A 57,671-nucleotide genomic window follows, 5' to 3' on the forward strand; every position below is an offset into this window, starting at 1 on the left:
GAGATGATGGGGTTGATAGGCCGGAAGTGGAAGCGCAGTAATGTGTGGAGCTGACCGGTACTAATAGGCCGAGGACTTGACCATGATGTGCTCGCGTTCACTATGTGATCTCAGAGACAGCAACCGTTGATTTGGTTGTGTGTTTCGTGGGGTTACGGCGGTTATAGCGGCAGGGAAACACCCGGTTACATTCCGAACCCGGAAGTTAAGCCTGCCAGCGCCGATGGTACTGCACCGGGGACGGTGTGGGAGAGTAGGACGCCGCCGGACAATCTTTGTGGAGGGCCACCCCGGTTTGGGGTGGCCCTTCCGCATTTCCAGAGGTGTTTCCCCTCTGGGCGCGTGTTTGTTGGTGGGTGGTGCCCCGGCTGGGTTGGCCGGGGCTTTCGCATGTCCAGGGGCTGCCGGCCGGCACGGTGACGTCCCGACCCACCCGACCAAGACCCGGTCGACCACCACGTCCCACCACAAGGTCACCCCCGCGGGCCGTCCCAAACCACCCGTGCAAGACCCCCACACCCCGAGACCTCTCGCCCCACCACGATCACGGCTCACTGAGACACGTTTCTCAAGCGATGCGGCGACCTCCCACCGGCCCGCTCCCCGCGCGGACCGATCACCCCGTGCTCATATCACGCGCACCGCGTGCCACCTCGTGAAGGGGCGGCCACCAGTTCCCGTACGCTGAGGGTCGTGGAATATCGAGCCGTCGAGCAAGCGATCATGGCACGGGGAGTGGAGTGGGATTTCAGCCCCACTCTTGACCGGATCACCGCGCTGATGGAGATCCTCGGCGACCCCCAGCACTCGTACAAGGTCGTTCATATCGCGGGCACCAACGGGAAGACGAGCACCGCGCGCATGGTCGAGGCTCTGCTGCGCGAACGCAACCTGCGGGTGGGCCGCTACACGAGCCCTCATCTGCAGTCGATGCGCGAGCGCATCTCGATCGACGGCGAGCCCCTGTCGGAGGAGCGGTTCGCCGAGGTGTACCAGGACATCGCCCCCTACCTCGAGATGATCGACGCCAGGGTGGGCAAGCTGAGTTTCTTCGAGGTGCTGACGGCGATGGCGTTCGCCGCGTTCGCGGACGCTCCCGTGGACGTCGCCGTGGTCGAGACCGGCATGGGCGGCACCTGGGACGCGACGAACGTCGCCGACGGAACGGTCGCCGTCATCACGCCCATCTCGCTCGATCACACGGACTACCTCGGTCCGGACATCGCGACGATCGCCGGTGAGAAGGCCGGCATCATCAAGCCGAAGGCGACGGCCATGCTGGCGCAGCAGGCGCTGCCGGCCGCCGAGGTGCTGATGCGGCGGGCGGCCGAGGTCGGTGCGGTGGTCGCCCGCGAGGGGCTGGAGTTCGGCGTGCTGCATCGCGAGCTCGCCATGGGCGGCCAGATGCTCCAGCTCAGGGGCTTGAAAGGCGTGTACGAGGACGTGTTCCTGCCGTTGTACGGCGCGCATCAGGCGGGCAACGCCGCAGGCGCCCTGGCCGCCGTGGAGGCGCTGACGGCCGGTGACGACCCGCTGGGCGAGGAGGTCGTACGGCAGGCCTTCGCCCAGGTGAGCAGCCCCGGGCGGCTGGAGATCGTACGGCGTGGGCCGACCGTCCTGATCGACGCGGCGCACAATCCCGCGGGCATGGAGGCCACGGTCGAGGCAGTGACCGAGGCGTTCGGGTTCACCCGGCTCGTCGCCGTGGTGGCCGTGATGGCGGACAAGGACGTGGACACGATCTTGGACCTGCTGGAACCGGTGGCCGAGGAGATCGTGGTCACCCGCAACTCCTCTCCTCGCTCGCTGAGCCCGGACGACCTCGCGGCCCGGGCGGAGGCCGTGTTCGGCCAAGATCGCGTCCACATCGAGGACCGGCTCGACGACGCCATCGACAGGGGCGTCGCGCTGGCCGACCAGGGCGACGAGCTCGGTTCCGGCGTCCTCATCACCGGTTCGGTCGTGACCGCGGGCGACGCGCGCATCCTCCTCAAGGCCGCCAAATGAGCAGCGCCGTGTTCGAGGTGACCCCCGGCATGCGCCGGCTCTGCGCGACCGTCCTCGGGATGCAGGCGATCGTGGTCGCGCTCATCAGCCCGGTCGCGATCACCATCAACCACGTGTCCATGCCACTCGCGCTGACCGTCGGGCTCGGGCTGGCCGTCCTGTGCGTGGTGGTCGCCGGGATGCTGAAACGCCCGTACGCGTACATTGCGGGCACTGTGCTTGAAATCCTGACAATCGCCACAGGATTCCTGGTCCCGGTCATGTTCTTCCTCGGGGTGATCTTCGCCGCCCTGTGGATAACGGCCATCTTCGTCGCTCGCCGTGTCGAAGGGGCGACGAAGCGCTAAAGTCGGCAACCATGGCCGTCCCTCCCGTACCGCAGGCACGGACCGCCGTGCCGGTCCGTGCCGTGCGCGTCCCTCTGCTGGTCGACGTCGTCATCGGGCTGCTCACCCTGGTGGCGCTGCCTCTCGCGCTCGTCGCCATCCCGAACACGATCTCCGTCGTGGCGGCGCTGCTGCCGCCGGGCGTGTCGCAGGTCGACATGATCCGCGCGCACGGCCTGGCGCTGCCCGCCATGCTGGTGACCGTGCCGCTCGCCGCGGTCGCGGTGCGCAGGTTCCGCGCGGCGCCGATCCTCGTGGCGGGGCTCACGCTGCTCGCGCTGGCCGACGTCGCCGGGGGGTACACCGACACCGTCGCGCTCGTCGGTGTGCTGCGGGTGCTCCACGGGATCGGCGCGGGCATGCTCGTGCCGGCCACTCTGGTCGCGGTGGCCGAGCGCCCCCGGCGCCGGGTGCTGCTGCCGATCTGGGCGGGCGGGCTCGCCGCCTCGCTGCTGTCGGCCCAGGCCCTCGCCCTGTGGGCGATCCGCGACGTGACCTCCTGGCAGGTCACCCTCCAGCCGTACCCGCTGCTCACCGGGGTGGCGCTGGCGCTCGCCGCGGCATACCTGGTGCTTTGGATGATCTCCGGCGACGGCGGGACGCGGGCCGAGGGGGAGATCCTTCCCGCGGGCCGGCCGACGTCTGCGGAGCGCGGACGGCTCGCGCTGGCCATCGTGCCCGCCGCGGCCATCGCGGTGCTGGGCGTCGGGATCACCTTCGACTGGCCGCCGCGCCTGGTCGTCGTCGCCGCGGCGGTCGTGGTGGTGGCGATGCTGGCCCTCGCGGCGCTCGGCACGTTCGAGGGGCCCGGCGGCCGTACGCTCGCCTTCGTCAACGTCGCGGTGGGGCTGGTGGTGCTGCCGACCGCCGCGCAGATGACCTACATCGAGCTCGGCGGCCCCCTGGGCGGTCCCGGTCTCAAGGGCCTGTGGGTGCCGTTCCTGGTGGCCGCGGTGACCGCGCTCGTGGGCGCCGTCCTCGCGGGTCGGGCGCCCGAGGCGCTCGCGGCCCGGATGACGGTCCTCGGCCTCGCGGCCGTCGTCGCGGGGCTGGCCGCGATCAGGCTGCTGGTCCCGGCACCGTCGGGCACGCCGCTGGTGGTGCCGTTCGTCCTGCTGGCCGCGGGGTCGGCGGTGGCGCTGGTCGGCGCGTTCCGCACGGCGGGCCTCGGATCGGCGATGCTGGGGCTGTCGCTGTGCTTCCCGGCCGTGCTCGCGGGCTTCCTGCTCGGCACCGGCATCCAGGTGAACCGGCTGCGCGACGCCGCGGAGACGGCGCAGGGCGACGGGAACGCCCTGGTCGACGGCTTCATCGACGCGCTGCACATGTGGGCGCTGGTCGGTGGGTTCGTCGTGGTCGGAGTGATCGTGCTCACCTCCGTCCTGACCCGGCGGGCCGCCGCCGCGTCGGCGGACGGGGATGTGGTGATCCCCGCGCCGACCCCCTCGCCGGAGGAGGACGACATCCCCAGGAACGCCGGCCCCGCGCACTGACACCGCGCCGCACACCACGACCCCGCACACCACGACCCCGCACGCTGACACCGCGCCGCACACCGCCGCGCCGCACGCTGACACCGCCGCACAACACCGCGCACAGGGACACCCTCCCGGACGATCCGCCCCGGGCGCCGCAGACCCGCCGACACCGGACTCGTCCGATCGGAGCGGCGTTCCCGGACCGGTAAGCTGCCGTTGCGCCGGAGCTTCCCAGCCGGAGCTCCCCAGGCGCGTGACGAGTGGGCCCGCGATCCGCCGGGCCACCGTGTACGGCGAGTCAGACGACCTTAGGAGAAAAGACCGTGTCCGAGCGTACGCTTGTCCTGATCAAGCCCGACGGGGTCCGTCGCGGCCTCATCGGGGACGTCATCGGCCGCATCGAGCGCAAGGGCCTCAAGATCGTGGCGATGGACCTGCGCACGCTCGACGCCGAGACGGCCAAGGCCCACTACGCCGAGCACTCCGAGCGTCCGTTCTTCGGCGAGCTGGTGGAGTTCATCACCGGCGGTCCGCTGGTCGCGATGGTGCTCGAGGGCCCCCGGGCCGTCGAGGCGTTCCGCGCCCTGGCCGGCCTGACCGACCCGGTGAAGTCCGCTCCCGGCACCATCCGCGGCGACCACGCCCTGGAGATCGGCGAGAACGTCGTCCACGGCTCCGATTCGCCGGAGTCCGCGGCCCGGGAAATCAAGATTTTCTTTCCGGACCGTTTCTAGTCCTTGCCACACGAGAGGCCCCGGTTTAAACCGGGGCCTCTCGTGTTTTTCCAGGTGGTGACCGAGCTTAGGCCGGGGGACAGCGGTTTTTCCGGGGGCTTGAGAGCTCGATGTGCCCAGTGATGAGCACATGCCGTTACGATTCGAATGCGATGCGTCATCCCGCACTCCCGCTGAACCCGGTAACCGCTAACCACCTGAAGGAAGGCTTCCTTCCGCATGGGCAGCAAGCTGACATTCCTGGGCCGTGACATGGCTGTCGACCTTGGCACGGCGAACACTCTCGTCTACGTCCGAGGGCGCGGCATCGTCCTGAACGAGCCGTCCGTCGTCGCCATCAACGTCACGACAGGAAAGATCGTGGCAGTTGGGATAGAAGCGAAGCGGATGATAGGGCGGACGCCCGGAAACATCGTCGCGATCCGTCCCCTGAGGGACGGTGTCATCGCGGATTTCGATGTGACCGAGCGAATGCTGCGGTACTTCATCCAGAAGATTCACAAACGGCGGCACTTCGTGCGCCCGCGCATCATCGTGGCCGTGCCGAGTGGCATCACCGCTGTGGAGCAACGCGCTGTGAAGGAAGCGGGCTACCAGGCCGGGGCCCGCCGCGTGTACATCATCGAGGAACCGATGGCGGCCGCGATCGGAGCCGGTCTGCCGGTTCACGAGCCGACCGGGAACATGGTCGTCGACATCGGCGGCGGCACCACCGAGGTGGCCATCATCTCGATGGGCGGCATCGTGACCAGCCAGTCGATCCGCGTCGGGGGCGACGAACTCGACCAGGCGGTCATCGCCTTCACCAAGAAGGAATACTCGCTGATGCTGGGCGAGCGCACGGCGGAGGAGGTCAAGATCGCCGTCGGGTCCGCCTGCGTCACCGGCGAGGACTTCCACGCCGAGGTGCGCGGCCGCGACCTGGTCAGCGGCCTTCCGAAGACGGTCGTCATCAGCGCCGAGGAGATCCGCAGGTCGATCGCCGAGCCGGTCAACGCGATCGTCGACGCGGTGAAGTCGACGCTGGACAAGTGCCCGCCGGAGCTCTCCGGCGACCTCATGGACCGGGGGATCGCCGTGACCGGTGGCGGCGCCCTGTTGCGCGGCATGGTCGACCGGTTGCGCGAGGAGACCGGCATGCCGGTCCACCTGGCCGAGAACGCGCTCGACTCGGTCGCGCTCGGCTCCGGGCGGTGCGTGGAGGACTTCGAAGCCCTCCAGCAGGTGCTCGTGCCGGAGCCCCGCAACTAAGGAGCGTCATGAGAGACACCCGCCGCGCCCGTCTCATGCTCGGACTCCTCCTCGCTGTGGCGCTGATCCTCATCACCGTGGATCACCGGGCCGGGAACAACCACGTCCTCGGCCCGGTGCGCGACTTCGCGGGCGCCGTGTTCGGGAAAGTCGAGCGCGTCGGCGCCGCCGTCACCCGGCCGATCACCGGATTCGTCGGCATGCTGCGCGACGCCCCCTCCGCCCAGCGCGCCATCGCCGACCTGCGCAAGGAGAACGCGCGGCTACGGGACGAGGTGTCGGCGCAGCGGCTCGACAAGGGGCGGGCCGAGAAGCTGGACCGCATGCTCGGCCTGGCGGGGCTCGGCCGCTACCGCATCGTGCCGGCCCAGGTCGTCGCGCGGCGTACGGTGGCAGGTTTCGAGGACACGGTCGAGATCGACGCCGGCACCGGCGACGGGATCCGGCCCGACATGACGGTGCTCAGCGATGCCGGGCTGGTCGGCCGCGTCGTGCAGACAGGCCCGGCAGGCTCGACGGTGGCCCTGCTGACCGACCCGGCCCTGTCGGCCGGGGCCAGGCTGGAGGGTGGCAACGAGCTCGGCGTCGTGAGCGGCCTCGGCGAGGCGGGCGGCGGCGGCAACCTCATCAGGTTCCGCCTGCTCGACTCCACCGTGCCGATCGGCGTGGGCCGCCGGATCGTCTCGTTCGGTTCCCAGCAGAGCAAGCCGTACGTGCCGGGAGTGCCGATCGGCGTGGTCGAGCGGGTGGACAACACGCCGGGTGAGGTGACCAGGACGGCCTACGCGCGGCCCTTCACCGACTTCTCCGCGCTGGACGTCGTCGGCGTGGTGGTCGCGGCGCCGAAGCGCGATCCGCGCGACGCGGTGCTGCCGCCGAAGCCGCCGCCGCCGAAGCCGCCGCGCGAGGACCAGCGGCGCGGTGACGACGGCCGTGGGCAGGGGCACGCCTCGCTGGAGGCCGAGTGGGGGCTCGGCGACCGGGGCCGCGGCGCGGGCGACGAGTCGCGGGCCACGACGGAGCGGCAGGCGCGCGAGGGCCGGCCCGAGGCCGCGCGGGAGCGGCGCGGCCGGCACGGCACGCAGGCCGTGGACGGGGAGCAGTACGCCCAGGAACAGCACGCCCAAGAGCAGCACGCCCAAGAGCAGCACGCCCAAGAGCAGCACGCCCAAGAACAGCACGCCGAGGAGCCGCCCACCGCCCATGAACGGCCGGCCGCCGGCGAGCCGCGCAACGCGCCTCGGCAGCACGACGGCGCCGCGGCGGACGACGGCCGCGGTGGGAGGAACTGACCGATGGCCCGCAACCTCCTCGCCGCGCTGTTGCTCTTCGTCGCTCTGGTGCTCCAGGTCAGCGTGGTCAACCGGCTGTTGCTCTCCTGGGCGCCCGACCTGGTGCTGTTGACGGTCGCCGCGCTCGCGACCAGGCGCGGGCCCGTGCCGGGGGCGGTGATCGGCTTCTGCGGTGGGCTCGCCTACGACCTGCTGCCGCCCTCCAACCACACGCTGGGCCAGTACGCGCTGGTGCTGTGCGCCCTCGGCTACGCGGCCGGGCGGGCGGGAGATCGGGTGCCGCCGGTCGCGGTGGCGGCGTGCGCCGTGGTCGCGCCCGGCATGCTGGCGGGTCTGGGCGCGCTGATCGGCGCCCCGGGGGTCACCTGGCCGGTGCTGGCCACGGCATGGCCCAGGGCCGCGATCTGCAATCTCGTGGCCGCTCCGCTGGTGCTCTGGGCGGTCAAGGTCACGCACGGCGGTCACCGCAGGCGGGCCGGTGGTGGCGAGCTCGTGCCGAGCTGGAGACGGGGGACGGCATGACACGTTTGCGCGGACGCCTGCTCGTCCTGCAGGTGCTGGTCATCGCCATGATCGTGGTGCTCGTCGTCCGGCTGTGGCAGGTCCAGGTGGTGCAGGGGTCGCGGTTCGTCACGGTCGCGACGGAGACGCGCACCCGCGAGGTGCGGGTCCCCGCTCTGCGGGGGGCGATCCTCGACTCCTCCGGGCGCCCGCTCGTGCGCAACCGTACGACGCTGGTGGTCTCCGTGGACCGCGGCCGGCTGGAGCGGATGCCGGACGGCGGCGACGCGGTCCTGCGCCGGCTGTCCGCCGTGCTGAAGGTGCCGCTGTCGAAGCTGAAGCAGGAGATCCGGGCGTGCGGCCCCGGCATCAGCCGCCCGTGCTGGCCCGGCTCGCCGTACACGCCGATCCCGGTCGCCAACAACGTCAACCCGCGGGCGGCGCTGCAGATCCTGGAACGCCAGGAGGACTTCCCCGGCGTCACGGCCGACATCCAGGCGATGCGCGACTATCCCGACGGCAAGGACGCCGCCCAGCTCCTCGGCTACCTGCAGCCGGTGACGCAGAGCGAGCTGGAAAAGCGCGAGGGTCTCAAGGCCAACTACTCGGGCGTCGACCTCACCGGTCGCGACGGGCTGGAGCGCACCTACGACTCCGCCCTGCGCGGCACGCCCGGCCTGCGCAACGTCCAGGTCGACCGGATGGGCAAGGTCATCACGGTCAACCAGCAGTCCGACCCGGTCCCCGGCGACATCCTGGTGACCAGCATCGACGCCAACGTGCAGCGCATCGTCGAGAAGTCGATCGACCAGGCCATGCGGGAGGTGCCGAACTCGGACGGCGCCGCCGGCGTGGTGCTCGACGTCAAGACCGGCCGCGTGATCGCGATGGCCAGCCGGCCGACGTACGACCCCAGGGTGTGGACGGGCGGCATCTCTGAGAAGGACTACCGGCGGCTGCTGTCGGACAAGTCGGGCAAGCCGCTGGTGTCGCGGGCGATCGCCGGCGAGTACGCCCCGGGTTCGACGTTCAAGATCAGCTCGGTGTCGGCGATGGTCGCCGACGGCGAGCCCCTGCACGGCACCTACCAGTGCCCGAGTTCCTACAACGTCGAGGGCCGGTCGTACCCGAACGCGGGCGGCATGAGCCTGGGCGCGATCTCGCTGCACGAGGCGCTGGTCAAGTCGTGCGACACCGTGTTCTACAAGGCCGGGTACGAGGAGTGGCTGCGCGACGGCGGCAAGACGCCCAAGGCCAAGGTCAAGGAGCCGATGCCGAACATGGCCAAGGCCTACGGCTTCGGCAAGCCCACCGGCATCGACCTGCCCGGCGAGTCCGCGGGCCGCATTCCGACCCGGGCGTGGAAGCTCGACCTGTACAACTCCACCAAGTCGGAGATGTGCAAGCGGGCCAAGATCGGCTACCCGGACATGAAGGACCAGAGCCGGGCCGCGTTCGCCAAGCGGCTGGCCAACGAGAACTGTCTGGAGGGCATGATCTTCCATGCCTACGAGGCGGTCAACCTCTCGATCGGCCAGGGCGACGTCCTGGTCACCCCCCTCCAGCTCGCTCGGGCGTACGCGGCGCTGCTGGGCGACGGCAACGTGCGCAGCCCGCGTGTCGGCTGGGCGCTGATGCGTCCGGACGGCACCCTTAAGCAGGAGATCCCGGTTCCGATCGTGGGGCACCTGCCGGTCAACGACGAGACCCGCACCTACATCCGCAAGGCGCTCAGCGAGGTGCCCTCGGACGGCACGGCCGCGGGCGCGTTCCGCGGGTTCCCGATGAACATCGTCAAGATCGGCGGCAAGACCGGTACGGCAGAGGTCTACGGCAAGGAGGACACGTCGTGGTTCGCGTCCTTCGCGCCCGCGGACAATCCGCGGCTGGTCACCGTGGTCATGGTGGCGCAGGGCGGCTTCGGCGCCTCGACCGCCGCGCCCGCCGTGCGGCGCATCTGGGAGGGGATCTTCGGCCTCGGCAAGGGAGACGACGGCAAGCCGCTCAAGCCGGCGCTTCCGGACGGCAAACCGGTGACGCGGCTGCCGGCCATCAGCCGCGAAACGCAGTGAGGCGGACCAGCCATGACTGAAGCCTTGGGGGTACGGCGGAGGTCGTTCGCGAGCCGCGTCGTCGGCCGGGGATCGGTCGTCTGGCGGATGGACTGGGTGCTGTTCGGCGCGGTGGTCGCGCTCAGTGCGGTCGGCACGCTGCTGGTGTGGTCGGCCACCCGGACGTGGTCGTCGATCGAGCCGACGGGCATGGCCAAGAAGCACGTGCTCAACCTGCTCATCGGCCTGGCCCTCTACAGCGCGGTCGCGGTGACCGACTACCGCTGGCTGCGCACGTACGCGCCGGTCCTGTACGGCATCGCCGTCATCGGGCTGATCCTGGTCATCAGCCCGATGGGATCGACGATCAACGGCCACCACTCGTGGATCCTGCTGGGCGGGGGCTTCGCCCTGCAGCCGGCCGAGCTGATGAAGCCGGCGCTGGTGGTGATGCTGGCACGGCTGCTGGCCCCGACGTCCGAGAAGGGGAAGAAGAAGGACCGGCCGAGGGCCTCCGGTCTCGCGCTCTCCCTCGCGGCGGCGGGCGCGGCGGCGGCGCTGGTCATGCTGCAGCCCGACCTCGGCACCACGATGGTGCTGATGGCGACGACCGGCGCGATCGTCGTCTTCGCCGGGATACGCAAGCGCTTTGTGGGGGCCGGGGTGCTGCTCGCGGCCCTCGCGGCGATGGCGGTGTGGTCGCTGGGGCTGCTCAAGCCCTATCAGGTGGCGCGTTTCACCGCGCTCATCGACCCGTCGAGCGACCCGCGCGGCGTGGGCTACAACAGCACGCAGGCGCTGGTGGCGATCGGCTCGGGTGAGGTGTTCGGCAAGGGCCTGTTCCACGGCGGCCAGACCACGGGACGCTTCGTGCCCGAGCAGCACACCGACTTCATCTTCACCGTCGCGGGCGAGGAGCTCGGCTTCGTCGGGTCGGTCACCGTGGTGGCCCTGCTCGGCGTGGTGCTGCTGCGCGGCGTACGGATCGCCCGGATGTGCGGCGACCGGTTCAGCGCGCTCGTCTCCGGCGGCATCATCGCGTGGCTGGCCTTCCAGACGCTCGTCAACGTCGGCATGACCATCGGCATCATGCCGATCACCGGCGTGCCGCTGCCGTTCGTCTCCTACGGCGGCACGGCGACGTTCGCGAACATGACGGCGGTGGCCATCCTGCAGGCGATCCATCTCAGGTCGCGGCCCGTGTGAGCTGTGCCGCCCGCATGAGAGCCGTCCGCAGGGTGACGGATCCCGGCTCTCACTGGTGTCCGCTCCACGCGGCGAACATCATGGGAACGGAACAGGTTCGGGGGTTGAACGAACCATTACGGAGGAACCGTGACTCCGGACGACGAGGTGCGGGAGCGCGAGCGCGCCCTTGACCTGCTGCGCAGGGCCTTCCCCGACTACCGGATCGTGTACGGCGGCGGACGATGGGCCGCCGCGGCCGCGGGCGACCCGCCGACGGTGTGGTTCGCCGAGACGCCGGCCAGCCTGTGCGGTCAGTTGTTCACGGCCCAGTTGCGCCGCGGCGGGACGGTCGTTCCTCTCCGGCTGGAGGAGAGCGACTCGCAGTGCGCGAGGTGACGGTGCGCGAGGTGACGGTGCGCGAGGTGACCGGTTCGTGACATGTAGGGCGTTAGCGTGCGGGTGTCACCACTGGGAGAGCCGATGACGACACCCTCACGCGGCGGGGACCGGTCCGCCATCCAGATCGCCGGCGGCATCCGCGAGCGCACCCTCGCCGCTCTCGGGGAGCCGCCGACGACCGCGGTCTTCCACCAGATCGCCGACGAGATCCACCTCTGCTGCCCGCAACTGACCCGTTTCAAATGCCTGCGCCTGGCGTACGGGTGGACGGTCGAGGAGGCGATCGAGCGCTTCCATGCGATGTGCGACCGCGAGCAGATCAAGCGCAGGGGGCTGAGCGAGCGGTCCTGGCGGGAGTGGGAGGCCGGGGCCCGGCCCGACCGCGACTACACCGACCTGCTGTGCCGCCTGTTCGAGACGGGCCCGGTGCAGCTCGGGTTCGCCCGGGACTACACGCCCCCGGAGATGCGCCGCCCCGCCGCGTGGCGGCGCCCCGCCACGCCCGACCTGATCAGCGCCGCCGCGCAGGAGGCGAGCGAGCACGCCGAGCGCGTCGAGACGAGCGAGATCGGCGACAGCACGCTGGAACGGCTGCGCACGCAGGTGATCTGGCTGTCCCGGCGGTACGTCTGGGAGGCGCCGCTGCCGCTGTTCGTGGAGATGCGGGCGCTGCAGGAGCAGACCCGCCGGTCCCTGGAGCGGCGCGTCCACCCGGGCCAGGCCGGTGAGCTGTACTTCCTGGCGGGCACGCTGTGCGGGCTGATGGCCAACGCGAGCATGGACATGGGCCGGCGGGTGCCCGCCGACACCCTCGCCCGCGCGGCGTGGACGTACGGCAGGATCGCCGGCCACCGGTCGCTCATGGGCTGGGCCCGCGGCATGCAGGCGTCGGTCGCGCTGTGGGACCGGCGGTATGAGGACGCGGCGGGCTACGCCGAGGACGGCCTCACCCAGCTGCCGCGGGGTCAGGGCGGCGCGCGGCTGCACATGCTGCGCGCGCGGGCGGGGGCGATGCTCGGCTGGACCCGCGAGGCCGAGGACGACCTGCTCAAGGCGGCGGACGCCCGGGAGTCGGGCGCCGGGGACGAGCTGCACGACGGGTTCGCCGGGGAGTTCTCCTTCCGGCCCGCCAAGCACGCCTACTACACGGCGGTCACCCACCTGCACCTCGGCCAGCCCGCCCGGGCGATCGAGCAGGCCCGCACCGCGCTCGACCTGTACGAGCGGGAGGATCGGCAGAACAGGTCGTACGGCTGTGAGGCGATGGCCGGGGCCCACCTCGCGGTCGCGCACCTGATGGAGGACGACCCCGGCGGGGCCGAGCGGGCCCTGACCCCGCTGCTGGCCCTGCCGCCCGAGCGCAGGATCGACAGTCTCGCCGAGACTTTGCAGTCCACCCGGACGATGGTGCGCGGCGCTCTCGCCGAGCGGCTGGAGTCGTTCTGCGCGACCGGCCTGCCGCAGTCGGCCGCCCGGGCGCTGCCCGAGGCGCTGTCCGACGCCCCGTCCGAGAGACTGTCCGAGGCCCCGTCCGAGGCGCTGCGCAGTGAGGGGGGCATGCGATGAGCGTGTCCACCGTCGCCGGCACCCCGCCCGCGCTCGCGGAGGCGTGCCGCCAGGCGGGGCTCAGCGCCGACGGCGCCCGGCTGCTGCGCAGTTTCGCCAACACGGTGTACCACCTGCCGGGGGAGGGGGTCGTCGTCCGCCTCTCGGAGGCCGGCACCCCCGGCAAGTACGACCGCCTGGTCACCTCGCTCAAGGTCACCCGCTGGCTGCACGAGCAGGACTTCCCGGTCACGCTGCCGCTCGACGTGCGCCAGCCGCTGGCCGTCGAAGGCTGCCTGGCGACCTTCTGGCACTACGAGGACGGCGCGGACGACGGCGATCCGGTTCCGCTCGGCCTGCTGCTGCGGTGGCTGCACTCCCTGCCGCCGGTCCCGTTCGCGCTGCCGACCTACGACCCCTTCGGCCGCGTACGGCGGGCCGTACGGGCCAGTCTCGTGCTGGACGGCGAGGAGCGGGAGTGGCTGCTGGGCCGATGCGCGGCGCTGGAGGAGGCGTACTACGAGCGGATCGAGTTCGTCCTGCCGTACGGGCTGGTCCACGGGGACGCGCACCGGGGCAACCTGATCCGCACCGCGGACCGGATCCTGTTGTGCGACTGGGACTCGGCCAGCGCGGGGCCGCGCGAGATCGACCTGGTGCCCACCCTGCAGGGCGCCAGGTTCGGGCTGTCGGACGCGCAGCGCGACGGCTTCGCCCACGCGTACGGATGCGACATCAGGGACTGGCCGGGCTATCCGGTGCTGCGCGACATCAGGGAGCTGCAGACGCTGACGGCCGTGCTGCGCATCGGGCACAGGGACGCCGCGGCGCACGCCGAACTGCGCCACCGCCTGGCCTCGCTGCGCGCGGGCGACGACCGGATCTGGCACCCCTTCTGAGGACGGAAGATCCGCAGGGGCCACTCCCCGGAGCCGATACCCTGGATGCATGTCTGTCGAGTCGTTGTTTCCCCGCCTGGAGCCGCTGCTGCCCAAGGTGCAGAAGCCGATCCAGTACGTCGGGGGCGAGCTGAACTCGACGGTCAAGGACTGGGACGAGGCGACCGTCCGGTGGGCTCTGATGTATCCGGACGCCTACGAGGTCGGCCTGCCCAACCAGGGGGTGCAGATCCTCTACGAGATCCTCAACGAGCTGCCCGAGACGCTGGCGGAGCGCACCTACGCGGTGTGGCCCGACCTCGAGGCGCTCATGCGGTCCGAGGGTGTCCCGCAGTTCACCGTGGACGGGCACCGGCCGGTTCGCGCGTTCGACGTCCTCGGGGTGTCGTTCGCCACCGAACTCGGCTACACGAACCTCCTCACCGCGCTCGATCTGGCGGGGATCCCGCTGGAGGCGGCGGACCGCACCGACGAGGATCCGATCGTGCTGGCGGGCGGCCACGCCGCCTTCAACCCGGAGCCGATCGCCGACTTCCTCGACGCCGCCGTGCTCGGCGACGGCGAGCAGATCGCCATCGCGATCTCCGAGGTGCTGCGCGAGTGGAAGGCCGAGGGCTCGCCCGGCGGCCGCGACGAGCTGCTGCTGCGCCTCGCCTCCACCGGCGGGGTGTACGTCCCGAAGTTCTATGACGTCGAGTACCACCAGGACGGCCGCATCATGCGCGTCGTCCCCAACCGCGACGGCGTGCCGACGCGCGTGTTCAAGCACACGGTCATGGACCTCGACGAATGGCCGTACCCGAAGAAACCGCTGGTCCCGCTCGCCGAGACCGTGCACGAGCGGTTCAGCGTCGAGATCTTCCGGGGCTGCACCCGGGGCTGCCGCTTCTGCCAGGCGGGGATGATCACCCGTCCGGTCCGGGAGCGGTCGATCACCACGATCGGCGACATGGTCGAGGCGGGGATCAGGGAGTCCGGCTTCAGCGAGGTCGGGCTGCTGTCGCTGTCCAGCGCGGACCACTCCGAGATCGCCGATGTCACCAGGGGTCTCGCCGACCGCTACGAGGGCAGCCAGGTCGGCCTGTCCCTGCCGTCCACCAGGGTCGACGCGTTCAACATCGACCTGGCGAACGAGCTGTCCCGGAACGGCCGCCGTTCCGGTCTCACGTTCGCCCCGGAGGGCGGATCCGAGCGGATGCGCAAGGTGATCAACAAGATGGTCACCGAGGAGGACCTCATCCGCACGGTCACCACCGCCTACTCCAACGGCTGGCGGCAGGTGAAGCTCTACTTCATGTGCGGGCTCCCGACCGAGGAGGACGAGGACGTCCTCGGCATCGCCGACCTGGCCAAGAAGGTCATCAAGGCGGGCCGTGACGCGACGGGCTCGCGCGACATCCGCTGCACGGTCTCCATCGGCGGGTTCGTGCCCAAGCCGCACACCCCGTTCCAGTGGGCCGCCCAGTGCGACCACGAGACGGTGGACCGCCGGCTGCGCGCGCTGCGCGACGCCCTGCGCTCCGACAAGGAGTACGGCAGGGCCATCGGCTACCGCTACCACGACGGCAAGCCGTCGATCGTGGAGGGGCTGCTGTCGCGGGGCGACCGCCGGGTGGGCAGGGTCATCCGGGCCGTCTGGGAGGACGGTGGCCGTTTCGACGGCTGGAGCGAGCACTTCTCGTTCGAGCGGTGGATGGCAGCGGCCGAGCGTGCCCTCGCCGACGAGCCGGTCGACGTGGACTGGTACACGACGCGCGATCGGGACGAGCACGAGGTGCTTCCGTGGGACCACCTCGACGCCGGTCTCGACCGCGAGTGGCTGTGGCAGGACTGGCAGGACGCGCTCAACACGGTCGAGGTCGAGGACTGTCGCTGGACGCCCTGCTACGACTGCGGTGTCTGCCCCACGATGGGGACGGAGATCCAGATCGGCCCGACGGGCAGGAAACTGCTGCCACTCACCGTGATCTGACGCTCACGGCCTATTCTGATAGACGATCGACCGACAGCGGAAGGACGACGGAACTCTGAAACCCGTTCCCGACGGGCCCGCGCCCGAACCCACCGTGCAGCGCCTTCGCGTGCGCTACGCCAAGCGGGGCCGCCTGCGCTTCACCAGCCACCGCGACATCTCCCGCGCCGTCGAAAGGGCGGTGCGGCGAGCCGGTATTCCGGTGGCCTACAGCGCCGGCTTCAGCCCCCACCCGAAGATCTCCTACGCCGGCGCCGCCCCCACCGGAGTGGCGAGCGAGGCCGAGTACCTCGAGATCGGGGTGAACCGGCCGTGCGACCCGCGGCGGGTTCGCGACGACCTCGACGCCTCGCTGCCGCCGGGGCTGGACGTGCTCGATGTGGTGGAGGCGCGGGACGGGAACCTCGCCGACCGGCTGGAGGGCTCGATGTGGGAGCTGCGGCTCCCCGGTGCCGATCCGGCCGAGGCCGAGCGGGCGGTGAAGGAGTTCCTCGCGGCCGACCTGGTGGAGGTCGAACGTCTGACCAAGAAGGGAATGCGACGGTTCGACGCCCGCCAGGCGGTGCGTTCGCTGGCCGTCGTGGAGGGGCCGGGAATTACGGCAGGTCAGGAGACCGTTCAACCGTGTGTCATACTTCGTATGGTTGTTCGGCACGAAACACCTGCCGTCCGGCCCGATGACGCGCTCATGGGTCTGCGTCTCGTGGCAGGCTTCGCGCCGCCGTCACCCGCAGCGGTGACCAGGCTGGCGCAGGGGCCGCTCGACGCGATGACCGGTGAGCCCGCCGACCCGTTCGCCTTCGACCGGGCAGGCGGAGACCGATAAGACTTGCCGCCGAGGCGCCGACAGGAAGCCCGGCGGACCGCGAGAGACGAGAGCCTCCGCGCGGCGCGGCAACGTGCCCGGAGGCTGACGGGAGAGCGCCCGCATGCTCGACAACGAGCCCACTGACGGGGCTGTGAGCCTTGACAGTGACACGACAACAGAAGAACGCGGACAGGCCGAGGGAGACGTGGTTTCCTCCGGTCCGTCCGGCGTGTCCACGACCCCGCGCCGCCGGGCGGCGAGCCGCCCGGCCGGGCCCCCGCCCGAGCCGGACGACCTGCCGCCGCCGGTGACCACGGTGGCCGCGGCCGCCATGCCGAAGGCGGCAGAGGGCACTGAGCCGAAGGCGGCACAGGGCACTGAGCCGAAGGCAGAGGAGAGCGCCGCGCCGGAAGCGGCCGTGCCGACCGCGGAGGCCCCCGCGCAGGAGGAGCCCGCGCAGGAGGAGCCCGCCGCGAAGGAGCGGCCCAAGCGCGTGACCCGCCGCCGCACCAAGGCCGCCGAGGAGCCGGTTGCCGAGGAGCCGCCGGCGTCGGCCGCCGCGGCGGAGCCGGTGACGGCGACAACGGAGCCTGCGCCGGTCGCGGACGACGAGCCGGCCGCGCCTGCGCGGCGCCGCCGGACCCGCAAGAGGGCCGACGAGACCGAGCCGTCCCCGCAGCCGGAGCAGGCAGAGGAGACAGTGCAGGCCGCGCAGGCCGAGGAGCCCGTCGCCCCGAAGCGCCGCCGCCGCGCCCGCGCAGAAGAGCGGGAGCCGGAACGATCCAGGGCGATGAGCGCCGCCGAGGCGGAGGTCGCCGCCGCGCTGCGGCTGAACCTCCCCGACGAGGAGCCGCTGGACGACGAGCCGCTCGACATCGAGGACGTCGACATGGAAGACGTCGAGGAGGACGGCGGGCGCCCGGACGTGGTGGCCGACCCCTTCGGCCTGTCCACGCGGCAGCCGTCCGTGCCCTCGGTGACCTTCCAGGCGCCGTCGGCGCTGTTCCAGCCGCTCTTCCAGGCTCCCGACCCGTTCGCGGTGCCGGTGCAGAGGCCCGCGTCGCCTGTGGCCGAGCCGGCGCCGGCGGAGGACGAGGAGGCGGAGGAGGCGGAGGAGACGGCCGAATCCGGCGAGGACGAGTCCGAGGGCGAGGGCGGCACCCGCAGGCGGCGCCGCCGCAGGGGCGGACGCGGACGCGGTGCCCGCGCCAGGGACGCCGAGGACGGCGAGGAGCAGGACGGCGAGGGCGAGGAGCCGCAGGCCGCGTCGGCCGAGGAGGACGACCGCGAGCAGGCGGAGGACGACTCCGAGGGCCAGACCGGCACCCGCCGTCGTCGCCGTCGCCGCCGCCGGGGCACCGAGGAGGCCGAGCTGGCCCCCGACGACCCGCCGAACACCGTCGTCCGCATCCGGGCGCCCCGCGCGACCAGGTCCACCTCGGTGGACGAGGTCCAGGGCGTACGGGGATCGACCCGGCTGGAGGCCAAGAAGCAGCGCCGCCGTGAGGGCCGCGAGCTGGGCCGCCGCCGTCCCCCGATCATCACCGAGTCGGAGTTCCTGGCCCGGCGCGAGTCGGTCGAGCGGATCATGGTCGTGCGCCGCCAGGGCGGCCGCACCCAGATCGCGGTGCTCGAGGACGGCATTCTCGTCGAGCACTACGTCGACCGGGAGTCCAGCCAGTCGTACGTCGGCAACGTCTATCTCGGCAAGGTCCAGAACGTGCTGCCCTCGATGGAGGCGGCGTTCGTGGACATCGGCAAGGGCCGCAACGCCGTGCTGTACGCCGGCGAGGTGAACTTCGACACCGCGGGGATGGAGGGCCAGCCCAAGCGGATCGAGGCGGCGCTGAAGTCCGGGCAGTCGGTGCTCGTCCAGGTCACCAAGGACCCGATCGGCCACAAGGGCGCCCGGCTGACCTCCCAGATCAGCCTCCCCGGCCGCTACCTGGTCTACGTGCCGGACGGTTCGATGACCGGGATCAGCCGCAAGCTGCCCGACAAGGAGCGGACCCGGCTCAAGCAGATCCTGCGCAAGGTCATGCCGGAGAACGCGGGCGTCATCGTGCGCACCGCCGCGGAGGGCGCCTCGGAGGAGGAGCTCAGCCGCGACGTCGCCCGGCTGTCGGCCCAGTGGGAGAACATCCAGCGCAAGGCCAAGTCGGCCAGCCCGCCGGAGCTGCTGTCCGGCGAGCCCGACCTGACCATCCGGGTGGTCCGCGACGTCTTCAACGAGGACTTCAGCTCCCTGGTCGTCGAGGGCGACGAGGCGTGGACGACGGTGGACGAGTACGTCCGCTACGTCGCCCCGCACCTGGCCGAGCGGCTGTCGAAGTGGGAGGAGGAGACCGACGCGTTCTCCGCCTACCGCATCGACGAGCAGATCGCCAAGGCGATGGAGCGCAAGGTGTGGCTGCCGTCCGGCGGCTCGCTGGTGATCGACAGGACCGAGGCGATGACCGTCGTCGACGTCAACACCGGCAAGTTCACCGGGCAGGGCGGCAATCTCGAGGAGACCGTCACCCGCAACAACCTGGAGGCGGCCGAGGAGATCGTCCGCCAGCTCAGGCTGCGGGACATCGGCGGCATCATCGTGATCGACTTCATCGACATGGTCTTGGAGAGCAACCGCGACCTGGTGCTCCGGCGGCTGCTGGAGTGCCTGGCGCGGGACCGGACCAAGCACCAGGTGGCCGAGGTCACCTCGCTGGGTCTGGTGCAGATGACGCGCAAGCGGGTCGGCCAGGGCCTGCTGGAGGCGTTCTCCACGCCGTGCGACTGCTGCCACGGGCGCGGGATCATCGTGTCGACCGAACCGGTCGAGGCGAAGCCCGAGCCTCGCGGCACGCAGGGCAAGATGGCCATCGAGAAGACGGTGGCCGAGAAGATGGCGGCGAGCGAGGGCTCCGTCGCCGCGGCGGCGGGCGCGGTGCGCGAGAGCGTCACCGACGCCATCGACGCCGATCCCACCGAATCAGACGGGGGCGAAGGCTCCGCGTCGTCTTCCCGGGGACGGCGACGTTCCCGCAGGAAGACGGCGGAGTAACGACCTCGTCACCCGGCGGTCCGCTCGGTTCGACCTGGGTACCGGATATCCGGTACCCTGGTCATCCGGTGCGCCTGGTGTCGGCGTGCCTGGCTTCGCGCGCCTGCCCGGACCGCCGGTCGTGTATCGACAGCAGCTGGATGCGGGGCGCGGCATCTCAGCATTTAGCCAGTAGAAGGGTTCCGCGGTGTACGCGATCGTTCGTTGCGGCGGCAGGCAGCAGAAGGTCTCCGTCGGGGACGTCCTCGAGGTGGACAAGGTCGCCGGTGAGGTTGGCTCCTCGGTGTCGCTGCCGGCGGTGCTCGTCGTCAACGACGGCGATGTCACCACCGACGCTGCCACGCTTTCCCGGTTCCAAGTGACCGCCGAGATCCTCGGCGAGACGAAGGGCCCGAAGATCCGGATTCTGAAGTACAAGAACAAGACCGGATACAAGAAGCGCCAGGGTCACCGCCAGCGGTACACCCAGGTCAAGGTCACCGGCATCAACCCCGGACAGTAGTTTCCCGGGGGACGACCCCCGCTTACCCCCGAAAGGGAGTGAACCATGGCACACAAGAAGGGCGCCTCGTCCACCCGGAACGGCCGTGACTCGAACGCTCAGCGCCTCGGTGTGAAGCGTTTCGGCGGTCAGCTGGTGAACGCCGGCGAGATCATCGTCCGTCAGCGCGGCACGCACTTCCACCCCGGCGACAACGTCGGCCGTGGTGGCGACGACACGCTGTTCGCCCTGGCCACCGGCCGGGTGCAGTTCGGCACCAAGCGCGGTCGCCGCGCGGTGAGCATCGTCCCGGCCGCGGAGTAGATCCGCCCCGGACACCAACAAGCAGCGCGATGAGGCGGATCGAGCATTCGGTCCGCCTCATTCGTTTTTCCATACAGCAGTGAGGGGGAGCGGCTGATGGCCGACTTCGTGGACCACGTCGTCCTGCACATCAAGGCGGGTGACGGGGGCAACGGCTGCGCCTCCATCCACCGGGAGAAGTTCAAGCCGCTCGGCGGGCCCGACGGCGGCAACGGCGGGCGGGGCGGCGACGTCATCCTGGAGGTGGATCCCAACACCTCCACCCTGCTGGAGTACCACCACCGGCCGCACCGCCGCGCGGGCAACGGCAAGCAGGGCATGGGCTCCAACCGGGACGGCGCCAACGGCGAGGACATCGTCCTGCCGGTGCCCAACGGCACGGTCGTGAAGGACGCCGGGACCGGCGAGGTGCTGGTCGACCTGGTCGGCGTCGGGACCCGCTACGTCGCCGCGCAGGGCGGCTTCGGCGGCCTCGGCAACGCCGCGCTGGCCAACGCCAAGCGCAAGGCCCCGGGTTTCGCGCTGCTCGGCGAGCCGGGTGACGAGGCCGAGATCGTGCTCGAACTCAAGACCGTCGCCGACGTGGCGCTGGTCGGGTTCCCCAACGCGGGCAAGTCGTCCCTGATCGCGGCGCTCTCCGCGGCCCGCCCCAAGATCGCCGACTATCCGTTCACGACGCTCATCCCCAATCTCGGCGTGGTGACGGCGGGCGAGACGGTCTTCACGGTCGCCGACGTGCCGGGGCTCATCCCGGGGGCGTCCGAGGGCCGGGGTCTCGGTCACGAGTTCCTGCGGCACGTCGAGCGCTGCTCGACGATCGTGCACGTGCTCGACTGCGCGACGATCGAACCGGGGCGCGACCCGATGACCGACTTCGAGGTGATCGAGGCCGAGCTGGCGGCGTACGGCTCGCTGCAGGACCGGCCGCGGCTGGTCGCGCTGAACAAGGTGGACGTCCCCGACGGCCGGGACCTGGCCGACATCGTCACGCCCATGCTGGAGGAGCGCGGACTGCGCGTCTTCGAGATCTCCGCGGCCAGCCACGAGGGCCTGCGGCCCCTGGCGTACGCGATGGCGGAGATGGTGGCGGCGGCGCGGGCGCAGGCCCCGGTGGAGGAGCCCACGCGGCTGGTCATCCGGCCCAGGCAGCTCGGCGAGACCGGGTTCGCCGTACGCCGGATCGACGAGAACCGCTTCCAGGTGAGCGGCGAGAAGCCCGAGCGGTGGATCCGCCAGACCGACTTCTCCAACGACGAGGCCGTCGGCTACCTGGCCGACCGGCTCGAACGGCTCGGCGTCGAGGAGGCGCTGATCAAGGCCGGCGCGACGGCCGGCGCCGAGGTGATCATCGGTCCGATGGAGGGCGGCTACGTCTTCGACTGGCAGCCGTCGCAGGGCACGGAGGCGACGATGGGCCCGCGTGGCACCGACGCGAGGCTCGGCTGATCGGGGGGCCGGAGTGGGAGATGGCGTGACAGGCAGGGAGCGGATCCGCGAGGCCGCGCGGCTGGTGGTCAAGGTGGGGTCGTCGTCGCTGACGACGTCCCGGGGCACGATCGACGTCGACCGGGTGGACGCGCTGGTCGACGTGCTGGCGGCCCGGCGCACGGCCGGCACGCAGATCGTGCTCGTGTCGTCCGGCGCGATCGCCGCCGGGCTCGGGCCGTTAGGACTGCGCGCCCGGCCCAAGGACCTGGCCACCCAGCAGGCGGCCGCCTCGGTCGGGCAGGGCGTGCTGGTCGCCCGCTACACCTCGTCCTTCGCCAGGTATGGCCTGCGCGTGGGGCAGGTGCTGCTGACGGCCGACGACATGATGCGCCGCTCGCACCACCGCAACGCCCAGCGGACGCTGGCCCGGCTGCTCGAGCTCGGCATCGTCCCCGTGGTCAACGAGAACGACACGGTGGCCACCGACGAGATCCGGTTCGGCGACAACGACCGGCTCGCGGCGCTGGTGGCCCACCTCACGCACGCCGACGGCATGGTGCTGCTGTCGGACGTCGACGCGTTGTACGACGGCGACCCGCGCAAGGAGGGCGCCCAGCGGATCGCCGAGGTCCGGGGTCCCGGGGACCTTGAGGGCGTCGAGCTGGGCACCTCCGGCCGGGTCGGCACCGGCGGCATGATCACCAAGGTGGAGGCGGCCCGCATCGCCACCGGAGCGGGCGTTCCGGTCGTGCTCACCGCGGCGGCGCACGCGGCGCAGGCGCTCGCCGGCGCCGACATCGGCACCTGCTTCCACCCGGGAGGCCGTCACCCCGGCACCCGGCTGCTGTGGCTGGCCCACGCGACGACCGGCCGGGGCCGTCTGCACCTGGACGCGGGCGCGGTCGAGGCCGTGGTCGACCGGCGCAAGTCGCTGCTGCCGGCGGGCGTCGTGAAGGTCGAGGGCGACTTCGCCGCGGGCGACCCGGTCGACCTGTGCGCGCCGTCGGGCGCCGTCGTCGCCCGCGGTCTGGTCAACTATGACGCGGGGGAGGTCCCCGACCTGCTCGGCCGCTCCACCCGGGAGCTGGCCAGCACACTCGGCCCGGAGTACGAGCGCGAGCTGATCCACCGGGACGACATCGTGATATTGGAGCCTGTTCACCACCACAAGTGACGGAGCGCGAGGCAATGTCTGAGGCAGAGGAATTTCTGAAGGTCGCGCGGGCGGCGAGGGACGCCGCGACGGTGCTCGCGCCGATGCCGCGCGCGCCGAAGGACGCGGCGCTGCGCGCCGTGGCCGACGCCCTGGAGGCGGCCACGGACGAGATCGTCGCGGCCAACGCCGTGGACGTGGACCGGGCCAGGGAGAACGGCACCTCCGAAGCGATGATCGACCGGTTGCGGCTCGACGCCGGCCGGATCGCGAAGATCGCGGAGGCCGTCCGCCAGGTGGCCGACCTGCCCGACCCGGTCGGCGAGGTCGTGCGCGGCAGCACGCTGCCCAACGGCCTGGAGCTGCGTCAGGTGCGGGTGCCTCTCGGCGTCATCGGCATCATCTACGAGGGCCGGCCCAACGTGACCGTGGACGCGGCCGCGCTGTGCCTCAAGAGCGGCAACGGCGTGCTGCTGCGCGGGTCGTCCAGCGCGTACTCCTCCAACACGGCGCTGGTGCGGGTCATGCAGGAGGCGCTGGCGGCGACCGAGGTGCCGGCGGAGGCCGTTCAGCTCGTGCCGGGCCAGACCCGCGAGTCGGTCAAGCACCTGATGCGCGCCCGCGGGCTGGTGGACGTGCTGATCCCGCGCGGCGGCGCCTCGCTGATCAACAGCGTGGTCGAGGAGTCGACCGTGCCGGTGATCGAGACGGGGGTGGGCAACTGCCACGTGTACGTGGACGCCGACGCCGACATCGACACCGCTCTGAAGATCCTGGTGAACGCCAAGGCTCAGCGGCCCTCGGTGTGCAACGCGGCCGAGACGCTCCTCGTGCACGCCGCCATCGCCGACGAGTTCGTCCCCAGGGCGCTGACGGCGCTGAAGGACGCGGGGGTGACCGTCCACGGGGACGAGCGGGTGCGGGCCTACGGCGCCGACGTCGTGGCCGCGACCGAGGAGGACTTCACCACGGAGTACCTCTCGCTCGACATCGCCGCCGCCGTCGTCGACTCGCTGGACGACGCGGTCGCGCACATCCGCAGGTACGGCTCGGCCCACACCGACGCCATCGTCACCCGCTCCCAGCAGGCCGCCCGCAGGTTCGTGGCGACCGTGGACTCGGCCGCGGTCGCGGTGAACGCCTCGACCCGGTTCACCGACGGCGGGGAGTTCGGCTTCGGGGCGGAGATCGGCATCTCCACCCAGAAGCTGCACGCCCGGGGCCCGATGGGGCTGCCGGAGCTCACCTCCACCAAGTGGATCTACACCGGCGAGGGCCACGTACGGGCGTGACCGTCAGACGCGGGTGAGCACGGGACGCGAGCCGAGGCCCGCGTCCCTGGCCCGCAGGGCCGCGTCCACCCGGCTGGGGGCGGCCAGCTTCGTCAGCACGTTGCTCACGTGGTTGCGCACGGTCTTGGTGGCCAGGCACAGCTCGCGGGCGATCTCGGCGTTGGACCTGCCGTCGGCCAGCCGCTCCAGGATCTCGTGCTCCCGCTGGGTGAGGCCCGGAAACGGGCTGCGGGCCTGCGGCGCGGTGAGACGGTCGAGGAGCCGGGGCGCCAGCCCGCCGCCGAAGACCACCTGCCCGAGCGCCACGGACCGGACCGCTGCCGCGATCTCCGCGGGCCCCGATCCCTTCAGCAGGTAGCCGTGCGCGCCGGCCAGCAGCGCGCTCATGAAGCCCGCCTCGCCGTCGTCGGGGCCCAGCGCGAGCACCCGTACGGCGGGGCAGCGGCGGCGCAGGGAGCCGAGCGCGCCCAGCATCGCCAGGTCGGCCAGCAGCACCTGCGGCGACAGCCGTACGCACAGGCGCAGGGCGTCGAGGTCGTCGCAGGCGGCGCCGGCGACGGAGATCCCAGCCGCCTGCTTCAGGGCGGACCGGATCCCCTCGACGAACAGCGGGTGCTTGTCGGCGATCACGACGGTGATCGCGCCGGATGAGTGAGTCATCGTCATCTGTCTTCGTCTCGCCGGTGTCAGCGCGGGCCGGCGGTCCGGCCGGCCTCGTCGATGAACACACTGCCTGGGCGCGCTTGTCGGCCGGTTGGCATCGGCTTATGCGTGATTCGAACGGCGCGCCTCCGCCTATTCGGGCGGCCGGGCCGCTATGGTTGGCGCTCCTATGGCTGGACGTCTCGGGCGGGTCGGCCCCTACGCGCTGCTGGAGCGGCTGGGCCGGGGTGGCATGGGTGAGGTGTACCTCGCCGTCGGCCGCCGGGGCGATCGCGTCGCGGTGAAGATGCTCCGCGACCCCATCGAGAACGATCCCGACGCCCGATTACGGCTCGAACGCGAGGTGCGGGCGCTGCGCCGGGTCGAGAGCCCGTACGTCGCCCAGGTGCTCGACGCCGACCTGTCCGGCGACCGGCCGTATCTCGTCATGGAGTACATCGAGGGGGAGAACCTCCTCGACGGCGTACGGCGTGGCGGGCCGCTGCCGGAGTCCCGGCTCATCACGCTGGCGCAGGGCCTCGCGGCGGCTTTGGCGATCATCCACGCGGCCGGGGTCGTGCATCGCGACGTCAAGCCGGCCAACGTCCTGCTGGGCGAGCACGGGCCGGTGCTGATCGACTTCGGCATCGCCCAGGTGCTCGACGCGACCCGGGTCACGATGACCGGCACGTTCCTCGGCACGCCCGGCTACTGCGCTCCCGAGGTCTTCGCCGACGAGACCGTGGGGGAGCCCGCCGACGTGCACGGCTGGGCCGCCACGGTGGCGTTCGCCGCCACCGGACGGCCGACCTTCGGCCGGGGCACCGCCGAGTCCCAGATGTACGCGGTGCTGAACGGCAAGGCCGACCTGGTGGGGGTGCCGGCCGCCCTGCTGCCGCTCGTCCGCGCCGCCCTGCATCGCGACCCCGCCCGCCGCCCGACCGCCGCGTTGCTGGCCGACCGCCTGTCCCGGCTCGCGCGGGCCGCCGGGGAGGCGTCCGCCGCCGAGACCACCACGCGTACGCCCGCGGAGCCGGCCCGGGCACGTGCCGCGGCCGACGCGAAACCGGTGGCGAAATCGGTGGCCAGGAAGGCCGCCAAGACGGAGGACAAGCCGGTCAGGAAGGGCGCCGAGGCCGCGGCACGGGAACCGGCGACGGCGGCAGAGCGGGCCGCCCGGCGCGGCGGCGGCCCCGGCTCCGCCGCTCGCCCCCGGCGGGTGAGGACGGCCACGGCCCTCGCCACCGCACCGGAGGGGGCGGAAGGGGCGCTCGGCATCCCGACAGGGAACGCGGCCCTGGTCCTGGTCGCGCTGCTCGCCCTTCCGTGCGTGGTGGCGTCGGTGGTCTACCCGCTCGCCACCTTCGCGATCACGGCGGCCCTCGCAGTGGTGATCAGGGCCGTGTGGACCAGCCACTGGCTGGTGCGGAGCCGCAAACCCGGCCGTGCCCGGGCCTGCCTGCGCGCGCTGGCGTTCCCGCTCACGCTGGCCGGTTCGCTGCTGTCGGCCGTCGCGTGGCCGGGGCTGCCCGCCGCCGCGGTGGCGTTCACGGGGCTGTGGGTGGGCTCCGGGGGACGCCTGGAGCCCGAGTGGTGGTCTCAGCCGGTGCCCGTCACGATCGCCGGCGTGGCGTTCGGCGTCGTCAGTGGCGCGATCACCGGCCGGGAGATCGAGCGCGCGGGCGCGGCCATCCCCGGCCTGCGGCGGGAGGGCCTGCGCGCGCTCGCCGTCCTGGGCGGCTTCGTCGCGCTCTGCGCCGCAGCCGTCCGCGCCGTGGCCTTCTTCTTCTGACGCTGCCGGGCCGACCCGGTGCTCAATCCTCGCGGCTCAGCTCTTGTGGCTCAGTTCTCGCGCCGGGCGAAACGGTTGAAGATGCGCTCGCCGGCGTTGACCGCGCCCTCGGCGACGTCGCGCAGCACGCCGATGAACGGGTCCTGCGACTGCGCCCACGACTCGCGATAGGAGTTGGCCGCCGCCTTGATCTCTTCGGTGATGCTGGCGTTGGCGTCGTCCTCGCGGCGCGGGTAGGTGCCGCCGATGATCCGGTCGTACTCTCCGCTGCGACGCCAGCGGTCGAGCTCGGCGACGCGGGTCACCGCGAACGGGTGGGTCGTGCCGAGCATGTTGAGGACCTTGAGCAGGCCGTCGCGCACGTCGCCCGCGGTGTCGTACTCCCTGGCCTGGTCGAGGAACGCCTCGATGTTCATCTCGTGCAGGCGGGAGCCGCCGGCGAGCTTCATGAGCGCCCGCAGCGCGGCGTCAGGGTCCTGCCCGGCGAGCAGGCCCCCGCGGTCGGCGGACATCTCGGCCTTGCGCTGCCACTCCTCCAGGGCGGCGACGATGACCCGCAGGCCGATGTAGCCGAGCGGGATCCAGGCCACCCGGGTGGCCAGGCGGGTCAGGATCGCGAGCATCGTGCCGTAGACGGCATGGCCCGACAGGATGTGCGAGGTCTCGTGGCCGATGACGAAGCGCAGCTCCTCCTCGTCCATGAGGTCGAGCAGCCCCGTCGAGACGATGATGAACGGCTCGTCGAAACCGATCGCCATCGCGTACGCGCTCGGGTCCTGCTGCACGTAGATCTCGGGGATCCGGTGCAGGTCGAGGATGTAGGCGCTGTCGCGGCCCATGTCGTGCAGAGCGCGAAACTGGGTGTCGGTCGTGCGCACCGCGGAGGCCAGGTACATCAGGCGGAGCCGGCGCTCGCTGAACAGGCCGGACGTGCGCTTGAGCACCGCGTCGAATCCGGAGAGCGAACGCATCGCGACGAGCGCGGAACGGTCGGCGGGGTGTTCGTAGGCTCGCGAGCTGATACCGGGCAGCTGCACGCGATTGCGATCGGGAGTGGTCATGTCCCGCATGCTATGTCTCACGGGCCGGACGCGCGCGGACGTCGGGGGAGCCCCGGCCGTCATGGGAGGGCCGGTTTCCGGTGTGGTCCGCTAGGCGCGTTATCGTCCGTTTCATGCGTAACGGGACGGCGATCCGGCGACTGGGCGTGATGGGCGGGACCTTCGACCCGATCCATCACGGCCACCTGGTGGCGGCCAGCGAGGTGGCCCACCACTTCAACCTGGACGAGGTGGTGTTCGTCCCGACCGGACGGCCATGGCAGAAGGCCGAGCAGAACGTGTCCTCGTCCGAGGACCGCTACCTGATGACGGTGATCGCCACCGCGTCGAACCCCCGCTTCTCGGTCAGCCGGGTGGACATCGACCGGCCCGGCCCCACGTACACGATCGACACGCTTCGTGACATCGCGGCCGCGTACGGCCCGGACGTGGAGCTGTACTTCATCACCGGCGCCGACGCGCTCGCGCAGATCCTGAGCTGGCGCGACGCCGACGAGTTGTTCACCATCGCGCACTTCGTCGGCTGCACGCGGCCCGGCCACACGCTCCAGGACCCCGGCCTGCCGGCGGGCAAGGTCAGCTTGGTCGAGATCCCGGCCCTGGCGATCTCCTCCTCAGAGTGCCGCGACCGGGTGGCCGCCGGGGAGCCCATCTGGTATCTGGTCCCCGACGGCATCGTGCAGTACATCAACAAGCGCGGCCTCTACCACGACCCGGAAAGCTGACCTGGGCGTCCCCGGTCACGGGGAACGGGTGAACCGTGGGGCGGGTTCCGCCTTCCGAGGCAGCGTGCAGGCCACGGCGAGCACGCCGGCGAACGCCGCCGCGTACAGCACCGGACGGTAGGAGGTCAGGGCGAGGAGCCCGGCGCCCAGCGCCATCCCCACAGCGGTCGGGACGAACAGCACGGTGTTGGCGGTCGCGGACACCGTGGCCAGCAGGTCGCGGGGCGCGATCCGCTGCACGGCGGTGAAGGCGGCGACCAGCACCCAGGGCAGCCCCAGCCCCGACAGCAGGCTCGCCGCCGTCACGACGGGCTCCCAGGGGGCCGCGCGCAGGGCCACCGAGGCGGCGAAGAGGAGCCCTCCGGCGGCGGACAGCCGCGCCTCGCCGGCCCGGCGCAGCAACGGCCCCGCGATCAGGCCGCCGAGGACCGTGCCGCCGCCCTGGACCGCGGACAGCACGCCGGCGAAGCCCGGCTCCCGGTGCAGGCCGTGGTCGACCACGGCGAACACGACCGCCCCGTTGACGCCGCTGACCAGCATCAGCGCCGCCCCGGACAGCGCGAGGCGGCGCAGGAGCGGGTCGCGGAACAGGAAGCGCGCCCCCTCCGCCGTCCGGGCCGCCCAGCCGCGCGTCTCGCGGGCGCGCCGGGCGGAGGCGGCCGGCAGGCGCAGTGTGCCGAGCAGCCAGGCGCCGGCCGCGAAGGTGGCCGCGTCGAGCGCGACCACCGCGTCGCCGCCCGCGGCGGCGAACAGCCCGGCGCCCAGCAGGGGCGCGGCGAGGCGGGTGCCCTCCGACGCGCTCATGCGCAGCCCGTTGACCTCGGCCAGCAGCGTCTCCGGCACGGCGGCGGGCAGGACGGCCGCCTCCGCCGCGTCGAGCACGACGAAGCTCACGCCGTAGAGCAGGAGCACCGCGAACAGCAGCCAGACCTGCGCGGGGGAGCGGACCAGGAAGAGCAGGCAGAGCGCCGCGCCCATCACGACGTTGGTCCAGACGAGCACGGGCCGTGGGCCGAGGACGTCGGCCACCGCGCCGAGCACAGGCCCGGCCGCCGTCGGCGCCCAGAAGCAGAAGGAGGTGAGGCCGGCGAGGCTGTCGGAGCCGGTCAGCGACTTCACCCAGATGCCCGCGACCAGGGACATGGCCATGGTGCCGAATCCGGAGACCACGACGGCGCTCAGATAACGGCGGGCGTTGCGGTCGGCGAGGGCGGCTTTCATGCCCGGGATCATCGCGGCAGCCGACCCCCAAGTCAATGCTTGGGGGTTGTGATGGTGTTTACTTTCCGCCATGGCGGAGGCGGATCCCAGGCTCAGGGCACTCGCGCATCCGGTGCGGCTGCGCATGCTCTCGCTGATGTGGGGCGCCCCCATGTCGGCGGCCGAGCTGTCCCGCGAACTGGGCATCTCACACGCCCTCGCCAGCCATCACCTGCGCTGCCTGGACGACGCCGGGCTGGCCGAGCTGGCCGACGTACGGGTCCGGCGCGGCGGCCGGGAGCGCCGCTACCGGGCGGCGGGGGGCACGCCGCTGACCGAGCAGCGGGACGGCTTCCCGCTGCTCGCCGAGGCGCTGGCGCGGTCGCTGCGCGAGCGGGCCGGGCGGCGGCGCACGGGCGAGGAGGGGGTGACGGCCGACGCCGAGCTGTGGGTCGAGCCCGAGCTGTGGCACGACGTCCGCGGCAGGATCCTCGCCGCGATCGTCGACCTGCACGAGGGCGCCGCGGCCCCCCGTACGCCGGGGACGATCCGGGTCGGCGCCACTGTCGCCGCCTTCCCTCTGACGGAATCCACGGGCCCTGAAGGACGTTGAACTCCTGATCCCGGGCATAACACCGGAATCGACAGGGTGTGCCGGTAGGGTCTCCCCGGGAAAGCCGGTTGTACGGGACACGCGGACTGTGCACCCTGGAAGAACCCGTCAACGGAGGACAGAACCGAATCGTGACAGCATCCGAGAGATCGATCCAGCTCGTACGGGTGGCGGCCGAGGCCGCCGCCGAGAAGCTGGCCGACGACATCATCGCCTACGACGTGAGCGACCAGCTGGTCATCACCGACGCCTTCCTTCTCTGCTCCGCCTCCAACGACCGGCAGGTCCGCGCGGTCGTCGACGAGATCGAGGAGCGCATGCGCGTGGAGGCCGACGCCAAGCCCGTACGCCGTGAGGGCGAGCGGGAGGGCCGCTGGGTCCTGCTCGACTACCTCGACATCGTGGTGCACGTGCAGCACGAGGAGGACCGCAACTTCTACGCGCTGGAGCGCCTGTGGAAGGACTGCCCGTCCATCGAGCTGCCGGAGAGCGTCAAGCGGGTCGCCGCGCAGCGCGGGCACGGAGCGGCCCGGTGACCAACGCCATCATCGGGGCGGCGCGATGAGCCGTCGCGTCGTCTGCCTTCGGCACGGGCAGACGCTCTGGAACGTCGAGAAGCGCTTCCAGGGGCACACCGACATCGCATTGGACGAGACCGGGATCGCGCAGGCGGCCCGGGCGGCCTCCCTGCTCGCGGCCCTGCGGCCGACCATGCTCGTCTCCTCGGACCTGCGGCGCGCGTACGACACCGCCTCGGCCCTCGGCCGGCTCACCGGCCTCGACGTGGCCGTGGACAAGGACCTGCGCGAGCGCGGCGGCGGCGAGTGGGAGGGCCTGACCCGCGACGAGATCAGGGCGGGCTGGCCGGTCGAGTACGAGGCGTGGGAGGCCCCGGGCGGCGAGGACGTGGCGCACGTCGCCGACCGCGTGGCCGACGCCATCGGGCGCTGGGCGTCCCGCGTCGACGAGAACGGCCTGCTGGTCGTCGCCTCGCACGGAGCCGCGCTGCGGCTCGGCATCTGCCGTCTGCTCGGGCTGCCGCAGGAGCTGTGGTCGGCGCTCGGCAGCCTGGGCAACTGCTCGTGGTCGGTGCTGGAGGAAGGCCGCCGGGGCTGGCGCCTGCTGGAGCACAACGCGGGGACGCTCCCCGAGCCGATCAGCAGCGACGACAGCCCCGCGGCCACCGCCGACGGCTGAGACGCCTGTGGCCGGTGACGATTAGGTAAACGGACGGGCATACCTATATGCTCTCCGAGCGCCGCGCCGGGAACACCCGGGGCGGTGGCAAGGGGCTATAGCGCAGCTGGTAGCGCACCTCCATGGCATGGAGGGGGTCTGGGGTTCGAGTCCCCATAGCTCCACCCACACGGCTGGAACTTTCTCGCGCGTCATCGCGGCGCGGGCGCCCGGAGGATCACAGGCTCTTCAGATAGGCGAGCGACGGCATGAAGAAGTACTCGCCGCCCTTCATCGTCACGGTCTGGGGGACCTGGCGCTGGGGGGCGCTGAGCTTCGCGCTGCCCCACGCCTTCGGGTAGCGCACCTTGACGTCCCGCTTGCCCTGGCCGATCACGGGGTCGTGGCCGGTGCCCCCGGCCGGGAAATCGGGGTTGTCGGCCCAGGTCTGCTGGGTGAACTCGAACTGGCTCTGCAGGCTGGAGTTGAACGCCATGAACAGCAGGCCCACCCCGCCGGTCGGCCGGGTCGTCGCGGGCGCGTCGTCCCACGGCTTGTCGGTGCGCCTGCCGTACGTCTGACCGCGCCGGGCCATCATCACGCCGAGTGCGCGCTCCAGGCCGCCGTCCCGCGAGTCGCGGGGGTTGGCCTTGCGGATGTGCGCGCTGACCGGGCACTTGGCCCCGGGGTCGTCGCGGTAGCTGAAGTCGTTCTGCACCGGGTGGCCCTCGGAGCTCGGCTTGCCGTGCAGCCGCAGCGGGGTGCCGTTGCGGAACCGGCCCACCAGCATCGCGCCCGCGAGCGGCCGGTCGTCTCCCTTCAGGCCGAGCGCGTCCGCGAGGGCCTCCTCGGCCTCACGGAACGCGCGGACGTTCTGCTCCAGCTTGCGCAGGACGAGATAGCTGCCGAAGTGCCGGCTCGGGTGGGGCGCGAGGGGGTCGGGGACGAGCACGTGGCTCAGCGGGAAGAACGGCTTCCAGTTGGTGCCGGACTCGGCGGCCACCTGGTCGGCGAGGAACAGCGGCTGGCTGCGGCCGTCCACGTAGCCGAAGTGCTCGATGCCCCGGCCCTGGGCGTCGCGCAGGCCCTCGCCCTTCTCCTCGCCGACGATCTTCGCGGTCTTCGGCAGCAGCGCGAGGACGCGCTCCCGGGTGGCGGCGACCGGCTCGGGCGTGGCGTCGCCGATCAGCACGATCGCGTGGATCTCCTCCTGGTAGTGCTTCTCCCAGGCGCCGACCGCCGGGTCGCTCAACGTGTCCTTGCGCCGTTTCATCCCGGACTTGAACGCGTTGTCGGTGAATTCGGTGGTGGAGTCGCCCAATTTCAGATAGCCGATTTTGCTGATACCGACGCCCACGTACGGCGTGCCGGTTTTCTTCGAGCGGTTGAAGTCGCGGACCTCCTCCAGGTGCTTCCTGGCCGATTTCATGAGCGGCACGAGGGAGCGCAGGAAGCGCCTGCCGTCCGGGCCGTCGCCGAAGTGCACGAACAGCAGGGACATGTTTTCCCGTACGTGCGCCTGCAGGATGTTCGGCTGCAGGTTGTCGAGCATCGCCGTGGTGTCGGCGTCGAGTTTCGCCGAGTCCCATGCGAGCGGCTTGCTGTTGGACAGGTCGACCGGCATGTCGAATCCTTCCCCGTAGTAGAAATGTCGGACCCCCACCGATTAGAGCCATCATCTACGGAAATGGTTCGTCGCGCTCCGACTTTGCCTGGACGAGAAGGGGCCAGGTCAGGCCTATTCCGCACCACCGGGGTAGTGACCGGTCATGACGAAGAGACGGCCTGTCGGCGTTGAAGAGGAGTTCCTTGTCGTCGATCTCGAGACCCGGCGGCTGACGCCGCTGGCGGAGTCGATGCTGGAGCGGCTGCCGGACGAGGGGTTCGCGGCCGAACTGCAGCGCTCGGTGGTGGAGACCAACAGCACCCCGATGGAGGACCTGAGCGATGTGCGGGCCGAGATCGTGCGGCTGCGCCAGGCGCTCGTGTCGGCCGGTGAGCCGCTGGGAGTGGGCGTGATCGCCTCCGGCACGACCCCGATCACCGGCATCGAGGGCTACACGTTCACGCCGGGGGAGCGTTACGAGTACCTATCGGACTCCTACCGGTTCCTCGCCCAGGAGCAGCTCATCTGCGGGGCGCAGGTGCACGTGGAGATCGACGACAGGGACGTGGCGGTGCTCGCCGCCCAGCGCGTGGAGGCGTGGCTCCCCCCGCTGCTCGCGCTCAGCGCCAGCTCGCCCTACTGGATGGACGAGGACAGCGGGTATGCCAGCAGCCGGGCGCTGACCTGGCAGCGCTGGCCGACGGCGGGCCCGCTCGGCCCGTTCGCCGACGCCGCCGCGTATGACAGGACGGCCGAGGACCTGGTGGCCTCCGGCGTCATCGAGGACCGGGGCATGGTCTACTTCGACCTGCGGCTGAGCGCCCACGTGCCGACGGTGGAGATGCGCATCTGCGACTCCTGCCCGCTCGCGGACGACGTGGTGCTGCTCGCGGGTCTCTTCCGCGCCCTCATGACGAGGGAGACGGAGGCCGTGGAGCGGGGCGAGCCGCCGGTCGGCGAGCAGCGCCTGGCGCTGCTGCGGGCGGCCAACTGGCGGGCGGCCCGTGACGGGCTGGAGGGCGACCTGCTGTCGCCGGTGACGAGCAGGCCCGAGCCTGCCCCGCGGCTCATCACGGGGATGCTGGAGGAACTGCGGCCGACGCTGGAGGAGCTGGGCGACTGGGAGATCGTCTCGGAGCTCGCCGACGCGGCGCTGCGCCGGGGCAGCTCCGCCTCCCGCCAGCGGGGGGCGTACGCGGTCAACGGGAAGCCGGAGGACGCTGTCGACCTGCTGCTCGCGGAGACCCGGCAGCGCTAGGCGGTGCCGGCAGGCCGTGCGGCAGGGCGGGCGTGCGGGCCGATAGCCTACTGGCCATGTCTGCGACCCCCGCCCTGAGCGCGGCATGAACGGCGCCTACTCGGGCTGGCTGATCGGCGCCGCCCTGCTGCTGGCGCTTGTCGGCGTCGTCACCGCCGTACGGGATCGGCCGATGGGGCCGGTGCTGCTGGCCGGGCTGGGACTGCTGGAGCTCGCCGTGCTCGCGCAGGCGGGCTTCGCGCTCGCCGGGCTCGGCCACGTGGCGGAGAAGGCGACCTTCATCGGCTACCTGGCGGGCACCGTGGTGATCCCGCCCGCCGCCATGTGGTGGGGCCGGGCGGAGCGTACGCGCTGGGGTCCGGGGGTCATCGCCGTGGCCGCCTTCACCGTGGCGGTCATGACCGGGCGGCTGCTGCAGATCTGGAACGCGGGCGCATGAGCGCCCCTTCCGGCACGGGGCCTGGACGCGTGCTCGTGGCCGTGTACGGGATCTTCGCGCTGGCCGCGACCTCCCGCGCCGCCGTGCAGATCGCCACGAAGTTCGGCGAGGCGCCGCTGGCGTACGCGCTGTCGGCGTTCGCCGGAGTGGTCTACATCGTGCTCACGGTGGCGCTGGCCCGGGGCGCACGGCGCGTCGCGATCGCCGCCTGCCTGGTCGAGCTGGCCGGGGTGCTGATCGTCGGCACGCTGAGCCTGGCGGACCCCGCCGCGTTTCCGCACGCCACCGTGTGGTCGGGGTACGGCAGCGGGTATGGCTTCGTGCCGCTCGCGCTGCCCGTGATCGGCCTGCTGTGGCTGCTTCGCGGCGTCCGCCGTTCGTAACGACTTCTCGGAAGCTGGAACAAATGAGAGCGATGGGGGCTTTGGTATGGTGTCAATCGTAGGATGACCCGATGAGGGGAGATGTTGCGGCGATGAGTGCCGTCGTGACGCGGAGGGGCGTGCTCCGAGCACCATGGAGAGCACGAGGCGGATCGATGGCGTGGCTGATCGCCGGGGGGATCGCCCTCGCCGCGCTGAACCTGCGCACCGCGGTGACCAGCGTGGGGACCGTCCTTGACCAGGTGAGCGCGGGTCTGGGTCTGTCGGGGGCGATGACGGGGCTTCTCACCACGCTGCCGGTGATGAGCTTCGCCCTGTTCGGCGCCCTGACGCCGGCCATGTCCCGCAGGATGGGGGAGCACCGGCTGCTGCTGGCCGCGATCGTCCTGCTCGCGGCGGGGCAGGCCGCGCGCTCCCTCGTCGACTCGGCCGTGCCGTTCATGGCCGCCAGCGCGGTCGCGCTGGCGGGCGGCGCGGTCGGCAACGTCGTCATCCCCGCGCTGATCAAGAGGCACTTCCCGCGGCGGGCGGGTGCGATGACCACCGTCTACTCGACGGCCCTCGCGGCCGGGACGATGGTCGCCGCCGCCGCGACCGTTCCCGTGCAGCAGGCAGCGGGAGGCAACTGGCACGTGGCACTCGGGGTGTGGGCGGTTCTGGCCGCCGTGGCCGCGATTCCGTGGCTCGCGCTCAGGCGCGGTGAGCCGGAGCGGCGCGACACATCCGCGAGGGCCGGAGCCGACGGCCTCCTGCGCAGCAGGCTCGCCTGGGCGGTGGCCGGATACTTCGGCTCCCAGTCGCTCATCGCGTACGTGATGTTCGGCTGGCTGCCGCTGCTGCTGCGGGACAACGGCTACACCGCCGGCCAGGCCGGTCTGGTCCTCGCCGTGTTCACCGGGCTCGGGATCCCCGTCTCCATGGCGGTGCCCGCCCTGGCGGCCCGGCTGTCCGGCCAGCGCCCGCTGGTGATCGCCTTCGCCGTCCTCTACGCGGCCGGCTTCGCGGGCCTGCTCACCGGGCAGGCGCTGTGGGCGTGGTCGATCCTCGTGGCCGTCGGCGGGGGCACGTTCCCGCTCGCACTGGCGATGCTGGCCCTGCGCACCCGCACGGCGGCGGGCACCGCCGCGCTGTCGGCCTTCGGGCAGAGCGCCGGATATCTCATCGCGGGCGCCGGGCCGATCACGTTCGGCCTGCTCCACCAGGTGAGCGGCGGGTGGGTGCTGCCGTTCGGGCTGCTGTTCGCCGCGCTCGCCGTACAGGTGGCCACCGGCTGGTACGCGGCGGCCGACCGCACCCTGGAAGACGAGACGTCGTCGGTGCCCGGTGGGCGGCGGGACGATCACGTCTCGCGGGGCGTGCGCGACCTCGTCGCGGGACGGATGCGCCGGTCGGTCGAGAAGGCGCGGCGCGCGCGGTCGGGCGACGGGGGCAAGGCGGCCCGGCCGGGCCTGGCCCGCCCGGCCGGACGGCACGGTGCAGGCCGGGGGGACGAGCGCCGCAGGTCGGCCACCCGCTGAGGTCGCGCACCTCGGTTTAGGCCCTTCTCTCAGGGCAGGCGTAGTGCAGAGACCCACGAGAGAAGGAGAAGGCATGAGCTCGATCGAACAGTCCGTCGACGTGAATGTCCCGATCCGCACCGCGTACAACCAGTGGACGCAGTTCGAGAGCTTCCCGGAGTTCATGGAGGGCGTGGAGTCGGTCAAGCAGATCGGCGACACGCGCACCGACTGGGTCGTCGAGATCGCCGGCGTCCGTCGCGAGTTCGAGGCGGAGATCACCGAGCAGCACCCCGACGAGAGGGTGGCCTGGCGCTCTGTCGACACGCCGCGGCAGGCCGGCGTCGTCACCTTCCACCGGATCGACGACACCACGACCCGGGTCACGCTGCAGATGGAGTACGACCCCGAGGGCTTCCTGGAGAAGGCGGCGGACGCCCTGCAGATCGTCCGCATGCGCGTCAAGGGCGACCTGGAGCGTTTCAAGACGTTCATCGAGTCGCGCGGCGGCGAGACCGGCGGCTGGCGCGGCGAGGTTCCCGGTCCGCACCAGCAGGGCGGCACGGGCATCGGCGGCTCCGGCACGGGCTACGACATCGGCGAGCCGATGCCGCCCCAGCCCGTGAACCCCGAGTATCCGCGCGAGACGCCGCTGCCGCCGCCCGGCCCCGGCCCGATCCCGCCGGCTCCCGGCACGGGTCCCGTCCCCGGCACCGGCCCGGTGCCGCCGCGTGACACGCCCGGCCCGGTGATCTGATCACGCGTCACGTGAACAGGCCCGTCTCGCGAATCGCGAGACGGGCCTATTCGTTATTTATGGGTGATCGGAAATTTATTTGGCCCTGATATGATGGAAAAACCGTGTTATAGCCTCTCGGGCGTATCTCATTGCATCAATCGAAAGGGATGTCGCCCGTGTGCTACGAGCCCGATGCCGTGCCGCCCGTCCACGGTTCTCCGATCACGACCGTCACGTCCGAGCGCCTCGTTCTGACCTCGGCCGACGGGGCGAACTTCGCGGCTCACCTGTCCCGGCCCGGCCGCCCGTCCGGTCCTGCGGTGCTCGTCCTGCCGGACAACCGGGGACTGTCGGCATTCTACGAGCGCCTCACAGAACGGCTCGCCGAGCAGGGGCACACCGCGCTCGCCATCGACTATTTCGGGCGCACGGCCGGGACCGATCCGCGCTCCGGCAGCGATTTCCCCTTCATGGAGCACCTGGGAAAGGCGCACAAGGACACGCTCTTCGCCGACATCGCCGCCGGCGCCGCACACCTGCGGGCCGAAAGCGACGAGGAAATCGTCTCCCTCGGCTTCTGCTTCGGCGGCAGGCTCGCGTTCATGACGGCCCTGCCCACCTTCGGGCTCGCCGGCACCATCGGCCTGTACGGATATCCGGACGTGTTGTTCGGCAAACCCGGCCCCACCCAGATGGCGGGCGAGCTGCGCGGACCGATCCTGGGATTGTTCGGCGGCGCGGACGAGGGCATCTCACCCGAGGTGGTGAGCGCGTTCGGCGAGGCGCTGGAAGGCGCGGGGGTGGCGCACGAGTTCGTCACCTATCCGGGAGCGCCGCACAGCTTCTTCGAGCTGGGCCGCCCGGAGCTGGCCGAGGCCTGCGCCGACGCCTGGTCGCGCATCCTCGGCTTCCTGAAGCGGACAGCCCGAGGCGACCTGACCTCGCCTCGGGCTGCCACGATGCAAGACTAAGCCTTCCGGCTCCCGCCGCGCGCACCGGCACCCCCGAAAGTGCCTAAATGGTGATGCGGCCGAACGTGCGGACACGTTACGGTGCCCGCGTGACATTGATCGTCTCTCCGCCGCCCGCCCGCTAGCGGGCGGCGTCATCCGGTGAGCCGGGCCCGGGCGGCCCGGCCGGTGGCCCCTGCCCGCCTGCGGGAATCGGGCCCACCTCACTGGAGAGACATCGATGCACCATGCTCCAGCCCTGTCCGTACGGCAGGGCCTCGTCTACGTGTCCACCGCCGCGGTCGCCTGGGGAACCGGGGGAGCGGCGGGAGCGCTGCTGCACGGCGCGGGACAGCTGAGTCCCGTCGCCGTTTCGTTCTGGCGCTTCGCCTGCGGCGCGGCGCTCCTGCTCGCCGTCGCCCGCAGCCGCCCCTCCTGGCGGGCGGTGCTGCTCGTCGGCCCGGCGATGGCGGTGTGCCAGGCGGCCTACTTCGCGGCCATCGCCGAGGCCGGGGTCGCGGTCGCCACGATGATCACGATGGGCGCCACCCCGCTCCTGGTGGCGGCCGGTGGCCGGGTCTTCCTGGGCGAGCCGCTGGGCCGTACCGGTCTCGGATGCGCCGCGCTCGCCGTCGCCGGTCTGGCCATGCTCATGGGAGGCGCGCAGACGGTCACCCCGGCGGGCGCCGGCTACTCGCTGCTGTCGGCGGCGGCCTACTCCCTCGTCACCCTGACGACGCGCCGGATGCCCGCCGACGGCGTGGCCGTGTGGGGGTTCGTCGGGGGCGCGGCCTGCCTGCTCCCGCTCGCCGCCGCCGGGGGGCTGCTGCCCGCCGGGCACGCCGTGACGAACGTGCTGCTGCTCGGCTACCTGGCCGCCGTGCCGACGGCGCTCGCGTACGGGCTGTTCTTCGCGGGGCTGCGCGTCGTCGGCGGCACCACGGCGGCGGTCCTCTCCCTGCTCGAACCGCTGGTCGCCGCCGTCGTCGGCGTCGTGCTGCTGGGGGAGCGCCTGTCCGCCGTACAGGTGGGCGGGGCGCTCGTGCTTCTGTCCGCCCTCGCCTGGCTCGCCAGGGGGGAACTTCGCGGCGCCCCGCGCTAACTCAGGGGGCGGAGGACCTGTTAGCGATACCATGAGCTGGGGGCAGTGCGCGTACGCGGTCACCAGGCGGAACGTTCCCCGCGGGGCTCGTGACGCAACGGTGATCATCACAGTATTGACACAGCTCGCTGTTATCGCTAACACTCAGGAAACCTCATCAGAATGAGCGGGGCGCGGCGGATGACGAAGGTCCGGCCTGGAGAGAGCCCGACCGAACGCCCGAAGGCGGCGGTCATGGAGGACGTCGCGGAGCTGGCAGGAGTGTCGGCAATGACGGTGTCGAGAGTGCTGAACGCTCCGGAGAAGGTGCGCCCGGAGACCCGGGCGCGCGTTCTCGCGGCGGTCCGCGAGCTCGACTACCGGCCCAATTCGGCGGCGCGGGTCCTGGTGACCGGCCGCTCGGGGGTGCTGGGGGTCGTCTGCTTCGACACCACCCTGTACGGCCCGGCCTCGACGTTGTTCGGCATCGAGCAGGCGGCCAGGGACAGCGACTACCTGGTCAGCATCGCCAGCCTGCCCGCGCTCAACCGCAGCTGGATCACCAGGGGAATCGACCGCCTGCGGTCCCAGTCGGTGGACGGCGTCATCGTCGTCGCGCCGCACGAGTCGGCCGCCGAGGGGCTCCGGCACCTTCCCCCGGGCCTCCCGGTGGTCGACGTCGGCGGAGGAACCGACCTGCCGGTGCCGGTGGCGGCGGTGGACCAGTACGCCGGCGCCGCCCGCGCCACCCGCCACCTGCTCAGTCTCGGTCACCGCACCGTCTGGCACCTGTCGGGCCCGCCTAATTGGATCGACGCGAGCGGCCGGGTGGCCGGCTGGCGGTCGGCGCTGGAGGCGGAGGGCAGGGAGGTTCCCGAGCCGCTGGTCGGCGACTGGACCGCCTACTCCGGTTACGAGATCGGCAAGCGGCTCGCCCGTGAGCCCGACGTGACGGCGATCTTCGTGGCCAACGACCACATGGCGATGGGCCTGCTGCGAGCCCTGCGGGAGACGGGCCGGCGGGTCCCCGAGGACGTGAGCGTCGTCGGGTTCGACGACGTCCCGGAGGCGGCCTACTTCTGGCCGCCCCTGACCACCGTGCGGCAGAACTTCGGCGAGGTCGGCCGGCAGGCGTTCCAGCTCCTGCTGGACCGCATCGCCGGGGTGGAAGGCGAGGCCAGGCGCATGGTGGAGCCCGAACTCGTGGTGCGGGAGAGCACCGGCGTCAGCCCCTGAAAAGGCTTCCGCCCGGCTCGCGAGCGGGCCTGGCGGAAGACCGTGTCCCGTCGGTCCAGGCCCCCGGCGGGACGCGTGGAACGACCGTCCCCCTGCGGATCGGTCCATGTGCGGGCTGCCGGCTACGCCGGCCGCTTCGATGATCGGACACGAATGAGAACGGCGGCAGGCGTGTCCACGCCTGCCGCCGCTCGGGAGGAGCCGCCCGGGGCGATGGCGCACCCCGGACGGCCGCTTGTTACGGCTTCACCTCCAGCGTCACCGTGGTGACCGACGGCCGGAAGCGGGCGTCGCCGGAGTAGGAGACGGTGAGCTCGTGCGTGCCGGCCGGCAGGTCGAGGCCGAGCTCGGTCTTGCCCTGGCCGCCGGGGCTGAGCGTCCCCTCGCCGAGGATCGTCGCGCCCTCGGACACGGTCACCTCACCGGTCGCGCCCTCCGGGTCCACGCTGTAGTGGACCTGGACCTTCTTGCCCTGCTTCACCTGCTTGGGCGACGCGTGGGCGGTGACGGCGGTGTCGGCCCGGGTGTCCTTGCCGAGGCGGATGAACGTCACCGAGTGGGCCGGGAAGTCGTAGGTGAATGCGGAGGAGAATCCGCTCACCTCCCGCTCGACCGGAGAGATCTTCGTGGGCTCGGCGAGCGAGTTCACGGCGGTGAGGTCACCGGTCAGCGAGGTGACGAGGGCCTTCGGCGCGATCTTGGCGGTGCCGAGGTCGACCGTGCTGCGCACGGCGGTGTCCTGGACGTTGACGGCCTTGATCACCACGTCGCCGGTGTCGCTGTCCTTCGAGACCACCTGGTAGAGCGGCTCGACGGCGGCGTTGTCGGTGAAGTCGTTGATCTTCTGACCGTCCAGCCACGTGGTGATGCGGCGACCCGAGACCTGAATCTTGACCTTGTAGTCGCGGCCCGTCTGGACCGTGGTGCTCGACGTCGCGATGGACGACTTGGAGCCGTTCGTCGCCTTCTCGACGGCCGACTGGGTGTTGTTCCAGCCGCCGATGTTCCACCAGTAGAAGTTGCCGGTGTCCTTCGCGCCGAACATCACCAGGAAGCCCTCGGCGCCGCCGGTCTTGCGTGCCGTGACCTCCAGCGTGTAATTGGACCAGTCCGTCGAGCCGGCCGTGGACCGGGCGTCGGTCACGTTGGCCGACTGGACGTACGCGCCGTCCTGCGCCGCCCACGTACCCTGGCCGGGAGTCCACTTGCCCGTGCCGTTCGAGAAGTCGTCGCTGAACAGGACCGTGCCGTCGGCCCGGGTCACCTTGACGTCGTCGTAGCGGACCTGGGTGCTCCAGGAGCCGAGGCCGATGGCGCCCTTGATGTCGTCCACCGGCAGCGGGCTCGCCTTGTACGTGCTCGGCAGCACGGTGTCGCCCACGTTGCGGGAGAACAGGCGCTGCACGTAGTAGCTGGGCGAGCCGTACACCTGGTCGTTGTCGAACCAGATGAGGTCCGGCGTCCAGTTGACGTAGTCGACGTTGGACAGCAGCGGCGCGTACGACGCCAGCTCGACGACGTCGGAGTTGCGCTCGATGCCGGTCAGGTACGACGCCTCGGTCAGCGCGTTCCAGTACGTGTTGCCCTTCGAGGCGTACTCGCCGACGAACACGTGCGGGCCGCTGCGGTCGTAGGTGTCGTAGCGGTGGTTGTTGGCCAGGAACCAGCTCGGGTCGTTGTAGTAGTGCTCGTCGACCAGGTCGGCCTTCTGGTCACGCGCGAACTGCCACATGCGATCGAACCAGCTGCCCTGGGACGTCTGGCCGGCGTTCGAGAGGATCTTGATGTCCGGGTACTCGGCCCGGATCGCGCTCGCGAACTTGGGGAAGTTCGTGAAGAACTCGGGGTAGATCTCCTCGTTGCCGAGGCCGATGTACTTCAGGTCGAACGGCTTGGGGTGGCCCATGGCGGCCCGCTTGGCGCCCCAAACGGAGTCGGCGGGGCCGTTGGCGAACTCGATGAGGTCGAGGGTGTCCTGGACCCACCGCTGGAGCTTGGCCTCGTCGGTCAGCGGCCGGTTCTCGTTGCAGCCGTTGACGCCCACCGACAGCACCGGCAGCGGCTCGGCGCCGATGTCCTCGGCGAACTGGAAGTACTCGTAGTAGCCGATGCCGTACGTCTGGTTGTAGCCCCAGAAGTTGAAGTTGGTCGGCCGCTCCTCGACCGGGCCGAGCGTCTCCTTCCACTGGTAGATGCGGCGCCGGTCCTGGTTGAGCGAGTACGGGTCGTAGGTGCCGACGTTGGTCACGCAGCCGCCGGGGAAGCGCAGGAACCGCGGCTTGAGAGCGGCGATCGTCTCGGCGATGTCCTTGCGCATGCCGTTCTGACGGCCCTTGAAGGTGTCCTCGGGGAACAGCGAGATCATGTCGAGGTCGGCCCGGCCGGTGCCGCCTGCCAGCACGACCAGGCGCGCGGCGTCGGTGGTCTCGCTCGCGGTGATCGTCGCGGTGTACTTCTTCCAGTCGGCCGACCGGGCGTCGATCGTGGCGGTGCCGTACACCGTGGAGCCGTCGGCGCTCTCGAGGGAGGCGGTGATCGGGCCGCCGCTGGTGCGCCGGGCGAACAGCGACAGGTCGTAGGTCTTGCCGGCCTGGACCGCGATGCCCTTGTTGAAGCCGGCGTTGCTCACGCCGAAACCGGTGCCCGGGCTGGTGATGTCCAGCCGCAGGAAGTTGCGGTTGTTGCTGTTCAGCGGCTGGTCGCCGGACACCGCGGCCGTGCCGGCCGCGCCGCCGCGCCCGACCCTGGTCCACGCGGTGAGGCCGTTGTAGTTCCGGTTGTCGACCGAGTTGAACTCGAAGGACCGGTTCTGCACGAGCTCGGCGTACAGGCCGCCGTCGGCCGCGTGGTTGATGTCCTCGTAGAAGATGCCGTACAGGTTGGGGCTGACCTTGGTGCCGGCGGCGGTGGTGTCCACCTTGAGCTCGCCGGCGTCCTTGGCGTACCCCTCGACCTGGAACTTGGTGCCTTGGCCTGTGGCGACGAGCCTGCCGTCGCCGACCGCGACTCGCTTGTCCCCGGCCGACAGGTACACCTTGCCTCCGCCGGCGTCGCGGAGTTGGAACGCTCCAGCCGTCGAGCCGAGGCGCAGTGTGGAGTCGTCGGCGACCCCCAGGTAGCCCTTGCCGTTCAGGTCCTTGAGCGCGACGGTGCCGTCGCCCTTGTCCTCGGCGGTGACCGCGAGGCTCGTCATGCCCTGGGCGTCGGAGGCGACCACCTGCCCGTCCTCGGCGGCCGACAGGTACGGCGCGGAGCCGGCCGCGCGCAGCGTGAACGGGCCGGACGGGACGACCGTCTTGCCCTCGGCCGCCTTGACCGCGAAGTAGTCGAAGTCGGCCGCGATGGGGGTGCCGTTCTGCGCGGACAGCGCGAACAGGCCGACCTGCTTGACGTCCAGCGCGGCGGTGACCTTGGACGCCTGCACCCAGGCGGAGCCGTTCCAGTACGACGAGGTGAACTCGTTGCCCGTCCTCGCCAGCTTGAGGATCTCGCCGGTGGATCCGGAGCGGCTCGCGAAGGCCGCGGTGAAGGCCGCCTTCACCTCGGTGTCGGTCTCGATGACGTTGCCCCCGGACGAGCCGACGTGCGCGAGACCGGCGCGGACGTAGTTGTCCCAGTCCTGCCAGGCGAAGATGCCGGCGCTCTGGTAGTCGAGTGCCACCGGGGCGCTGAACTTCGTGACGACCTCGAAGTCCCCGGCGGGGACGTCCATGAGGAAGATGTTCTTGGCCGAGTTGTCGGTCTGGTAGGTGTCGCCCTTCAGCGAGTGGATCCGCAGGCTGCCGGGCTGCTCGCCGAGGGACCACTGCGTGTTGTCGGGGTTGAGAACCTGCCAGTCGGGACCGAGCGTGGCGGCGTCGAACTGGTCGACGGACGCGCCGGCGGGGATCGGGTCGGCGGTCTCGGCCTGAGCCGGCGTGGTGGAGAGCACGCCGCTCACCACACCGCTCACCATGGCCGCCGACAAGGCCAGTGACCAGGCCTTTCTGCTCATTCGGGGGGCTCCTCCGGTTTCTGTTAGCGTTAACATCACGGGATGGTCGCGAAGTGAGCGCTAACAAGCTGGATTCGGCCACCAGTTAAGAGCTATGTGGCATGTCCGTCAATAGGGCGTGAACGCCATGTTTCGGCGTGACCGGACCGTAATCGGCCACCACCTTGACGGGGGGTTGTGTTAACGCTCACAGTCTTCCCAAGCAGTTGAGAGGAGCGCCAGTGGGACCCAACGTCGACCGCCGCCCGCCCGTCATGGCCGACGTGGCCAGGCTGGCCGGAGTGTCGCACCAGACGGTCTCGCGGGTGCTCAACGACCATCCGAACGTCCGCGCCGAGACCCGCACCCGGGTCATGCGGGCCATCGACCAGCTCGGTTACCGCCGCAACCTCGTCGCCCGGGCCCTGGTCACCAAGCACTCGCGCACGCTGGGCGTGGTCAGCTTCGACACGACGCTGTACGGCCCGGCGAGCACGGTATACGGAATCGAGCAGGCAGCGAGGGACGCGGGCTACTTCGTGAGCATCGTGAGCCTGCGGACCATCGACAGGGCCGGCGTGAACGACGCGATCGGCTACCTCGCCGAGCAGGGTGTGGACGGCATCGTCGTCGTCGCCCCGCAGCGATCGGCGGCCCGGGCGCTCGACGATCTGCCGGCGGGCATGCCCGCCGTGGCCGTCGAGGGCTGGCACCAGGGAGACGTCTCCGTGGTCAGCGTCGACCAGGTCGAGGGCGCCAGGCTGGCGACCTCGCACCTGCTCGAGCTGGGGCACGAGACCGTCTGGCACATCAGCGGCCCGGCGGACTGGCTGGAGGCCGAGGGCCGGATCGAGGGCTGGCGCGCGGTTCTGACCGCCGCGGGGCGGCCCGTCCCCGGCATGCTGACCGGTGACTGGAGCCCCCGATCGGGTTACCGGGCCGGCAAGGAGCTCGCCGCCATGGCCGGCGACGTCACCGCGGTGTTCGTCGCCAACGACCAGATGGCGCTCGGCCTCCTGCGCGCGTTCACGGAGGAGGGGGTGAAGGTCCCCGAGCAGATCAGCATCGTGGGCTTCGACGACATCCCTGAGTCGGAGTTCTTCTCCCCGCCGCTCACCACCATCAGACAGGACTTCGGGGCCGTAGGCAGGCGCAGCATCGACGTGCTGCTCCGGCAGATCGAGTCGGGCGAGGCGCTTCCCCATGAGCGTCTCGTCGTGCCTCCCCAGTTCGTGCTCAGGGGAAGCACAGCCGCGCGCTAGCCGCACGGAAACACATTGGATTACCAGCGCTGTGCCGTAGGTGTTAGCGCTAACTTTAGAAAGGACCCCCACAGTGTTGAAGAGGATCTCGGCACTGATCCTGGCCGGTGCCACGGCCCTGACGATGGCCGGTTGCAGCAGCAGCGACGGCAGCGGCGGTTCGTCCGGCGGTAGCGCCGACGACGGAAAGCTCGTCATGGGCTTCGCCCAGGTCGGCGCGGAAAGCGGCTGGCGCACCGCCAACACCAAGGACATCCAGGAGTCCGCCAAGGCGGCCGGCATCGAGCTGAAGTTCTCCGACGCGCAGCAGAAGCAGGAGAACCAGATCAAGGCCATCCGCTCCTACATCCAGCAGAAGGTCGACGTCATCGCCTTCTCGCCGGTCGTGGAGTCGGGCTGGGACACCGTCCTCAAGGAGGCGCAGAACGCGAAGATCCCGGTCATCCTGACCGACCGGGCCGTGGACTCCAAGGACACCAGCCTGTACAAGACCTTCCTCGGCTCCGACTTCGTCGAAGAGGGCAAGAAGGCCGGTCAGTGGCTGGTCGACCAGTACAAGGACAGCAAGGACGACGTGAACATCGTCCAGCTGGAGGGCACCACCGGCTCCGCGCCCGCCAACGACCGCAAGGCCGGCTTCCAGCAGGTCATCTCCGCCGACCCGAAGTTCAAGGTCATCGCTTCGCAGAGCGGCGACTTCACCCGGGCCAAGGGCAAGGAGGTCATGGAGGCCTTCCTCAAGTCCAACCCCAAGATCGACGTGCTGTACGCGCACAACGACGACATGGGCCTGGGCGCCATCGAGGCGATCGAGGGCGCGGGCAAGGTCCCGGGCAAGGACATCAAGATCATCACGGTTGACGCGGTCCACGACGGCATGCAGGCCCTCGCCGACGGCAAGATCAACTACATCGTCGAGTGCTCCCCGCTGCTCGGCACCCAGCTCATGGACCTCGCCAAGAAGGTCGTCAAGGGCGAGCAGGTGCCCCAGCGAGTGGTCACCGAGGAGACCACCTTCACCCAGGAGCAGGCCAAGGAGGCCCTGCCCAACCGTAAGTACTGATCGGCACTGGGCCGCCCCCGCCCCGCGGGGGCGGCCCTCCCGACGGTGAGCGGGAGACACCGAGCGATCCGGAGGGGGATACGAGCGCCCCGATGGTGAGCGGGAGACAGAGGAAACACGGGAGAGGGGCACCGCATGGCCGCACCCGCGCCGATCCTGCGGATGAGCGGGATCGGCAAGCAGTTCCCCGGCGTGAAGGCGCTGGACGGCGTGGACTTCCGGCTGCTGCCGGGGGAGGTCCACGCGTTGATGGGAGAGAACGGCGCCGGCAAGTCCACCTTGATCAAGGTGCTGACCGGGGTCTACGACATCGACGCCGGAGAGATCGAGCTTGAGGGCAGGCGGGTCGCCTTCTCCAGCCCGCTCGCCGCGCAGCAGGCGGGCATCAGCACCGTCTACCAGGAGGTCAACCTCTGCGCCAACCTGTCGGTGGCGGAGAACATCTTCATCGGACGTGAGCCGCGCCGCCTCGGCCGGATCCAGTGGAAGGCGATGCGCCGCCGGGCCGCGGAGATCCTCTCCCGCCTCGACCTCGACCTCGACGTGTCGGCCCCGCTGTCGTCGTACTCGCTGGCCATCCAGCAGATGGTGGCGATCGCGCGGGCCGTGGACATCGACGCGAAGGTGCTGATCCTCGACGAGCCCACCTCCAGCCTCGACGCGGACGAGGTCGCCCAGCTGTTCCGGGTGATGCGCAGGCTGAAGGAACAGGGCATCGCGATCCTGTTCGTCTCGCACTTCCTCGACCAGATCTACGAGATCTCCGACCGGATGACGATCCTGCGCAACGGCACGCTCGTGGGGGAATACCACGTCAGCGAGCTGAGCCAGGTCGAGCTGGTCGGCAAGATGATCGGCCGCGAGCTGGCCGACCTGGAGAAGCTGGAGGCCCGCCCGCCCGCCCGTGAGGCCGCGCCGCTGGTCGAGGCCGAGCAACTGGGGCGCTCCGGGGCGATCGAGCCGTTCACGCTCACGATCCACGAGGGTGAGGTCGTCGGCCTGGCCGGGCTGCTCGGCTCGGGCCGCACGGAGGTCGCCCGGCTGCTGTTCGGGGCCGACCACGCGGGCACGGGCTCTTTGAAGATCGGCGGCGAGCAGGTCAACCTGCGCACGCCCCGCTCCGCGGTCTCCAGGAAGCTGGCCTTCTGCTCTGAGAACAGGCGGGCCGAGGGGCTCATCCCCGACCTCACCGTCCGCGAGAACCTCATCCTCGCCCTGCAGGCCGCGCGCGGCTGGACCCGGCCGATCCCGCGGCGCAAGCAGGACGAGCTGGTCGACAAGTACATCGCCGCGCTGAACATCCGCCCGGCCAACCCCGACCAGCTCATCAGGAACCTCAGCGGCGGCAACCAGCAGAAGGTGCTGCTGGCCCGCTGGCTCATCCTGGAGCCTCGCCTGCTCATCCTCGACGAGCCCACCCGCGGCATCGACGTCGGCGCCAAGGCCGAGATCCAGCGCCTGGTCGCCGAGCTGTCGGACGGTGGGATGGCCGTGCTGTTCATCTCCGCCGAGCTGGAGGAGGTGCTGCGGCTGAGCCACAAGGTCGGCGTGCTGCGCGACCGCAAGCTGGTCGCCGAACTCGACAACGACGAGCGCCTGACCACCGACACCCTTACGGAGACGATCGCGAGCGGAGCTCGGTCATGAGAGGGTTCCTCAGACATCGCCTTTTCTGGCCCCTGGTCATCCTGGTCGCGCTGCTGGCGCTGAACCTGTTCTTCACGGACAACTTCTTCAAGATCCAGATGAAGGAGGGCCACCTCTACGGCAGCCTGATCGACATCGTCCGGTTCGGCGCTCCGCTGATCCTGGTGGCGCTCGGGATGACGCTCGTCATCGCCACCAGCGGCATCGATCTGTCGGTCGGGTCGGTCGTGGCGATCGCCGGCGCCCTGGCCTGCCTGCGCATCAGCGCTCTGTCCGACCAGAGCTCGGTGGGCGGCGTGCTCGGGGCCGTGGGCCTCGCGCTCGTGCTGTCGGTGGCCCTCGGCGTGTGGAACGGCTTCCTGGTCGCCGGCATCGGGATCCAGCCGATCATCGCGACGCTGATCCTGATGGTCGCCGGGCGTGGTCTGGCCCAGCTCATCACCGACGGCCAGATCACCACGGTCAACAGCTCGCCGTACAAGCTGATCGGCGGCGGCTACTGGCTGACGCTGCCGTTCGGGATCATCATCGTGGCGGTCGTGCTCGCGCTCACCGCGTTCCTCACCCGGCGCCTGGCGCTCGGCCTGCTCATCGAGTCGGTCGGCGGCAACGCCGAGGCGAGCCGCCTGGCCGGCATCAGCGCCCGCGGCGTGCTCATCACGGTGTACGCGTTCTGCGGGTTGTGCGCCGGCATCGCCGGCCTCATGATCAGCTCGAACGTCTCCAGCGCCGACGGTAACAACGCCGGCCTGTGGATCGAGCTGGACGCGATCCTCGCCGTCGTCATCGGCGGCACTCCGCTGTCCGGCGGCCGGTTCTCGCTGGGCGGCACGGTGCTGGGCGCCCTCATCATCCAGACGCTGACCACCACGATCTACTCGATCGGCGTCCCGCCGGAGACGACGCTGCTGTTCAAGGCGCTCGTGGTGACGATCGTCTGCCTGATCCAGTCCCCGGCCTTCCGCGCGAAGGTGTTCCAGCGCCGGAGGCGCCCGGTGGCGGCGCCCGCGGCGCCCGAAGAGAAGGTGAGGGTCTCGGCGTGACGAGCATCACCGGCCTGCGGGGCCTGAGCCGCCGTACGGTCCCGTCGAAGTACATCCCGGTCCTGGTGACCGCGGGCCTGTTCGTGGCCATGTTCGTGGCGGGCGGCATCCGCTATGAGAACTTCGCCACCGGGCAGATCATCCTCAACGTCTTCATCGACAACGCGTTCCTGCTGGTCGTCGCGGTCGGCATGACGTTCGTGATCCTCACCGGCGGCATCGACCTGTCGGTCGGTTCCGTGGTCGCGCTCGCCACGATGCTGAGCGCGAGCCTGTTGAAGGACGGCTGGCCGGCGTACGCGGTCATGGCCCTGGTGCTGGTGATCGGCGCGGTGCTGGGCCTGGCCATGGGCGCCATCATCCACTACTTCGAGATCCAGCCGTTCATCGTCACGCTGGCCGGCATGTTCCTCGCCCGCGGCCTGTGCTACACGATCAGCACCGAGTCGATCCCGATCGAGAACCAGACGTTCACCGACATCGCCCAGACGCGGATCAACCTCGGCGGCGAGCTGTCGGTCTCCCCGAGCGCGGTGATCGCGGTTGTGGTCGTGCTGATCGCGGCGTACGTGCTGCACTACACCCGGCTCGGCCGCAACGTCTACGCGACCGGCGGCAGCGAGCAGTCGGCCCTGCTCATGGGTCTGCCGGTGGCCCGCACGAAGATCGCCGTCTACACGATCAGCGGGTTCTGCTCGGCCCTCGGCGGCCTGCTGTTCGCCTTCTACTCGCTGTCGGGCTACGGACTGAGCGCCGTGGGCATGGAGCTGGACGCGATCGCCGCGGTCGTCATCGGCGGCACGCTGCTGACCGGCGGGAGCGGCTTCCTGCTCGGCACCGTGCTCGGCGTGCTCGTGCTGGGGCTGATCCAGACGATCATCAGCTTCGAGGGCACGCTCAGCTCCTGGTGGACCAGGATCTTCATTGGGATGCTGCTCTTCGTCTTCATCCTCCTGCAGCGCGTCTTCTCGGGGGGATCGCGCCGCCGAACTCCTTGATGAAAGTCCCTATCCCTTCTACCTGCCGCATCGAGCTGTGCGGCGACAGCGAACCAAGGAGATGCATATGAGGTTGCTAAGAATCGGGGGCGTGGTGTCCGCCATCGCGCTCGCCGCGACCATGACGGCCTGCGGCTCCAGCCAGAAGACGGTGGACACCGAGGCGTCCGCGTCCTCCGCTGCGGGCAACGCCGGAGCCCTGATCGGCGTCACCATGCCCACCAAGTCGTCGGAGCGCTGGATCCACGACGGCGACAACGTGAAGCAGCAGCTCGAGAGCCTCGGCTACAAGGTGGACCTCCAGTACGCCGAGAACGACATCCCCACGCAGGTCAACCAGATCGAGAACCAGATCACCAAGGGCGCCAAGCTCCTGATCATCGCCTCGATCGACGGCACCGCGCTCACCTCGCAGCTGCAGGAGGCCGCGGACAACAAGATCCCGGTCATCGCCTACGACCGGCTCATCCGCAACAGCCCCAACGTCGACTACTACGCCACCTTCGACAACTTCAAGGTCGGCGTGCAGCAGGCGACCTCGCTGCTGAAGGGCCTCGGCGTCGACGGCGGCAAGAAGGGCCCGTTCAACGTCGAGCTGTTCGGCGGCTCGCCCGACGACAACAACGCCACCTTCTTCTGGAACGGCGCGATGTCGGTGCTCCAGCCGAAGATCGACGACGGCACGCTGAAGGTCAAGAGCGGCCAGACCGACTTCAAGCAGGCCGCCATCCTGCGGTGGGACCCCGCCACGGCGCAAAAGCGCATGGAGGACATCCTCACCAAGACCTACACCGGTGACGCCAAGGTCGACGGCGTGCTCTCGCCGTACGACGGGCTGTCCATCGGCATCCTGTCGGCGCTCAAGAGCTCCGGCTACGGCACCAGCGGCCAGCCGTACCCGGTCGTGACCGGCCAGGACGCCGAGCTGGCGTCGGTCAAGTCGATCATCGCCGGTGAGCAGTACTCCACCATCTTCAAGGACACCCGCAAGCTCGCGGAGCAGACCGTGAAGATGGCCGACTCGGTGCTGAAGGGCCAGAAGCCCGAGGTGAACAACACCACGGACTACAACAACGGCAACAAGGTCGTCCCGTCGTACCTGCTCGACCCGGTGGTCGTCGACAAGGACAACTACAAGGACGTCATCGTCGGCAGCGGCTACTACACCGAGGACCAGCTCAAGTAGGGATCCGGGCCCGGGGAGCAGTCCCCGGGCCCTCCCTGAGCGGGGGGCACATGACCGAGCACATCTTGCGGATGAGCGGGATCACCAAGACATTCCCCGGCGTGAAGGCCCTGCAGGACGTCAACCTGGCGGTCCGGCGGGGTGAGATCCACGCGATCTGCGGCGAGAACGGCGCCGGAAAGTCGACGCTGATGAAGGTGCTGTCCGGGGTCTATCCCCACGGGCAGTACGAAGGCGAAATCACTTTCGAGGGCAGGCGCTGCGAGTTCGGCGGCATCCGCGACAGCGAGCGCGCGGGGATCGTCATCATCCACCAGGAGCTGGCGCTGTGCCCGCAGTTGTCGATCGCCGAGAACATCTACCTCGGCAACGAGCGGGCCACACGCGGCGTCATCGACTGGAACCGCACCAATTACGAGGCAGGCGAGCTGCTGAAGCGGGTCGGCCTGCGAGAGAACCCGACGACGACGGTCTCCGACATCGGCGTGGGCAAGCAGCAGCTCGTGGAGATCGCCAAGGCGTTGTCGAAGGAGGTCAAGCTCCTCATCCTCGACGAGCCGACCGCGGCGCTCAACGACGAGGACTCGGCCCACCTGCTCGACCTGCTGCGCGGGCTCAGGGACGAGGGCATCACCTGCGTGATCATCTCGCACAAGCTCAACGAGGTGACCGCGATCGCCGACTCCGTCACGATCCTCCGGGACGGGCGCACGATCGAGACGCTGGACATGGCCGCCGACAGCGTGACCGAGGACCGCATCATCTCCGGGATGGTCGGCCGCGCCCTCGACAACCGCTTCCCGCCGCGCACGCCGGCGATCGGGGAGGAGGCGTTCCGCATCGAGGACTGGACCGTCTACAGCCCCAGCCAGCCCGGCAGGAAGGTGGTCGACGGGGCCTCGCTCATGCTTCGCCGCGGTGAGATCGTGGGCCTGGCCGGGCTGATGGGCGCCGGCCGCACCGAGCTGGCCATGAGCGTGTTCGGGCGGACGTACGGCGTGCACATCTCCGGCAGGATCTTCAAGGACGGCCGGCAGATCGACATCCGCACCGTGCAGGACGCGATCAGGCACGGCGTCGCCTACGCCACCGAGGACCGCAAGAGGTACGGCCTCAACCTCATCGAGGACATCAAGCGCAACATCAGCGCGGCCTGGCTCAAGGGGCTGTCCAGGCGCGGCTGGGTGAACGAGTATGAGGAATACCGCGTCGCCCAGCAGTTCCGCGGCAGCATGAACATCAAGGCGCCCGGCGTGGACAGCGTCGTGGGCAAGCTGAGCGGCGGCAACCAGCAGAAGGTCGTGCTCTCCAAGTGGATCCTGACCGAGCCGGACGTGCTGATCCTCGACGAGCCGACCCGGGGCATCGACGTCGGCGCCAAGTACGAGATATACATGATCATCAACCGTCTGGCGGAGCAGGGCAAGGCCGTGCTGGTGATCTCGTCCGAGCTGCCCGAGTTGCTCGGCCTCTGCGACCGCATCTACACGCTCTCGGAGGGGCGCGTCACCGGCGAGGTGCCGCGCGAGGAGGCCACGCAGGAACGCCTCATGTATCTCATGACCAAGGGACAGGAGTAGCTCGCATGAGCAGCATCACGCCCGCCGACGTGGAGGTCGGCGCCAAGGGCGGCGGGGGAGCGCCGGGGCGGCCGGGCCGGGTGTCGCTCGGCGGGCTGTCGGTCAACCTGCGCTCCAGCGGCATCTACATCGCCTTCGCGCTGATCATCGTGTTGTTCTCGGTGCTGACCGACGGCGCACTGCTGCAGCCGCAGAACATCTCCAACATCATCGTCCAGAACTCCTACATCCTGATCCTCGCGATCGGGATGATCCTGATCATCATCGCGGGGCACATCGACCTGTCGGTCGGCTCGGTGGTCGCGGTCACCGGTGCGCTGGCCGCGGTGCTCATGGTGAACATGGGCGTGCCCTGGCCGGCGGCCCTGTTGATCACGATCGTGGCCGGGGCGCTGATCGGGGCCTGGCAGGGGTACTGGATCGCGTACTTCGGCATCCCCGCCTTCATCGTCACGCTGGCCGGGATGCTGCTGTTCCGGGCGCTGACCCTCACCGTCCTGGGCAACCAGGGCATCGGCCCGTTCCCCGACCAGGTCCGCACGCTGGCCAACGGCTTCACCGACGGCTGGCTGGGCAATGTCGGCCTCGGCCCGCTCGGGGGCGCCGACCTGTTCAGCCTGCTGGTCGGCATCGTCGCGATCGCGGGCATGGTCCTCGCGCAGTGGCGCACCCGGAGCGCCCGCAAGGGCTACGGCCAGGCGGTCGACTCCCTGGCGCTGTTCGCGCTGAAGATGGCGGCCGGAGCCGCGCTGATCCTCTTCCTCGTCGTGCAGCTGGCCCGTTTCAAGAACCTGCCGTGGGTGCTCGTGCTGCTGGCGGTGCTGGTGCTGGCGTACTCGCTGATGGCGAACCGCACGGTGTTCGGGCGGCAGGTCTACGCCATCGGCGGCAACCTGCAGGCGGCCGTGATGTCCGGCGTGAAGGTCAAGTCGGTCGTCTTCTGGATCTTCGTCAACATGGGGGTGCTGTCGGCGATCGCCGGTGTCATCTTCGCCGGCCGGCTCAACCAGGCGGGCCCCACCGCGGGCAACAGCTTCGAGCTGGACGCGATCGCCGCGGCCTTCATCGGCGGCGCGGCCGTTCAGGGCGGCGTGGGCAAGGTGGTCGGCGCGATCACCGGTGGTCTGATCATGGCGGTGATCAACAACGGCATGTCGCTGATCGGCTCGCCCAGCGAGCGGGTCATGCTCGTCAAGGGTGCCGTGCTGCTCGCCGCGGTGGCGTTCGACGTGTGGACCAAGCGCAGGGCCGGCACCGCACGCTGATGGCCGCAGACATCGATAGAAACCGGTTTCGGGCTGCCGGCCGCGTCGTCGGCCGGCGGCCCCCGCTCCGGGCCTGGCCGGCGCAAGAGCCTCTGGAGGTTGAGTGTGAGCGTTAACAGTGACCGTTATGTGGTCGGTGTGGATTACGGCACGTTGTCCGGCCGCGCCGTGGTGGTGCGAGTGAGCGACGGCGCGGAGGTGGGCAGCGCCGTGCACGAGTACGCCCACCGGGTGATCGAGGACGTGTTACCGGGTTCCGGCGTCCGCCTCGGACCGGACTGGGCCCTGCAGTCGCCCGCGGACTGGATCGACGTGCTGCGCCACGCGGTGCCCAAGGCGCTGGCCGCCGCGCAGGTTCCGGCCGAGCAGGTGATCGGCATCGGCACGGACTTCACGGCCTGCACGATCCTGCCCGCCACCGCCGACGGCCACCCGCTGTGCGAGGAGTTCCCCGAGCGGCCGCACGCCTGGCCGAAGCTGTGGAAGCACCACGCGGCCCAGCCGCACGCCGACCGCATCAACGCGCTGGCCGCCGAGCGTGGCGAGGCGTGGCTGCCGAGGTACGGCGGCAAGATCTCCTCCGAGTGGGCCTTCGCCAAGGGCCTGCAGCTGCTGGAGGAGGACCCGGAGATCTACGAGCGGGCCGACCGCTGGATCGAGGCCGCCGACTGGATCATCTGGCAGCTCACCGGAGTCGAGACCCGCAACGTCTGCACCGCCGGGTACAAGGCGATCCACCAGGACGGCGCCTATCCGTCCGAGGACTTCCTGGCCGCGCTCAATCCCGCCTTCTCCGGTTTCACCCGGAAGCTCGGCCAGGAGCTCGCTCCCCTCGGCGGCCTCGCCGGTCACCTGACCGCGCGGGCCGCCGAGTGGACGGGACTCGCCGAGGGGATCGCGGTGGCGGTCGGCAACGTCGACGCCCACGTCACCGCCGCGGCGGCCGACGCCGTGCGGCCGGGCCAGATGGTCGCCATCATGGGCACCTCCACCTGCCACGTCATGTGCTCCGACCAGCTCGCCGAGGTTCCCGGCATGTGCGGCGTGGTGCGCGACGGCATCGTCCCCGGACTGTGGGGCTACGAGGCGGGCCAGTCCGCCGTCGGCGACATCTTCGGCTGGTTCGTGGACAACTGCGTGCCCGCGTCGTACGCGGAACGGGCCGCCGAGGCGGGGCTCGGGCTGCACGAGTACCTCACCTCCCTCGCCGCCGGGCAGAAGGTCGGGCAGCACGGGCTGGTCGCCCTCGACTGGCACGGCGGCAACCGCTCGGTCCTGGTCGACCACACCCTCTCCGGCGTCGTCGTCGGTCAGACGCTCGCCACCCGGCCCGAGGACGTCTACCGGGCGCTCATCGAGGCCACCGCGTTCGGCGCCAGGACGATCGTGGAGACGTTCGAGGCGGCCGGGGTCCCGGTGGAGGAGTTCGTGGTCGCCGGCGGCCTGCTCAAGAACGGCTTCCTCATGCAGACGTACGCCGACGTGCTGCGCCGCCCGCTGTCGGTGATCGGCTCCGATCAGGGGCCGGCCCTCGGCTCGGCGATCCACGCGGCCGTCGCCGCGGGCGCCTACCCCGACATCACCGCCGCCGCGGCGGCCATGGGCAAGCGCCAGGCCGCCGCCTACGCGCCCGACGCCGAGCGGGCCGACGCCTACGACCGGCTGTACGCCGAGTACCGCAGGTTGCACGACCACTTCGCGGACGGCGGGATGCTCCACCGGCTCCGCGCTATCAGGAACGAGGCCAGTGCATGATCGATGAACTTCGCAGGGAAGTCTGCCGGCTCCACGCCGAACTGGTGCGATACAACCTCGTCGCCTGGACCGCCGGCAACGTGTCGGGCAGGGTGCCGGGCGAGGACCTGTTCGTCATCAAGCCCAGCGGGGTGTCGTACGACGACCTGACCCCCGAGTCGATCGTGGTCTGCGACCTCGACGGCAACCTGGTCGAGGGAGACCTGTCTCCGTCCAGCGACACGGCGGCGCACGCCTACGTCTACCGGCACATGCCGGAGGTCAACGGCGTGGTGCACACCCACTCCACGTACGCCTCGGCGTGGGCGGCCCGCGGTGAGGCGATCCCGTGCGTGCTCACCGCGATGGCCGACGAGTTCGGCGGGGAGATCCCCCTCGGGCCGTTCGCGCTCATCGGCAACGACGACATCGGCAAGGGGATCGTCGCGACCCTGACCGGCCACCGCTCCCGCGCCGTGCTGATGCAGAACCACGGCGTGTTCACCATCGGCGAGTCGCCGAAGGCGGCCGTCAAGGCCGCCGTGATGTGCGAGGACGTCGCCCGCACCGTGCACGTCTCCCGGCAGCTCGGCGAGCCCCTGCCGATCGCGCAGGGCGACATCGACCGCTTGTACGACCGGTATCAGAACGTCTATGGACAGAGGAGTCACCTGTGAAGCTATGGTTCCTGACCGGTAGCCAGGGCCTGTACGGCGAGGACACGCTGCGGCAGGTTGCCGAGCAGTCCCAGCGCATCGCCGAGCAGTTGGGCGAGGCGCTGCCGTTCGAGCTCGAGTGGCGGCCCGTGCTCACCGACGCGGCGGCCATCCGCCGCGTGTGCCTTGAGGCCAACGGTGACGACGACTGCATCGGCCTGATCGCGTGGATGCACACGTTCTCCCCGGCCAAGATGTGGATCGCCGGCCTGGACGCGTTGCGCAAGCCGCTGCTGCACCTGCACACGCAGGCCAACGTGGAGTTGCCGTGGAGCTCCATCGACATGGACTTCATGAACCTCAACCAGGCCGCCCACGGCGACCGTGAGTTCGGCTACATCCAGACGCGCCTCGGCGTGCCGCGCAAGACCGTCGCGGGCCACGTGAGCGACCCGTCGGTGGCGGGGCGCATCGCCACCTGGGCCCGCGCCGCGGCAGGCCGGGCCGAGGTCGGCTCGCTGCGCCTGGCGCGCTTCGGCGACAACATGCGCGACGTCGCCGTGACCGAGGGCGACAAGGTCGAGGCGCAGCTGCGGTTCGGGGTGTCGGTGAACACCTACGGCGTCAACGAGCTG

Annotated in this window: 49 protein-coding genes, 1 tRNA gene and 2 rRNA genes (1 of these 52 running past the window's edge); 47 read left to right on the forward strand and 5 right to left on the reverse strand. The window is 70.8% G+C overall.

Translation table 11 applies throughout. The annotated features are described in order from the left end of the window. The 22 genes from FLW16_RS18555 to FLW16_RS18660 form a co-directional block, all read left to right on the forward strand. Positions 1-84, forward strand: a 23S ribosomal RNA gene (locus tag FLW16_RS18555); the annotation flags it as partial. A gap of 69 nt (positions 85-153) precedes the next feature. After that, a 5S ribosomal RNA gene (gene rrf, locus FLW16_RS18560) occupies positions 154-270 on the forward strand. 453 nt (positions 271-723) lie between these two features. Then, positions 724-2,007 carry a folylpolyglutamate synthase/dihydrofolate synthase family protein gene (locus tag FLW16_RS18565; protein ID WP_142561527.1) on the forward strand — a complete coding sequence of 428 codons (1,284 nt, stop codon included), beginning with the start codon at positions 724-726 and terminating at the stop codon, positions 2,005-2,007. Then, positions 2,004-2,354, forward strand: coding sequence for a DUF4233 domain-containing protein (locus FLW16_RS18570; RefSeq protein ID WP_142561373.1), 351 nt, complete (start codon positions 2,004-2,006; stop codon positions 2,352-2,354). The genes FLW16_RS18565 and FLW16_RS18570 overlap by 4 nt, the downstream gene beginning before the upstream one ends. A gap of 11 nt (positions 2,355-2,365) precedes the next feature. Beyond that, on the forward strand, positions 2,366-3,886 hold the full coding sequence (locus tag FLW16_RS18575; RefSeq protein WP_142561374.1) for a hypothetical protein: 1,521 nt from the start codon (positions 2,366-2,368) through the stop codon (positions 3,884-3,886). Between the two features lie 308 nt (positions 3,887-4,194). Next, the gene (gene ndk, locus FLW16_RS18580) at positions 4,195-4,605 is read left to right on the forward strand and encodes a nucleoside-diphosphate kinase (RefSeq protein WP_030505860.1); all 411 of its coding nucleotides are present in this window, start codon (positions 4,195-4,197) and stop codon (positions 4,603-4,605) included. A 219-nt stretch (positions 4,606-4,824) separates the two neighbouring features. Then, positions 4,825-5,856: a rod shape-determining protein gene (locus FLW16_RS18585; RefSeq protein ID WP_139576225.1), complete on the forward strand. Its 1,032-nt coding sequence runs from the start codon at positions 4,825-4,827 to the stop codon at positions 5,854-5,856. An 8-nt stretch (positions 5,857-5,864) separates the two neighbouring features. Beyond that, positions 5,865-7,148, forward strand: coding sequence for a rod shape-determining protein MreC (locus tag FLW16_RS18590; RefSeq protein WP_142561375.1), 1,284 nt, complete (start codon positions 5,865-5,867; stop codon positions 7,146-7,148). A 3-nt stretch (positions 7,149-7,151) separates the two neighbouring features. After that, entirely contained in the window at positions 7,152-7,670 is a 519-nt protein-coding gene (mreD, locus tag FLW16_RS18595) for a rod shape-determining protein MreD (RefSeq protein WP_142561376.1), read from the forward strand. After that, a complete protein-coding gene (gene mrdA / locus FLW16_RS18600; protein WP_142561377.1) occupies positions 7,667-9,721 on the forward strand; it encodes a penicillin-binding protein 2 in 2,055 nt (684 codons plus the stop codon). Before mreD ends, mrdA begins: the two co-directional genes overlap by 4 nt. 12 nt (positions 9,722-9,733) lie before the next feature. Further along, positions 9,734-10,906, forward strand: coding sequence for a rod shape-determining protein RodA (rodA, locus tag FLW16_RS18605; RefSeq protein WP_142561378.1), 1,173 nt, complete (start codon positions 9,734-9,736; stop codon positions 10,904-10,906). Between the two features lie 129 nt (positions 10,907-11,035). Next, the gene (locus FLW16_RS18610) at positions 11,036-11,284 is read left to right on the forward strand and encodes a hypothetical protein (protein ID WP_079320046.1); all 249 of its coding nucleotides are present in this window, start codon (positions 11,036-11,038) and stop codon (positions 11,282-11,284) included. Positions 11,285-11,368: 84 nt separating this feature from the next. Beyond that, positions 11,369-12,853, forward strand: a complete 1,485-nt coding sequence (locus FLW16_RS18615) for a hypothetical protein (protein ID WP_142561379.1) — start codon at positions 11,369-11,371, stop codon at positions 12,851-12,853. Further along, entirely contained in the window at positions 12,850-13,731 is an 882-nt protein-coding gene (locus FLW16_RS18620; protein ID WP_142561380.1) for a phosphotransferase family protein, read from the forward strand. Before FLW16_RS18615 ends, FLW16_RS18620 begins: the two co-directional genes overlap by 4 nt. 49 nt (positions 13,732-13,780) lie before the next feature. Next, positions 13,781-15,703: a TIGR03960 family B12-binding radical SAM protein gene (locus tag FLW16_RS18625; RefSeq protein WP_142561381.1), complete on the forward strand. Its 1,923-nt coding sequence runs from the start codon at positions 13,781-13,783 to the stop codon at positions 15,701-15,703. A gap of 109 nt (positions 15,704-15,812) precedes the next feature. Next, a complete protein-coding gene (locus FLW16_RS18630; RefSeq protein WP_205825934.1) occupies positions 15,813-16,529 on the forward strand; it encodes a TIGR03936 family radical SAM-associated protein in 717 nt (238 codons plus the stop codon). A gap of 103 nt (positions 16,530-16,632) precedes the next feature. Beyond that, the gene (locus FLW16_RS18635; protein WP_142561382.1) at positions 16,633-19,554 is read left to right on the forward strand and encodes an Rne/Rng family ribonuclease; all 2,922 of its coding nucleotides are present in this window, start codon (positions 16,633-16,635) and stop codon (positions 19,552-19,554) included. Positions 19,555-19,741: 187 nt separating this feature from the next. Further along, entirely contained in the window at positions 19,742-20,056 is a 315-nt protein-coding gene (gene rplU, locus FLW16_RS18640) for a 50S ribosomal protein L21 (RefSeq protein ID WP_030505848.1), read from the forward strand. Positions 20,057-20,101: 45 nt separating this feature from the next. Continuing rightward, entirely contained in the window at positions 20,102-20,359 is a 258-nt protein-coding gene (gene rpmA / locus FLW16_RS18645; protein WP_030505847.1) for a 50S ribosomal protein L27, read from the forward strand. Positions 20,360-20,455: 96 nt separating this feature from the next. Beyond that, positions 20,456-21,805 carry a GTPase ObgE gene (gene obgE, locus FLW16_RS18650; protein ID WP_142561383.1) on the forward strand — a complete coding sequence of 450 codons (1,350 nt, stop codon included), beginning with the start codon at positions 20,456-20,458 and terminating at the stop codon, positions 21,803-21,805. A gap of 25 nt (positions 21,806-21,830) precedes the next feature. Then, positions 21,831-22,961: a glutamate 5-kinase gene (gene proB / locus FLW16_RS18655; protein ID WP_221891148.1), complete on the forward strand. Its 1,131-nt coding sequence runs from the start codon at positions 21,831-21,833 to the stop codon at positions 22,959-22,961. Positions 22,962-22,975: 14 nt separating this feature from the next. Beyond that, the gene (locus FLW16_RS18660; RefSeq protein WP_142561384.1) at positions 22,976-24,232 is read left to right on the forward strand and encodes a glutamate-5-semialdehyde dehydrogenase; all 1,257 of its coding nucleotides are present in this window, start codon (positions 22,976-22,978) and stop codon (positions 24,230-24,232) included. Between the two features lie 3 nt (positions 24,233-24,235). Here FLW16_RS18660 and FLW16_RS18665 read toward each other — a convergent pair whose 3' ends face one another. Then, a complete protein-coding gene (locus FLW16_RS18665; protein WP_185949487.1) occupies positions 24,236-24,892 on the reverse strand; it encodes a response regulator transcription factor in 657 nt (218 codons plus the stop codon). Positions 24,893-25,064: 172 nt separating this feature from the next. On the opposite strand from FLW16_RS18665, the gene FLW16_RS18670 reads away from it, so the two are divergent. Next, on the forward strand, positions 25,065-26,666 hold the full coding sequence (locus FLW16_RS18670; protein ID WP_142561386.1) for a serine/threonine-protein kinase: 1,602 nt from the start codon (positions 25,065-25,067) through the stop codon (positions 26,664-26,666). Between the two features lie 50 nt (positions 26,667-26,716). On the opposite strand, the gene FLW16_RS18675 is transcribed toward FLW16_RS18670, so the two are convergent. Next, the gene (locus FLW16_RS18675) at positions 26,717-27,736 is read right to left on the reverse strand and encodes a M48 family metallopeptidase (protein WP_142561387.1); all 1,020 of its coding nucleotides are present in this window, start codon (positions 27,734-27,736) and stop codon (positions 26,717-26,719) included. A gap of 104 nt (positions 27,737-27,840) precedes the next feature. Here FLW16_RS18675 and nadD point away from each other — a divergent pair, with 104 nt between their 5' ends. Beyond that, positions 27,841-28,452 carry a nicotinate-nucleotide adenylyltransferase gene (gene nadD, locus FLW16_RS18680; protein WP_142561388.1) on the forward strand — a complete coding sequence of 204 codons (612 nt, stop codon included), beginning with the start codon at positions 27,841-27,843 and terminating at the stop codon, positions 28,450-28,452. 15 nt (positions 28,453-28,467) lie between these two features. Here the strand turns inward: nadD and FLW16_RS18685 are convergent, their stop codons facing one another. Then, a complete protein-coding gene (locus tag FLW16_RS18685) occupies positions 28,468-29,673 on the reverse strand; it encodes an MFS transporter (RefSeq protein ID WP_142561389.1) in 1,206 nt (401 codons plus the stop codon). A gap of 70 nt (positions 29,674-29,743) precedes the next feature. Between FLW16_RS18685 and FLW16_RS18690 the strand changes: the two genes are divergently transcribed. The 4 genes from FLW16_RS18690 (at position 29,744) to FLW16_RS18705 (ending at position 31,626) form a co-directional block, all read left to right on the forward strand. Next, positions 29,744-30,265 (forward strand): winged helix-turn-helix domain-containing protein, encoded by a 522-nt coding sequence (locus FLW16_RS18690; RefSeq protein WP_142561390.1) that lies wholly within the window; start codon positions 29,744-29,746, stop codon positions 30,263-30,265. Positions 30,266-30,396: 131 nt separating this feature from the next. Next, positions 30,397-30,801, forward strand: a complete 405-nt coding sequence (gene rsfS / locus FLW16_RS18695; RefSeq protein WP_142561391.1) for a ribosome silencing factor — start codon at positions 30,397-30,399, stop codon at positions 30,799-30,801. A 25-nt stretch (positions 30,802-30,826) separates the two neighbouring features. After that, positions 30,827-31,462 (forward strand): histidine phosphatase family protein, encoded by a 636-nt coding sequence (locus FLW16_RS18700; RefSeq protein ID WP_142561392.1) that lies wholly within the window; start codon positions 30,827-30,829, stop codon positions 31,460-31,462. Between the two features lie 91 nt (positions 31,463-31,553). Then, a tRNA-Ala gene (locus FLW16_RS18705) sits at positions 31,554-31,626 on the forward strand. Between the two features lie 53 nt (positions 31,627-31,679). Here the strand turns inward: FLW16_RS18705 and FLW16_RS18710 are convergent. Beyond that, a complete protein-coding gene (locus FLW16_RS18710) occupies positions 31,680-33,065 on the reverse strand; it encodes a peroxidase (protein ID WP_142561393.1) in 1,386 nt (461 codons plus the stop codon). A gap of 145 nt (positions 33,066-33,210) precedes the next feature. Between FLW16_RS18710 and FLW16_RS18715 the strand changes: the two genes are divergently transcribed. The 8 genes from FLW16_RS18715 to FLW16_RS18750 all read left to right on the forward strand — a co-directional run bounded on the left by FLW16_RS18715 (position 33,211) and on the right by FLW16_RS18750 (position 40,629). Continuing rightward, positions 33,211-34,305, forward strand: a complete 1,095-nt coding sequence (locus FLW16_RS18715) for a glutamate--cysteine ligase (protein ID WP_142561394.1) — start codon at positions 33,211-33,213, stop codon at positions 34,303-34,305. Between the two features lie 85 nt (positions 34,306-34,390). Further along, a complete protein-coding gene (locus tag FLW16_RS18720) occupies positions 34,391-34,744 on the forward strand; it encodes a hypothetical protein (protein ID WP_142561395.1) in 354 nt (117 codons plus the stop codon). After that, positions 34,741-35,127: a hypothetical protein gene (locus FLW16_RS18725; protein ID WP_142561396.1), complete on the forward strand. Its 387-nt coding sequence runs from the start codon at positions 34,741-34,743 to the stop codon at positions 35,125-35,127. Before FLW16_RS18720 ends, FLW16_RS18725 begins: the two co-directional genes overlap by 4 nt. A gap of 155 nt (positions 35,128-35,282) precedes the next feature. Then, a complete protein-coding gene (locus FLW16_RS18730; protein ID WP_260615377.1) occupies positions 35,283-36,644 on the forward strand; it encodes an MFS transporter in 1,362 nt (453 codons plus the stop codon). Between the two features lie 73 nt (positions 36,645-36,717). Continuing rightward, positions 36,718-37,380, forward strand: a complete 663-nt coding sequence (locus FLW16_RS18735) for an SRPBCC family protein (RefSeq protein WP_142561397.1) — start codon at positions 36,718-36,720, stop codon at positions 37,378-37,380. A 158-nt stretch (positions 37,381-37,538) separates the two neighbouring features. Beyond that, on the forward strand, positions 37,539-38,333 hold the full coding sequence (locus FLW16_RS18740; RefSeq protein WP_260615378.1) for a dienelactone hydrolase family protein: 795 nt from the start codon (positions 37,539-37,541) through the stop codon (positions 38,331-38,333). A gap of 220 nt (positions 38,334-38,553) precedes the next feature. Then, positions 38,554-39,414, forward strand: a complete 861-nt coding sequence (locus FLW16_RS18745; protein WP_142561399.1) for a DMT family transporter — start codon at positions 38,554-38,556, stop codon at positions 39,412-39,414. Between the two features lie 180 nt (positions 39,415-39,594). Then, positions 39,595-40,629: a LacI family DNA-binding transcriptional regulator gene (locus tag FLW16_RS18750; protein ID WP_142561400.1), complete on the forward strand. Its 1,035-nt coding sequence runs from the start codon at positions 39,595-39,597 to the stop codon at positions 40,627-40,629. Between the two features lie 238 nt (positions 40,630-40,867). Here the strand turns inward: FLW16_RS18750 and FLW16_RS18755 are convergent, their stop codons facing one another. Next, complete coding sequence (locus FLW16_RS18755; protein ID WP_142561401.1) at positions 40,868-44,623, reverse strand: alpha-L-arabinofuranosidase C-terminal domain-containing protein; 3,756 nt, start codon at positions 44,621-44,623, stop codon at positions 40,868-40,870. Between the two features lie 254 nt (positions 44,624-44,877). Here FLW16_RS18755 and FLW16_RS18760 point away from each other — a divergent pair, with 254 nt between their 5' ends. The 11 genes from FLW16_RS18760 to araA all read left to right on the forward strand — a co-directional run. Then, positions 44,878-45,864, forward strand: a complete 987-nt coding sequence (locus FLW16_RS18760; protein ID WP_142561530.1) for a LacI family DNA-binding transcriptional regulator — start codon at positions 44,878-44,880, stop codon at positions 45,862-45,864. A gap of 73 nt (positions 45,865-45,937) precedes the next feature. Continuing rightward, complete coding sequence (locus FLW16_RS18765; protein WP_221891149.1) at positions 45,938-46,927, forward strand: ABC transporter substrate-binding protein; 990 nt, start codon at positions 45,938-45,940, stop codon at positions 46,925-46,927. Between the two features lie 135 nt (positions 46,928-47,062). After that, complete coding sequence (locus FLW16_RS18770; protein ID WP_142561402.1) at positions 47,063-48,574, forward strand: sugar ABC transporter ATP-binding protein; 1,512 nt, start codon at positions 47,063-47,065, stop codon at positions 48,572-48,574. Then, positions 48,571-49,617 carry an ABC transporter permease gene (locus FLW16_RS18775; protein ID WP_142561403.1) on the forward strand — a complete coding sequence of 349 codons (1,047 nt, stop codon included), beginning with the start codon at positions 48,571-48,573 and terminating at the stop codon, positions 49,615-49,617. The genes FLW16_RS18770 and FLW16_RS18775 overlap by 4 nt, the downstream gene beginning before the upstream one ends. After that, positions 49,614-50,615 (forward strand): galactofuranose ABC transporter, permease protein YjfF, encoded by a 1,002-nt coding sequence (yjfF, locus tag FLW16_RS18780; protein ID WP_260615380.1) that lies wholly within the window; start codon positions 49,614-49,616, stop codon positions 50,613-50,615. Before FLW16_RS18775 ends, yjfF begins: the two co-directional genes overlap by 4 nt. 67 nt (positions 50,616-50,682) lie before the next feature. Continuing rightward, a complete protein-coding gene (gene chvE, locus FLW16_RS18785) occupies positions 50,683-51,801 on the forward strand; it encodes a multiple monosaccharide ABC transporter substrate-binding protein (RefSeq protein ID WP_142561404.1) in 1,119 nt (372 codons plus the stop codon). Between the two features lie 50 nt (positions 51,802-51,851). Continuing rightward, positions 51,852-53,381, forward strand: coding sequence for a multiple monosaccharide ABC transporter ATP-binding protein (gene mmsA, locus FLW16_RS18790; protein WP_142561405.1), 1,530 nt, complete (start codon positions 51,852-51,854; stop codon positions 53,379-53,381). Between the two features lie 5 nt (positions 53,382-53,386). Further along, positions 53,387-54,646, forward strand: a complete 1,260-nt coding sequence (gene mmsB / locus FLW16_RS18795; RefSeq protein ID WP_185949488.1) for a multiple monosaccharide ABC transporter permease — start codon at positions 53,387-53,389, stop codon at positions 54,644-54,646. Positions 54,647-54,751: 105 nt separating this feature from the next. Beyond that, positions 54,752-56,401, forward strand: coding sequence for a ribulokinase (gene araB / locus FLW16_RS18800; protein ID WP_142561406.1), 1,650 nt, complete (start codon positions 54,752-54,754; stop codon positions 56,399-56,401). Continuing rightward, positions 56,398-57,057, forward strand: a complete 660-nt coding sequence (locus FLW16_RS18805) for an L-ribulose-5-phosphate 4-epimerase (protein WP_079316089.1) — start codon at positions 56,398-56,400, stop codon at positions 57,055-57,057. Before araB ends, FLW16_RS18805 begins: the two co-directional genes overlap by 4 nt. After that, positions 57,054-57,671: the beginning of an L-arabinose isomerase gene (araA, locus tag FLW16_RS18810; protein ID WP_142561407.1), read on the forward strand. It continues 864 nt past the right edge of the window; only the first 618 of its 1,482 coding nucleotides appear in the window; its start codon is at positions 57,054-57,056; the stop codon falls past the right edge of the window. Before FLW16_RS18805 ends, araA begins: the two co-directional genes overlap by 4 nt.

The sequence above is a fragment of the Microbispora sp. KK1-11 genome (genome assembly GCF_006874435.1).
GTDB lineage: Bacteria > Actinomycetota > Actinomycetes > Streptosporangiales > Streptosporangiaceae > Microbispora > Microbispora catharanthi.

Excerpts from the sequence above, each read along its gene's own strand:
- FLW16_RS18565 (WP_142561527.1), top strand. The coding sequence starts at position 724 with ATGGCACGGGGAGTGGAGTGGGATTTCAGCCCCACTCTTGACCGGATC.
- FLW16_RS18570 (WP_142561373.1), top strand. The coding sequence starts at position 2,004 with ATGAGCAGCGCCGTGTTCGAGGTGACCCCCGGCATGCGCCGGCTCTGC.
- FLW16_RS18575 (WP_142561374.1), top strand. The coding sequence starts at position 2,366 with ATGGCCGTCCCTCCCGTACCGCAGGCACGGACCGCCGTGCCGGTCCGT.
- FLW16_RS18585 (WP_139576225.1), top strand. The coding sequence starts at position 4,825 with ATGGGCAGCAAGCTGACATTCCTGGGCCGTGACATGGCTGTCGACCTT.
- FLW16_RS18590 (WP_142561375.1), top strand. The coding sequence starts at position 5,865 with ATGAGAGACACCCGCCGCGCCCGTCTCATGCTCGGACTCCTCCTCGCT.
- mreD (WP_142561376.1), top strand. The coding sequence starts at position 7,152 with ATGGCCCGCAACCTCCTCGCCGCGCTGTTGCTCTTCGTCGCTCTGGTG.
- mrdA (WP_142561377.1), top strand. The coding sequence starts at position 7,667 with ATGACACGTTTGCGCGGACGCCTGCTCGTCCTGCAGGTGCTGGTCATC.
- rodA (WP_142561378.1), top strand. The coding sequence starts at position 9,734 with ATGACTGAAGCCTTGGGGGTACGGCGGAGGTCGTTCGCGAGCCGCGTC.
- FLW16_RS18615 (WP_142561379.1), top strand. The coding sequence starts at position 11,369 with ATGACGACACCCTCACGCGGCGGGGACCGGTCCGCCATCCAGATCGCC.
- FLW16_RS18620 (WP_142561380.1), top strand. The coding sequence starts at position 12,850 with ATGAGCGTGTCCACCGTCGCCGGCACCCCGCCCGCGCTCGCGGAGGCG.
- FLW16_RS18625 (WP_142561381.1), top strand. The coding sequence starts at position 13,781 with ATGTCTGTCGAGTCGTTGTTTCCCCGCCTGGAGCCGCTGCTGCCCAAG.
- FLW16_RS18635 (WP_142561382.1), top strand. The coding sequence starts at position 16,633 with ATGCTCGACAACGAGCCCACTGACGGGGCTGTGAGCCTTGACAGTGAC.
- rpmA (WP_030505847.1), top strand. The coding sequence starts at position 20,102 with ATGGCACACAAGAAGGGCGCCTCGTCCACCCGGAACGGCCGTGACTCG.
- obgE (WP_142561383.1), top strand. The coding sequence starts at position 20,456 with ATGGCCGACTTCGTGGACCACGTCGTCCTGCACATCAAGGCGGGTGAC.
- FLW16_RS18660 (WP_142561384.1), top strand. The coding sequence starts at position 22,976 with ATGTCTGAGGCAGAGGAATTTCTGAAGGTCGCGCGGGCGGCGAGGGAC.
- FLW16_RS18665 (WP_185949487.1), bottom strand. The coding sequence starts at position 24,892 with ATGACTCACTCATCCGGCGCGATCACCGTCGTGATCGCCGACAAGCAC.
- FLW16_RS18670 (WP_142561386.1), top strand. The coding sequence starts at position 25,065 with ATGGCTGGACGTCTCGGGCGGGTCGGCCCCTACGCGCTGCTGGAGCGG.
- FLW16_RS18675 (WP_142561387.1), bottom strand. The coding sequence starts at position 27,736 with ATGCGGGACATGACCACTCCCGATCGCAATCGCGTGCAGCTGCCCGGT.
- nadD (WP_142561388.1), top strand. The coding sequence starts at position 27,841 with ATGCGTAACGGGACGGCGATCCGGCGACTGGGCGTGATGGGCGGGACC.
- FLW16_RS18685 (WP_142561389.1), bottom strand. The coding sequence starts at position 29,673 with ATGAAAGCCGCCCTCGCCGACCGCAACGCCCGCCGTTATCTGAGCGCC.
- FLW16_RS18690 (WP_142561390.1), top strand. The coding sequence starts at position 29,744 with ATGGCGGAGGCGGATCCCAGGCTCAGGGCACTCGCGCATCCGGTGCGG.
- FLW16_RS18700 (WP_142561392.1), top strand. The coding sequence starts at position 30,827 with ATGAGCCGTCGCGTCGTCTGCCTTCGGCACGGGCAGACGCTCTGGAAC.
- FLW16_RS18710 (WP_142561393.1), bottom strand. The coding sequence starts at position 33,065 with ATGCCGGTCGACCTGTCCAACAGCAAGCCGCTCGCATGGGACTCGGCG.
- FLW16_RS18715 (WP_142561394.1), top strand. The coding sequence starts at position 33,211 with ATGACGAAGAGACGGCCTGTCGGCGTTGAAGAGGAGTTCCTTGTCGTC.
- FLW16_RS18720 (WP_142561395.1), top strand. The coding sequence starts at position 34,391 with ATGAACGGCGCCTACTCGGGCTGGCTGATCGGCGCCGCCCTGCTGCTG.
- FLW16_RS18725 (WP_142561396.1), top strand. The coding sequence starts at position 34,741 with ATGAGCGCCCCTTCCGGCACGGGGCCTGGACGCGTGCTCGTGGCCGTG.
- FLW16_RS18730 (WP_260615377.1), top strand. The coding sequence starts at position 35,283 with ATGGCGTGGCTGATCGCCGGGGGGATCGCCCTCGCCGCGCTGAACCTG.
- FLW16_RS18735 (WP_142561397.1), top strand. The coding sequence starts at position 36,718 with ATGAGCTCGATCGAACAGTCCGTCGACGTGAATGTCCCGATCCGCACC.
- FLW16_RS18745 (WP_142561399.1), top strand. The coding sequence starts at position 38,554 with ATGCACCATGCTCCAGCCCTGTCCGTACGGCAGGGCCTCGTCTACGTG.
- FLW16_RS18750 (WP_142561400.1), top strand. The coding sequence starts at position 39,595 with ATGACGAAGGTCCGGCCTGGAGAGAGCCCGACCGAACGCCCGAAGGCG.
- FLW16_RS18755 (WP_142561401.1), bottom strand. The coding sequence starts at position 44,623 with ATGAGCAGAAAGGCCTGGTCACTGGCCTTGTCGGCGGCCATGGTGAGC.
- FLW16_RS18760 (WP_142561530.1), top strand. The coding sequence starts at position 44,878 with ATGGCCGACGTGGCCAGGCTGGCCGGAGTGTCGCACCAGACGGTCTCG.
- FLW16_RS18770 (WP_142561402.1), top strand. The coding sequence starts at position 47,063 with ATGGCCGCACCCGCGCCGATCCTGCGGATGAGCGGGATCGGCAAGCAG.
- FLW16_RS18775 (WP_142561403.1), top strand. The coding sequence starts at position 48,571 with ATGAGAGGGTTCCTCAGACATCGCCTTTTCTGGCCCCTGGTCATCCTG.
- chvE (WP_142561404.1), top strand. The coding sequence starts at position 50,683 with ATGAGGTTGCTAAGAATCGGGGGCGTGGTGTCCGCCATCGCGCTCGCC.
- mmsA (WP_142561405.1), top strand. The coding sequence starts at position 51,852 with ATGACCGAGCACATCTTGCGGATGAGCGGGATCACCAAGACATTCCCC.
- mmsB (WP_185949488.1), top strand. The coding sequence starts at position 53,387 with ATGAGCAGCATCACGCCCGCCGACGTGGAGGTCGGCGCCAAGGGCGGC.
- FLW16_RS18805 (WP_079316089.1), top strand. The coding sequence starts at position 56,398 with ATGATCGATGAACTTCGCAGGGAAGTCTGCCGGCTCCACGCCGAACTG.